This is a genomic window from Mucilaginibacter sp. (genome assembly GCF_028288225.1).
Taxonomy (GTDB): Bacteria; Bacteroidota; Bacteroidia; order Sphingobacteriales; family Sphingobacteriaceae; genus Mucilaginibacter.
In genome coordinates this window covers 1-57,671 of the sequence record NZ_JAQBOC010000058.1, presented here as the reverse complement: position 1 = coordinate 57,671, position 57,671 = coordinate 1, and the positions used below count along the sequence as shown (strand labels likewise).

Below are 57,671 nucleotides of genomic sequence, written 5' to 3'. Positions count from 1 at the left end.
GATATCGATTACCTGCTAACCTATTCGGCAAGCAATACGCTGCAGCAGCTTTTTCAGCAGCTGATAGCTAAAATGGGTATCCTTAAATACATTATGCAGCAGCCGGATAAAGGTTGGTATATGCAGGTGCTCACCAATTTCTTTGATTTTTTGAAGGATGAAAGCCGCAAAAACCCTGAAATAAAACTGGCCGACCTGGTAGCAATCATCAAGCTGATGAAAGAAAATAAGATCAGACTGGCGCTTAACCAGGTAATATTTTCAGAGAACGGAATTAATTTCCTTACCGCCCATGGCTCAAAAGGATTAGAATTTGAACACGTATTTTTAATTGGCTGCACCAAAAAGATCTGGGATGGCAAAGGCCGCAATTATGGCTTTAGTTATCCGGACACCTTAACACAGGCCACCGACGACGACATTGCTCAAAAAGAAGAATCGCGCAGGTTATTTTATGTGGCCATCACCCGCGCTAAACAACATTTGTTTATTTCATTTGCCAGCCAGGACAAAAACGGTAAAGACCAGGAAGCATCCCAATTTGTAGGAGAAATATTAGCAGATACCAATCTGCCGGTACATTATCCGCAAGTGAATGCCGACGATATGATTGCTTTTACCGCATTGCAATTCAGCGAGGCTGATAAGCCAAAAGTTGAATTGCTGGATAAAAACTATATCAACTTGCTATTGCAGGATTATACCCTTTCGGTAACGCATTTGAGCAACTACCTGGATTGTCCGCTGAAGTTTTATTTTCAGTGTTTAATAAGGGTCCCATCAGGTAAAAGTCCGTCGGCTACGTTTGGGCAGGCTGTGCATTGGGCGTTGAACAAAGTCTTTAGAAATCTGAAGGACGATGGCAATGAATTCCCGCTCACCGAAGATTTCATGAAAGAGTTTAGGTGGTACATGTACCGCAATCGCGATTCGTTTACCAAAGAAGATTTTAAACTGCGGCTCGATTACGGTGAAAAGATCTTGCCGGCCTATTATAACCAAAATATAACCGTGTGGAATAAAGTTGCTGTTACTGAACGCAGCATTAAAAACGTAGAAGTTGGGGGTGTACCCATAAAAGGGAACCTGGATAAGGTAGAATTTAACGGCAAACAGGCAACTGTTGTTGATTACAAAACCGGTAAGCTAAAATATTCCAAAGACAAATTTAACCGGCCAACAACCGAGGCGCCAAATGGCGGCGATTACTGGCGCCAGGCCGTTTTCTATAAAATTTTAATTGATAATGATTATTCAATTGATTGGGAAGTGATTAGCACCCTTTTTGAATTTGTTGAACCAATTAGCGAGGGCGAATATCATAAAGAAAAAGTTGTTATAACTCCTGAAGATACTGAAGAAGTAACTGAACAAATAAAAACAGTATATCAAAAAATAATGGCCCATGATTTTAACACCGGCTGCGGCAAAAAAGAATGCGACTGGTGCCATTTTGTAAAAAGCAATTTTAAGCAAGTTGGGGATATTATGCAGGAGGAAAGCGCGGATTAAAACATTAAAAACACAACGTATTACAGCAGAACATAATCATCATTTATGAAAAAACTATTACTAATCATCCCTGTACTTTTCATTTTACCCGCATCGGCACAAACAACCATTAAACAGGACGCAGCTATTAAACAAATGGTTGATGAAGTATCATCAAAAAACATTGAAGCCAATATCCGTAAACTGGTAAGTTTTAAGAGCCGTCATACACTGAGTGATACCACCAGTAAAACCGAAGGCAGTGGTGCTGCTCGTAATTGGATAAAGGCCGAAATGGAAAAGTACGCAGTCGAATCACAGGGAAGGATGACCGTTCAGTTTGATACGTTTACCCAACCCAAAGGCGAGCGGATTGATAAGCCTGTGCACCTTAAAAATGTATTGGCTACTTTAAAAGGGACCGATCCTAACGATACCAGGGTTTATATAGTATCCGGACATTATGATTCGCGGGTAAATGATGTGATGAACGCCAACTCGATTGAACCGGGCGCCAATGATGACGCTTCCGGATCGGCAGTATCATTGGAGCTGGCAAGGGTAATGGGCAAATGGTCGTTCCCATCAACCATTATATTCATGTGCGTTGTGGGCGAAGAACAGGGTTTATATGGTTCAACCAACGTTGCCAAACGCGCTAAAACCGAAAAATGGAACGTTGATGCCATGCTGAATAATGATATTGTTGGCAATAGCCACGGCATGGAAACTGATTTGAAAGATAACCGTAGTGTACGGGTGTTTAGTGAAGGTGTGCCTTCTACAGCCGCCGGCAATGAACGCGAGATAAAGAGTTTAATATCATTAGGGGGTGAGAATGACAGTCCATCGCGCGAGCTGGCCCGTTATGTTAAAGAAACAGCAGAACGTTACGTTGACCAGCTTGACGTAAAACTAATTTATCGGCGCGACCGTTACCTGCGTGGTGGCGACCATGTGCCTTTTTTACAACAAGGGTTTGCAGCAGTAAGGTTTACCGAAATGAATGAAGACTTTAACCGCCAGCACCAGGACATCCGTACTGAAAAGGGTGTTGAGTATGGCGATCTGCCCGATTTTGTAGATTTTAATTATGTACAAAAAGTGGCCAGAATGAATCTTTCAGTTCTTGCAAACTTGGCTTTTGCCTCCGCCGGGCCAGAAAATGTTGGTATAGTAACCAGTGGTTTAACTAATAAAACCACGTTAAAATGGGAAGCGCCAAAAGCAGGCAAAAAGCCAGCGGGTTATTATGTATTGATGCGCGAAAGCATCAGCCCCTACTGGGAAAAGAAATTTTATGTGGAAGGCACCGGCTTAACACTTAGCTACTCAAAAGATAATTATTTTTTTGCAGTGCAATCTGTTGATGAAAAAGGGCATGAGAGTTTGCCGGTGTATCCGAAGCCCATCAGATAGAGATTGTTGAAATGTTGTAAAGTTGAAAAAGAAAAAATAAAAGTTTGAAAGTTTAACAGGATCTAAACTTCGTGACTTTACTGACTTTTCCGACTTCGGGACTTTACTGACTTTACCGACTTTCGGACTTCTCACCCTATTTCACACTCTTTTTTAATACAATAAAATAACCGGCAATAAAAACCACTACTGCTATAATAAGGCTTACCCAGGTGTCTTTTGTAAACATGTCAATGGTAAGATGTAAGTTTATGGGCGAGGGATGATTGCCGCCCTTGGCCTGCCCCTGCGATAAAGCACGCATTGCCATCATGGGGTGCGAGTAGGGAAAAAGATAGGCATATTCCCAATTGTTTGTAGCTAAAATACTGCCTGTTATGGTACACACAAAGCCAATCCCCATGGGCTTTAAAAAATCACTAAATAAAAGGCTTAGTAAAAACTGGATGGAAAGAATACCCAATGAGGCCAGGAAAAACTTAAAATAAATTTTCGTTAAGATATCTGCAATGCTATACTCATTAAACTTTAACGATGGTTTAACTGTGCTCAATAAATTACCGAAACCCAATGTAAACAATACAAATAATGAGAGACAAAGAAACACGAGAAAAAACGCATAAAAATATTTGGCTGCATATACCGAAAGCTTCGATATGGGCAGGCTAAAAATAGTTTTCCAGGTGTCCGCCTTGTGCTCAACATTATTTACTGAGTAAGCAATAAAAATTATAAGCATTGGCAATAGCAGCAAGCCCATTATGCCTAAAATAGCACCGGCAAACTGGAACCAAATGACCATTGGAGGAGTATTGATCATGTGATCGCTTTTCACAAAAAAGCCGATGAAAAGCAACAAGCAAAGCAGTAATGGTAGTAAAACAGCGCTCCAAAAGCCCATGGTTTTACGCGTTTTATAAAATTCAGACCTGAACGATAGTATAAATCCTTGCATGGTTTAGGCGTTTTGGGTTATATCTAGAAATAATTTTTCCAGGTCTTTTTGCTGTTTATTAATGCTGTATATATTGTATCCGTTTTGATTTAGCGCCGCGTTTATCTCGCCCATATTTTCTTTTGATGCGTATGGAACATACAGGTGGTGATCGTTAACATCGGCAACAACAAAGTTATTTTTCTTTAAAAAGTTGGCGGCATCAACAGTGCGGTCGGTTTCAATTTGCACCAGCGGCTTGCTTAATGCTTCCAGATCATTGATACTGCCCTGGAACATCAGCTCGCCATGATTAATAATACCAACATGAGTGGCCATCCGCTCAATCTCAGAAAGTAAATGGCTCGATATAAAAACTGTTTTTTTACGCTCATTGGTGAGCTTCATCAACAACTCACGGATCTCTATAATACCGTTAGGATCAAGGCCGTTGGTTGGTTCATCGAGTATAAGTAATTTGGGGTCTGATAATAGCGCCAGTGCAATACCCAAACGCTGTTTCATGCCTAGTGAGTATTGACCTGCTTTTTTATGCGCCGCATCCTGCAAATGCACCAGGGTAAGCATTTCATCAACCCGTTTTTCTGGAATTTGTAATAATAGTGCTCTGTTAAGCAGGTTTTCTTTTCCGCTAAGATGAAGGTAAATTGCAGGCTGCTCAATCAGCGAGCCTATTTGTGAAAGAATTTTTATGCGGTTGCTTTGCAGCTCAAGATCAAAAATATGAATGCTGCCTTCCTGCGTTTTAAGCAGGTTAAGCAGCAATTTTATTGTAGTGGTTTTTCCAGCCCCGTTTGGGCCAAGGAATCCATATATGCTTCCTTCCGGAACTTGTAAGGATAATGATTTGACAACTGTTTGATTGCCAAAATTAAAGGTTAGGTTGCTGGTATTAATTACCATACTTTTTCTTTAGCTATAGCGCATACTGTTTTTACTAAGCTAACACTTTTATAAAAAAGTGAAGTGGCGTGAACTGAAGTACCAACAATAGTTTCCCTTTTCTGTTGAAACTGGTAACTTACACCCATTATAAGTGCAAAAAATACCGGAACCAGTAATAAGATAAAAGGATTTGAGTTTTTGATAAGCGTTTTCATCGTAATTGCTTTTGATGATACAAAGAAATATCAAAAAATTCACCTGCTAAAAACATTTAGACCAACACACAGGATTCATAGATGAACAACTGTATAAGCCAATTAATCTGTTCGTCGGGTAATTCAGCCTGTTTATCGACAAAACATTGTGCTATATATAATATAAATGCTTTAGCATTGTGTAAATATTAATTTAGGTGCGATGAAAAGCCGTTGGCAAATATTCTGGCATGTATTTTTTTGGGTTGTAATGATCTCACTTTTGATATTCGTTGCACAATTAGATGAAAAAATACCTGTCAACGAGATCCTGGTTCTATTCATTTTATATCCTTTTATTAATATCAGCCTGTTTTACATCAATTACCTGGTGTTGCTGCCTAAGTTTTTTCATAAAAAGCGATATGCTACTTACATATTTATCATTGTTTTAGTCATTGTACTGTTTGGCCTTGGCAAATATGGACTTGCGCTTATTTTTAAACAATACGTGCTTATCCACTCAAAAGGTCATATAACTGGTTTTGGCCAATTTTTTATAGGCACGGTATTTACCAACCTGTTCTTTTTATTTTTAAGCACAGCACTAAAGTTTGCTATTGATTGGTTTTTAAATGAACGCATCCAGCGCGACCTGGAAAACCAGCGTTTAAGCGCCGAGCTGGCATTCCTTAAATCGCAGATAAATCCTCATTTTTTATTCAATTCGTTAAACAGCATATATTCGCTGGCCTACCAACGATCCGCGACTACGCCCGAAGCAATATTAAAACTATCCGAAATTATGCGTTACATGCTTTATGAATGTAATGATAATAAGGTTGATCTGGCCAAAGAGCTGCAGTACCTTCAAAATTATATCGATCTGCAAAAAATAAGGTTTAGTGACAAAGCCTATATTGATTACAAGGTTGAGGGAAAAATACAAAACCAGCAGATAGTGCCGTTATTGCTTATTGCGTTTATTGAGAATGCATTTAAACATGGCGTAGCAAATGATCCGCTTACACCTATCCGTTTATTGATCGATGTTGACGAGGAACATTTACATTTTTACATACAAAATAAAAAACACACCAATAACCGGGATGCTTCTGGCGGAATTGGTTTGAATAATGTTAAACGCAGGCTAAATTTGCTGTATCCAAATAAATATAATTTGGATATAAATGATGAAACAGATACTTACACAGTTGAATTATCTTTAGTTTTATAAAATGATCAGATGTCTAATTGTTGATGACGAGCCTTTGGCATTGCATATACTGGAAGACTATCTTTCAAAGATCCCGTTTTTGCAATTGGTTAAGGCCACAACAAATCCTATTGAAGCACTCACATTGGTACAGGAAAAACTTGTCGACCTTGTTTTTTTGGATGTGCAAATGCCTGAGCTTACCGGGATCCAATTTTTACGGATAGCTAACGGCAAGGCGAAAGTTATTTTAACCACCGCTTATCCGCAATATGCTCTTGAAGGCTATGAGCTTGATGTAATTGATTACCTGCTTAAACCAATAGCGTTCGATCGTTTTTTCAAATCAGTTCAAAAGGCCCAGGCAGTTTTGCAACCGGCAGCCACACCTATCCAACCGGAGCCAGTACAACAACAAAAACAACAGGACCTTTTAAGCGATTTTATATTTGTTAAAACTGAGCATAAAATCCAGAAGGTTTACCTGAATGATATCCTTTTTATTGAAGGCCTGAAAGATTATATCTCCATATTCACTCCAGGCGAACGGATCATCACCCTTCAAAACATGAAGAAAATGGAAGATGCTTTGCCTGGGAAGCACTTTATACGGGTACACAAATCATACATCGTATCCATTAATAAGATAGACAGTATTGAACGCAGCCGTATTTTTATTGGCGATAAAATTATCCCGGTAGGTGATACTTACAGAGAAGAGTTTTTCAAGATAGTTGACGGGAAGAATATTTAAAAAAGTCCTAAGTCTGTAGTCGAAAGTCTTGAGTCTGTCGAATGTTTTTTTGACTTTAGACTAAAAAAGGCTCAAGACTTCAGACTTCATCCCTGTCCAAGCGCTTTCTTTACTCTGGTCTCAGCTTCCTTAACCAAATCTTCAGCCGGTCTACCATTTGGTTCAATGGGTTCAAGCACTTCCCAGGTTGCTTTTGTGAATGTATTGAGGGGATAAAATCCATATTGCGTTAATTTCCACGAGTTATTAATAGCGATGGGTACTAATAATGCTTCGGGACATTTTTTCAGGATGGTTGCAATTCCGCCAACCTGGAAGGGCTTTACCAATCCATTTTTAGAACGTGTACCTTCTGGAAAAATAACAGTCGACCACTTATTTTCTTTCATCCGGTTGGCCAGTTTAACAATTTCAGTGATAGATTGGCGCGAATCATTGCGATCGATATTGGCGCCTCCGCCATATTTTAAGTTGTATGATATAGATGGGATGCCTTTTGTAAGTTCAATTTTTGAGATAAATTTAGCGTGATATTTACGCAGGTAATAAATAAGCGGCGGAATATCAGCCAGGCTTTGGTGGTTTGCAATAAAAATGATAGGCCGGCCTATCGGCAGGTTTTGCTTATTGATAAAGATAACCCGGTTGCCTGTTAAATAAAAGGTGCTGAAGAGACATAAATTCAAAAGATCAACTACCTTTTTGTGTGCTGTATAACCAAAAAACTTATAAGCAATCCATTGCAATGGCTGAAAAATGACCAGCACCAGGCAAAACGCAACAATAGTAAGAGGTGACAAGATATATCCTAAAAGCTTTCTCATAAAAGCATCAAAGTTAATTATTTCAGTTGAATGGTTGATTAGGTTTAGAAAGTTGATTGGGTTAGATTAAGTTGAATGAGTTGCTCAAATTTTACACCATTTATAAACTTCCCTCCAATATTAATAGCTGAACTTTTAAAACTGCCGCCACTGTTACAGAGTCGGTTATGGTACCGTTGCAAACCATTTCGTAAACTTCTTTAAAAGGTAGTTTCTTAACTATCAGTTGCTCGGTGTCTTCGGGTTCGGCTTCAAATTGTTGTAAGTTGCGGGCAAGATAAAGGATGCTGAGTTCATCGCTTACCGAATTGGAGAGATGCAGGCGTTGGATCTCCATCCAGCTTTCGGCTTTGAGGCCGGTTTCTTCCAATAGCTCTCGTTTTGCAGATTCCAAAGGGTCAGTACCCACCGGGCCTCCCCCTTCGGGCATTTCCCAGCTGTATTGTCCTATTGCAAAACGGAATTGGCCTACCAGGTAAGTGTTCAGTTCATCATCCAAAGGCAAAACTCCTATCGCTGCATTTTTAAAATGCACCTTGCCATAAATGCCAGGATTACCGGATGGGTTAATAACCTGGTATTCGGTTACATTTATCCAGGGATTATCATAAACAGCCTTTTCAGAGGTTATTTGCCAGGGGTTTTCTTCAGGATGATGCATGGGGGTAAAAATGATGAAAATATGTGAAATAACATATTGATCATCACCTTCCAAACGCCCAAATCAAAAACTTAGGCATTGCTTTGCCCCAGGTTTCGGTATTATGGCTTCCGCCTACCATTTCAAGATATTGAACATCATTCGGACGGGTAAAACCTTTATTTTCCAGTTCCTTTATCAGGTCTACGGTATCATCTATTGAATCGATGATTCCGTTTTTGTTACGGTCGCTGGTTTCATCTTTGGTACCGGTTTGCAGCCAGATCTTTATATTAGGCTTCGCAGCCGTGTTCCTCACAATACTGTGCATAATCCGGTCGCCTTCAGTATAACCTTTCGCAAGGTCTTTACTCCGCCACCAGAAAGAGCCGGAGAATACACCTGCTTTATCAAACAGTTCCGGGTTATTCCAGGAAATATCCAGTGCAGATAACCCACCTAAAGAAAATCCTGCATAAGCAGTCGAGTTAAACTGTTCGATACCTGTCAATTTAGTAATTGCGGGCAATAGTTCCGATTTAATGAACGCAGTATATAAACCGGCTTTTATCCCCCGCTTTTTAAAATCGGGTTTTCCGGCTGTTCCGTATTCCAGCAATCGTTCATCACCAGCATGTATGGCAACAACCAATACCGGTTTTATCCTGTTATTGCTGGCTAAGTTCTGTAAAGTTTCTTTTAGCAGAAGGTTTTCAGCTTCCTGCCCGTCATTCAGTAATAATAAATTTAAGGGCTCTGACATTTCACCATCTTCCGGCATCAGCAGCGTGCATTCAACATCACGCTTAAGCACATCAGATTTTATTGTTATATTATTTTCAGTGATAGTTATCTCCATCTCCTGCCAGCTCGCGTACATCTCTATGTTCAATTAATTAAGGCTGCAAAAATACGGTTATCATTTTACAATCTGAAAATTTGGCGATTTGATGAGATTGATTTGATAATTCGGTCATTTGAAGATTTGAAAATGAGATCATTGGAATATACTACCGGGTTTTCATTTTCAAATTTTCTTATCTTCAAATCATCAAATCAAAATTAATTCTCTAACTTACAATCACAAAATAAACCCTAACACATTGACAGAAAAATATCACCGCTGGTATTCACAGAATCTTGGGCTTGATGTAGAAATGCTTGTTTTTGGCGACCGTGGCTATCCGGTTATACTTTTTCCTACTTCGCAGGGACGTTATTACCAGAATAAAGATGAAGGGCTTATTGAAAGCGTAAGATGGTTTGTTGATGAAGGTATTGTAAAAATTTATTGCCCTGATAGTTTTGATTGGTTAACCTGGTACAATAAAAGCGTTAACCCCGCAGAGCGGGCGCACCGCTATGCATGGTATGATAAAATGCTTACTGATGAACTGGCTCCCTGGGCTATGTACGAAACCGGCGTTGGCAAAGTAGCCACTGCCGGCTGCAGTTTTGGCGGCTACCATGCTGTAAACTTTGCGTTAAAGCACCCGGATAAAGTGGGCAACCTGTTTAGCATGAGTGGAGCCTTTGACGTGAAACAATTTACCGACGGTTTTTATAACGATGATGTGTTTTATAATAACCCGGTAGATTTTTTGCCGGGAAGCAACCTGCCTGCTCTGTGGCATATGAATATTATCCTTGGCACAGCAGAACATGACATTTGCCTGGAGGATAATAAACGCATGTCAAACATTATGAACCAAAAGCATATTAACCATTGGTTGGATGTGCGCCCGTTTGCAAGTCACGACTGGCCCGTGTGGAAGGAAATGTTTCCGCATTATTTATCAACGATAAGATAGGTGATGGAGATCAGAGGCTGGAGATTAGGCAGCGACAGTATAAGAAGAGGTTAGAATTAAGAACCAGATAAACACATAACTATCCATGAAAAAAATAGGAATCTTATTCGGGCAGGAAAAATCATTTCCGCAGGCATTTGTTGACCGCATTAATCAAAAAGCCGAAAAAAATATAAGTGCAGAGTTTGTACGTATTGATAAAGTGATGCAAGCCGAGCCATTGGATTATGCGGTTATAGTAGACCGGATTTCGCAGGACGTGCCTTTTTATAGGGCTGCGTTAAAAAATGCGGCCATTTGTGGCACAGCGGTAATTAACAACCCATTTTGGTGGAGTGCCGATGAAAAGTTTTTTAACAATGCGCTGGCGGTAAAAATTGGCGTGCCTGTGCCAAAAACAGTGATCCTGCCGTCAAAAGACCTGCCTGATGATACAACAGATCTATCATTCCGTAACTTGGCTTATCCTTTAGATTGGGAAGGAATCTTTAAATACGTGGGCTTCCCGGCTTATATGAAACCCTTTGACGGGGGCGGCTGGAAAGAGGTTTACCAGATAAATAACCTTGACGAGCTTTGGGATAAATACAACCAAACAAAACAATATGTAATGATGCTGCAGGAGGAAATTATTTTTGAAGATTATTTCCGCTGCTATTGCATTGGCGGCAAGCATGTTCGCATTATGCAGTACGAGCCACGTAATCCGCACCATTTAAGGTATGAGCATGGCAAGGCCCCGGCAGCTAAAAAATTGCTTGAAACTGTAAAAGACTATGTTATAAAGCTCAATAAATATTTGGGCTATGATTTTAACACAGTTGAGTTTGCCATTCGTGATGGTGTGCCTTATGCCATTGATTTTTGTAACCCGGCCCCCGATGCGGAGGTAACCAGTGTTGGCCAGGAAAACTTTGATTGGGTAGTTGAAACTGCTGCCGATTATGCTATTGAACGCGCTAAAAAGCAAAAGGACGATAGCGATAACCTTACCTGGGGTGAATATGTAAAAACAGGTGCAGCCGGCCATCATCTTTTATCATCAGAGAAGAAAATAGAGAAGAAAGCTGATAAAAAAGAAGTTAGCTCCGGAGTTATTGATCGTGATATTGCAGCGGATAAGAAAGCAGCAAAGCCTAAAAAAGCTGCAAAAAAATAAAAGATCCGTTTTTGTGTATACCAATTATAAAAGGCTAAAATAAAATGAACGAGTTTACCTTAGGTGTTGAAGAAGAATTCATGGTGGTTGACCCTGTGACCAGGGAACTAAAATCGCATGAGCAAAAAATTGTTGACAGCGCCCAAAAGATCCACGAGGACCAGGTGAAAGCCGAAATGCACCAGGCTGTGGTTGAGGTGGGCACACATATTTGCCACAACACGGAAGAGGCACGTAAAGAAGTAAGTAAGCTGCGCGGCACTGTTGCCCGGTTAGCCGGAGATATTGGCCTGCGCATAGGAGCAGCAGGTACACACCCATTTTCACACTGGCAGCATCAACTGATAACGGATCATCCGAGGTATTTTGAGATTGTAGACGAGCTGCAGGAAGCTGCGCGGTCAAACCTTATTTTTGGCCTGCATGTACATGTCGGCATCCAATCAAGGGATATGGCCATTCATATTGCCAACCAGGTGAGGTATTTTTTGCCGCACGTATATGCCTTATCAACCAATTCGCCATTTTGGGAAGGGCGAAATACCGGTTATAAATCATTCCGTACCAAAGTATTTGACAAATTCCCCCGCACAGGCATTCCTGATTATTTCAGCAGTATTGAAGAGTATGATAATTATATAAAGCTGTTGGTAAAAACCAATTGTATTGATAATGCCAAGAAGATCTGGTGGGATATCCGCGTTCACCCGTTTTTTGAAACCATCGAATTCCGTATTTGCGATTGCCCTATGCTGATTGATGAAACCATGACCTTTGTAGCATTGTTCCAGGCTTTATGTGCCAAATTGTATAAGCTGCGCCAGCAAAACATGTCGTTTATTAATTACAACCGCGCACTTATAAATGAAAATAAATGGCGTGCGGCCCGGTACGGCATTGACGGGAAAATGATAGATTTTGGCAAAGAGATGGAAGTAAATACCCGGTCGTTAATACTGGAATTATTGGACTTTATTGATGATGTTGTGGATGATCTTGGCTGCCGTGACGACCTGCAACATGTACACAAAATATTGGAACATGGCACCGGTGCCGACAGGCAGTTAGCAGTTTACGCGCAAAATAATAACTTTGCAGATGTGGTTGATTATATTACATCACAAACGTTAAAAGGAATTTAGTAAGAAATGATACAAACAGAAAAACCGGAAATTAAAGTTGCTATTATTGACCTGTATGATGGTATAGCCAATGAGGGGATGCGCGGGTTCCGTGAAATATTAGAAAGATATAAATTAAAAACCGGGCTTAATTTAAGTTACGAGGTATTTGATGTTCGAAAAAAAGTTGACGTACCCTCAACTGATTTTGATATTTATATTTCGAGCGGCGGTCCTGGCAGCCCAATAGACAGTGAAGGCACTGAATGGGAAAAGAAATATTTTCAGTTAATCGATAAGCTGGAAGATCATAATCTGTCTAACACATCACAAAAAAAATATGGCTTTTTTGTTTGTCACTCATTTCAACTGCTGTGCCGCAAGTACCAGCTGGGTGATATAAACATGAGAAAGTCAGCTTCTTTTGGGGTTTTACCTATCCATAAAACTCCATCAGCTATAAATGAGCCGGTATTTGATGGTTTGACTGATCCTTTTTACTCTGTTGATTCAAGGCTGTGGCAGGTGATAAACCCGGACGAGAAACGTTTTAGTGAACTTGGCATGCAGTTACAAGCTATTGAAAAGGAAAGACCGCACGTTGACCTGCCACGGGCTATGATGGCCATCCGCTTTAGCGATTACTTTTTTTCGACACAATTCCATCCCGAAGCGGATGCGAAAGGCGTAAAGTCGCTATTGGTGAAAGAAGAAAAAAAGAATGAAGTTGTAGCAGAGCATGGCCTTGATAAATACAATGAAATGCTCGACAGAATTGAAGATCAGGATAAAATAACTCATACCCAAAACACCATAATCCCTAACTTTTTAGACCAGGCAGTTTTAAGTTTACAGGAAGCCTGATACTGTTTGGGGCCCGGTTTTTGAATTTACTATATTATTTCCAATGAACCCATCCGCCAGAAAAACATTCAACGCCAATTTCACTGAAGAAAAGTATCAAAACTTTTTAAAGGATCTGAATGCGGGACTACACAATCCTATTGCCTTCCGGCTTGCTGAAACTCCAGTTTTTTTGACGGATGATTTTCGTAATAATCTGATCTCGGCCGGGGGTGATATTGTTGATACTATCCTGCAGCCTGATTTTAAAGAGTTGACCGAAAGGGCTATTCCCGAAAAATGGCGTGTAGCCAATGAGAATGATCATCCGCATTTTATCGCTCTTGATTTTGGGGTTTGTAAGGATGAGGCTGGCAACATCGTTCCAAAACTGATAGAACTACAAGGTTTTCCTTCACTATATGGTTTCCAGGTAACCCTCGCCGATACTTACAAGGATAATTTTGAGATCTCAAACGATCAAACAGTATATTTCAGCGGACTTGATAGAACATCATACATTGATCTGCTTAAAAAAACTATTGTTGGCGACTTTGAGCCCGGCGAGGTGGTATTGATGGATGTTAATGCACCCAGACAAAAAACGGTGGTCGATTTTTATTTAACTCAAAAATATATTGGTACGCCCGTTGTTTCATTAAGTGACCTTGAACAGGAAGGCGACCAGCTTTTTTACCGGGTAAATGGCGAAAAAAAACGCATCAGGCGGATTTATAACCGGCTGATATTTGATGAGATAGAAGGCGATCCAAAGATCTTTGAAAAGGCTGTGGATATCAGGCAGTCACTTGATGTGGAATGGATAACCCATCCAAACTGGTTTTATCGCGTAAGCAAATTTACCATGCCCTTTCTAAATGGTGATTATATACCCAAAACACAATTTTTACATCAGCTAAAAGAAATCCCCGCTGACCTCGAAAACTATGTGCTTAAACCGCTATTTTCCTTTGCCGGACAGGGTGTAATAATAGATATTGCAAAAGATGACATCCAAAGTATAAAAGATCCTGAAAACTGGATCCTGCAGCAAAAAGTAAATTACGAGCCAGTAGTACAAGCACCCGACGGTGGTGTAAAAGTTGAGATAAGGCTATTGTACTTATGGCCAAATGGCGATAAAAAACCTACTTTGGCTATCAATCTTGCCCGTTTAAGCCGTGGCAAAATGATTGGTGTACGCTATAACCACGATTTTGACTGGGTAGGAGGCACAATTGCTTTTATGTCGGGTGAACAGAGTCAGGAATCAAGATTTAAAAAATAAAATTTATTCCAATATCTTTCCTGACTACTGACATCTTGATTCTTGACTCTCTACAGATTAAACCAAATACTATTTCACTTGTCTCTTACGTATATATTATATAAAATGTAGTAAATTTGTGACGTGAATATCCAGGTAATTATAATAGCAATACTATTTGCAGCAGCAGTATTTTATGTTTGCAGGCTTGTTTATAAAAACTTGTTTACAAAAAAAAGCTGCGGAAGTAACTGTAAGTGCGGCGTTGATTTTTCAGCTATCGAAGCTGGCAAATCAAACAAATAAAATAAACCATTTATATACCCTAAAAGCAAAATAGTATTTTATTTAAAAAAATTTAATGTCCAATAAACAGGTTTTTCAAACTGATACCCCGAGTAGATGGATCCGTTTTAAGTGGCTTAGCCGCGCACTCATTATTGTGCTGGTTGCCAGTGTTGTGGCTGCTGCAATTACAGTTACTTCAAAACAATACCCCAGTTTACCAAACTTAAACCCGGCCCCCAAAAAACTTACCAAAGAAGAGCTTGATCAATTAAAAAAATCTAAAAAATTCAAGGATTTTAAAATTGATAAACGCGAAATACAAAAATTGTCTATCGCCCGTCACTTACATCAGCTAAAACGCCCCAATAACAAAGACCGGATAAATGCCGCCTTTTACAGGCCATGGGAAGCTCAGGCCTATAACTCACTTGCAGAACATATCGCCAAACTGGATATGGTTGTGAGCGAAGGTTTTTTTATAAAGCCCAAAACCGATACAATTGTTGCCAATGTTGATACAGGGCTTATAAATTTGAATAAAAAATATAAAAAGCCTGTGTTGATGACGTTATCAAACTACGTTAACGTTAATAATACTAAGGGCGGATATGACAGTAAAGATGTTGAGCGAATTATAAAAGATAAAAAGCTTAGGATCGGATTTATACAAAGCATTGTACGCCAGCTGCAAAAATTTAAATTTCAGGGCGTTAACCTTGATTTTGATGAAATAAAAAATCGCAACAGCAAAAACTATATTGCCTTTGAAAATGACCTGTATGCCATATTGCACCCTGCGGGCCTTTTGGTAACACAAAACGTAATTCCGGACGATGAACAGTTTAACCTGGAAAGATTGCAGCATGTAAACGATTTTTTGTTTGTAATGGCTATTGATCAGCACAACGAAAACAGTAATGCCGGCGATCTTTCAAACCAGCACTGGGTTGAAAAAATACTGGATGATGTTTGCACCCGGATTCCAAGCGAAAAAGTAATACTAACCGTTGCAGGTGGCGCATATGATTGGCCAGAAGGCAGTATAGGAAAAGCTATAGGCTATCCCCAGGCTATAAGTGTTGCGCAGGAAAATAAAAGTAAGATCGCCTTCGACTCTATGTCAGCAAATCTTCATTATACCTATTTTGATGATGACAGCTTAGAACATACCGTATATTTTACCGATGCTGCCACCAACTTTAACATCATCCGCCAGGCGGATGACTGGGCTACGGGAGGTGTTGCCTTGTGGCGCTTAGGATCAGAGGATCCCCGTTTATGGACATTTTTCCAAAAGAACCTGTCAACCGACTCGTTGAAAAAAACAGGGATAGATGTAAAACGGTTAACTACCGTAGGTTTAAATAATAAGATAAACTATGATGGTGACGGCGAGGTGCTGGACCTGATAACTACGCCAACTCCCGGACAAATTGATGTGCGGATGGATACAACGAACTTTGTTATAACCAATCAAAGCTACATTAAATTACCAACCAAATATGTAATAAAAAAATACGGTTATGCACCGGGCAAAATAGTTTTAACGTTTGATGATGGCCCCGACCCTGACTATACGCCACGTATATTAGATATTTTAAAACGCGAACATGTGCCTGCCGCATTTTTTGTGGTCGGCTCAATGGCTGAAAAAAATATTTCTATCCTTCGCAGAGAGTTTGAAGAGGGGTATGAAATTGGCAACCATACTTTCTTTCATCCGGATATCTCTACAGTTAGTATATCAAGAGTAAATCTTGAACTAAACGCAACCCGAAAGCTGATTGAATCGGTAACCGGCAGAAGTACCATATTGTTCCGCCCGCCGTTTAATGCTGATGCTGAACCACAAACACTGGCTGAGGTTATTCCAGTAGCCGAAAGCCGCAAGCAAAGCTATATTAATATTGGCGAATCAATTGACCCATGGGACTGGCAGCCAGGTGTAACTGCAGACAGTATTGTCGCCCGTACCATTCGGCAAAAAGACAATGGCTCTATGCTGTTACTGCATGATGCAGGCGGCGATACCCGTGAAGAAACTGTAAAAGCATTGCCTGAAATTATACATTTTTTCAAAAGTCATGGTTATAAATTTACTACCATAGCCGATGTCTTAGGTAAAACCAAAGACGACCTGATGCCGCCTATACAAGATGATGCCAATTCAGGCGTGTTAGGCTCTTTGTATAACCTGCTGATCCAGTTTTATTTTTATGGTAACTGGTTTTTACTTTACCTGTTCCTGTCGGCTATTTTTCTTGCCGTAGGCCGGGTGGTACTTATTGGAATACTTGCTGTAAGACAATATGCAGATGACAAAAAAACAAATCGTACAGTTGCTGATCTTTCCACGCTGCCACCGGTAAGTATAATTGTACCAGGTTATAATGAAGAAGTTACCGCTATTAAAACAATCCAAAGCTTACTTAAAACTGAGTATAATATATTTGAGATAATCTTTGTCGATGACGGGTCGAATGATAAAACCTATGAACTTGTTAATGATGCTTATGGAAAGCATCCTTTGGTAAAAGTGTTAACTAAACCCAATGGTGGCAAGGCATCGGCATTAAACTTTGGCATTAGCTATGCACAGTATGAATTTGTAGTTTGTATTGATGCGGATACACAGCTAAAAGACGATGCTGTATACCATTTGATGACCTATTTTTCTGATGATGAAATTGGTGCAGTTGCAGGTACCGTTAAAGTAGGTAATGAAAATAACCTGATCACCCGCTGGCAGTCTATCGAATATATTACATCTCAAAACATGGATCGCCGGGCCTTTGATCTGATCAACAGCATCACCGTTGTTCCGGGTGCTATTGGGGCATTCCGCAAGTCGGCTATTTACCAGGCGGGTGGATTTACTTATGATACCCTGGCAGAAGATTGCGACCTTACCATGCGTATATTAAAGCAAGGGTATATTGTAAAAAACTGTGCAGAAGCAGTTGCTTATACCGAAGCACCTGAAACGCTTGGCGGCTTGTTAAAGCAACGTTTCCGCTGGAGCTTTGGCGTAATACAAAGCTTCTGGAAAAACAAGGATGCGCTTTTCAATAAAAAATATAAGTTTTTTGGCATGGTGGGCATGCCAAACATCCTCATCTTCCAGATCGTGTTGCCGCTATTCTCCCCGCTTGCCGACCTGATAATGATATTTGGCTTATTTAGCGATAAGCCCGGCAAGATTCTTTTCTTTTATGCTGCGTTTGTAGTAATTGATTTTATAGTGGCCATTATTGCATTCTGGATGGAAAAGGAAGATTACAAAAAGCTGGTTTACATTATACCTCAGCGATTTATATGGCGCCAGTTGATGTACTATGTATTGTTCAAATCCATCCGTAAGGCCTTAAAAGGTGAGCTTAGCGGCTGGGGGGCATTAAAGCGTACCGGGAATGTGATTATTAAGAAGGATGTGCCTGTTGGTAGTGACTAGTGTGGTGACATATATGATTTGATATTTAGTCTTGAGTCGAAAGTCTTGAGTTCTAAGTCAGAAAAAGACAAATTTTGACTTAAGACTGCTAACTTAACCATAGAGATTAGTTGCGCTTAAACTGTTTCTGAAACATGGACAGGAACGATAAATCAGTTATTTATGGAAACACCGGTGCTTACGGTAATTGATATTAGCGGCAAAACAGCCGAAATCAGCGACATATATAAAAACATACCTCTTGCTTTTATTAACGACCACGTGATACGGGTTAGCGTTATGACTCAGCCATTTTACTGGCATTTACATCCAAATTCTGATGAAAGTTTTTTAGTTATTGAAGGTTCCCTATTTATTGACCTTGAAAATACCATGATAGAATTGTTACCGGGGCAATTATTTACTGTTCCCAAAAACACAAATCATCGTACAAGGCCTAACGGCAGCAAGTCTGTAAATCTCACATTTGAGCTTAGGGACATGGAAACTATAAAAACTGATAATTCGGAAGATATTCCCAAATCATAATCTGACGGACTGAGGGTTAAACCTTCTCTATCAAACAAACTGCGTAAGCAACAATGCCTTCTTCGCGGCCTATAAAGCCTAGTTTTTCATTTGTGGTGGCTTTTATGGAGATATCATCAGCGTCAATGCCGGCAGCTTCGGCAATGTTAGCCTGCATAGCAGGAATATGTGGATTTATTTTGGGTGCTTCAAGGCACACCATCCCATCTATATTGTTAATTTCCCAGCCTTTTTCCCGCAGCAGCACCATTACATGTTGCAACAGTACCAGGCTGCTGATGCCTTTCCAACGCACATCCGTATTTGAAAAATGGTGGCCAATATCCCGCAGGTTAGCTGCACCCAATAATGCATCGCAAATTGCGTGTAATAAAACATCAGCATCTGAATGGCCGAACGCGCCGGCATGGTGCTCTAAATTAACACCTCCTAAAATAAATGGGTGCTGTTCTTTTAACTGGTGTACATCAAACCCAAACCCTACCCTAATTTTCCCCATTATCTTTTATTCTTGTTTTTTTCGCCGCCAAAACTGGCTGATATGGTAAAACGCAAAGTATTGGCTAAAGGGCTATTTTGCTGGCTGGCAGCAAGGTATGAAAAATCAAAAGTATAGCTATCGTATTTTAATCCTATACCTGCAGTTAAATAATGTGCTCCTCCTTTATTGGCATTTTGATAAAAGTAGCCTGCTCTTATTGCAAACAGCTGGTTATACCAGTATTCAAAACCAGGTGAAATGGAAATTTCCTTCAGCTCTTCGCTAAAACCACCCGGTGCATCTGCAAATGAACCAAAAATACCTGCAGGAACTGAAATATTATCCTCCTTACCCTTTATAATATTTCCATCGGCATCGCGTATTGGCGGGGTTGGCACCAAAAGTTTATTAAAATCAACCGTAAGTGTTATTTGGTTATAATCATCAAGGTTGATAGTATTGGCGAAGCCTATTTTTAAATTGGCGGGCAAAAAGTATTTAGGACCGGCATCGCTATAACTGATCTTTGAACCGATATTTGAGATATTTGTACCAAAAGCGAAAATAGCATCATTCCCAAACTCCTGTAGTGGTTTGTTGTAATATAATGATACACCCGCAGATAAAGCGTTACCGGCTTTAGCCTGCTGTCCTGATCCGGTTGCAAAATAAGCATTTGACAGGTTGGAATGGATAAAACCAACGGTTAGCCCAAGCGAAAGACTTTCGCCAAACTTGCGGGCGAAAGATGTGTTTATTAAAAACTCATTAGGCGTATAAGTGCCCTGATTAATCTGATTGGGATCCGTAAGCTGGATACTGCCGTAATTAAAATAGCGTAATGATGCACCAATTGTATTACGGTCGTCCAGCTTATGTGCATAACTTAAAAATGATAAACTAATATCCGGAACCAGTTGCCGCAACCATGGGCTGTATGATAAAGCAACGTTATCATTGCTTTCAAGATAGGCTAGCTTGGCCGGGTTCCAGTAGTTAGCATTTACATCAGGCGTTAACGCAACACCGGCATCCCCCATTGCGCCAGAGCGCGAATCAGGAGTAATATTTAAGAAAGGTACAGCTGTGGGGATAGAAGTTGAGTAATTTGAGCCATTGGAGCTTGTTTGTGACATTGCCAATACTGGCAGTAAAACCGAGGCACTAATAATAATGGCTTTGCTGTATAAAAACTTCATTTGTGAAATTTACTCTTACTTTTAAAGTAATAAATATATGCTAATTGCTGTCTATTACGTACAAGTATCCAAATAAGTTTTCCACCAAAATATTTATGGAATATGTAACTCCCAGCGAAAGATTTACGTTTAAAAGGCGATAAAGTTTTAATTTCTTTTGAAGATTTGGGCTAAATAATTAGCATTTGAGGCAAAATGTTTTAAATTTACCCTTTAAATTAACTGTAAAAACATGAAAGTACTTTTTACTAAAACTGCAATGGTACTGTTGGGCGTAGGCGCGGTGTTGAGCAGCTGCAGTAAACATCAGCAGTCTGAAAAAACCGGGATGGCTTATAACGACAAAACAAATGGCGGTTATGAGCGGTTCAGGCAAACGCACCCATCACCCGGACCAGGACTTATCCCTATTGAGGGTGGTACTTTTGTGGTAGGTGGCAGTGCAGATCAGGATGTTACTTATGATTATAATAATGTACGACGCAGGGTAACAATACCTTCGTTTTATATGGATGAAACAGAAGTTGCCAACCAGGACTGGCTTGATTACCTGCACTGGATAAATATTACTTATCCGCAAGATCGCGAACTGTATTACAATGCACTACCCGATACGTTAGTATGGCGCAAGCCCCTATCATACAATGAGCCGTATGTTGATAACTATCTAAGGCACCCAGCCTTCCAGGATTATCCCGTTGTGGGTGTAACCTGGGATCAGGCACAAGATTATTGCCAGTGGAGAACCGACCGCACAAACGAAAACATTTTACGCGAACGCGGAAACCTGGTTGCATGGAAAGATGTAGCCGGTGGCGGTAAAGGTAAGGGTAAAAATGCTGCCCCAGCTCCTACAAATAAAGAACCTTTTAATACTGACATTTACCTTAACGGGCAAATAAGGGGTGCAGGGGTTGATGGTAAAAAAATGTTGCCGGATTTAAGCCCTAATGCAAAAGCTGCCGTTGGTGCAAATGGTAAAGGTGGAGGTAAAGCCGTAAGGCCGGTACGTTTGGAAGACGGGATTTTAAAACAAGGTTACCGTTTGCCATCAGAGGCCGAGTGGGAATATGCAGCCTTAGCATTAATAGGCAATACACAATTTGAAAACATTGATGATAATAAAGTTTACCCATGGAATGGCCTGGGTGTAAGGTCATCAAAAAAAGCTACCCGGGGTTTAATATTGGCCAACTTTAAACGTGGCCTTGGTGATAATGCAGGTGTTGGCGGATACCTGAATGATAAGGCAGATATTACTGCACCGGTAAGACAATATCCACCAAATGATTTTGGCTTATATAATATGGCCGGAAACGTAAATGAGTGGGTACAGGATACTTATCGCCAAACCTCATTTGAAGAGTTTGATGATTTTAACCCATTTCGTGGTAACGAGTTTACCAATAAACGCTTGTCTGATGCTACAAAAGGCCAATATGCAAAAGATAAATATGGACGCCCTATAAAGGATCCATCTAAATCAAACAAAAAAATGAAATACAGCGAGCTGGTTGCCTTGCAACAATCACAAGCTAATGGTACCGATCCAAATGCAGCACCTGGCACAGCGGCTGCTCCAGGCGCGACGGCCGCCGCTTCAGCTATACCGGGTCAGAAAAATGATTTAGCCGGTAAGCCTTATAATGCGGATTACAGGGGTTATAATGACACTGTTAGCTCAGCATTGTATGGAAAAACCACATTGGTAAATGACCATTCAAAAGTTTACAAAGGCGGATCATGGAACGATATGGCATTTTGGTTAAATCCTGCAACCCGCCGTTTTATGAACGAGGATGATGCAAGCGCCGAAGTTGGTTTCCGTTGCGCAATGACATTGGTTGGCGCGCCTGAAATTCATCCTGAAGGCAAACCACATTACGGTGTTAAAAAGGCTAAGCCTTATAAAGCAACAAGGTAATATTCAGAAAAAAGATAAACAAAAAATGCGCCTCATTTCGAAGCGCATTTTTTGTTTATAGCAATTTATACCAGGTTTTCAAAACATCATCAAAACCTGCCCTTTTTCTACCTTATCTCCGGGTTTTATTTTAACCGTTTTAACTATAACATCAGCGGGAGCTTTGATAATATTTTCCATTTTCATGGCTTCCAGTACAAACAGGTTATCCCCCTTTTTAACTTCCATACCTTCGGTAACAAAAACCTTAAGAACCATGCCCGGCATTGGCGCTTTTATCTCGCTAACCTTTGCCGTGTTTAAACTGCTTAAGCCTAATTTATCAAGCAAAATGTCAAACTGGTCTTCTGCAGTAACGGTATAGGTATTATTGTTCACTTTGATTTCAGCAGTTTTTTCTGAACCATTAAAGCTAACCACCTCAACATTGTATGATTGCAGGTCATTAATAACATGAAATGAAGAAGCATTTAACTGCTGAATATCGACAGTTATTTTTTCACTGTTTATAGATAGCTCATCGCCATCTTTAGCTATATCATAATTATACTTGTCATTAATTTTTAACTGGTACATATGTTTTTAGATTTGAGACGTTAGATATGAGATTTGAGATTAATCAGGGCAACTAATTTATTGTAAGCTATTGCGTTAATACATATTGCACCATGTTAGCGCCCATTTTAAGGGCCTTCACACGATTTTCCTGTGTATCGTTAGCATATGTACCATAGTCTTCCCACCCGTTGCCTAAATCGCACTCATAGGTGTAAAAGCATACTAGTCTGCCTTTATATATCAACCCAAAACCCTGGGCTCTTTTGCCATCGTGCTCATGAATTTTTGGCAGGCCGTTAGGAAAGGGAAACTTTTGATGGTATATGGGGTGATTCAGTGGCAGCTCAACAAAATCAAGTTCAGGAAAAACCTTTTTCATTTGCGGGCGAATAAACTGATCCAAGCCATAATTATCGTCAATATGCAAAAACCCGCCGCCGGTTAAATACTTCCTTAAATTGCGCACATCCTGATCAGAGAATATAACATTGCCATGCCCGGTCATAAAAATAAAAGGGTAATTAAAGATCTCAGCGCTCCCCGCCTCAACCACCTCGTCTTCCTGCTGGAAGTTAGTTTTTAAGTTGTCATTGCAAAATTTTATCAAGTTAGGCAGTGCTGTACGGTCGCCATACCAATCGCCGCCGCCGTTATATTTTAACTTGGCCATTTTGTAGGTGGGTGGCATATTGAAGCTACTGATTGTTATCAGCAATATAAATGACGCAATTATTTTAATGGCCTTTTCCATATTTTTTACTTACAAAGCTAATTGGCTTTTGTCATTCTTCGCTCGCGCTACCCATGACAAGTTATATTGAACATTCAGAGGGCTGTCACCCTGAGCTTGTCGAAGGGCGACGTGCTAAGCATAGTGCCGAAGCCTTTGCCCGCGTCGTGGTTCGACAAGCTCACCATGACATCCCACCCAGATCATTCCTCCTTTAGATTCCGCAGAAGTCTGTATATCTCAGAATGACAGGTATTTTTAATCAACCAACTCTATTCAAAAAATTCACCTCAAAACAAGCCTCTAAAGCGGCTGTTTCTGTTCTTAAACGACTTTCACCTAAAGTTATAGCTTTAAAATCATTATTTAAAGCATCATTAATTTCAGTGGGCGTAAAATCCCCCTCCGGGCCTATTAGTATTAAATAATTACCGTTTGTAATGAGCTCATTTTTCAAATTGGTTTTATCGCCTTTGTCGCAGTGTGCAATAAACTTTTGCCCGTTAAATGGCTTTGCCAATAGCTGGTTAAAACCCACCGGCTCGTTTAAAACAGGGTGGTACGCCTTTATCGATTGTTTTATTGCTGACGTTATAATTTTATTAAGCCGCTCAACTTTTGCTTCTTTACGTTCTGAACGCTGGCAGATGATCAGTGAAATTTCATCAATCCCTATCTCAGTAGCTTTTTCAAGAAACCACTCTGTACGTTCAATGTTTTTTGTAGGAGCAATTGCTATATGTAAATAATGGTTCCGCTTATTAAACGATGCGGTAACCGAATTTATTTGAAGGATGGTTCTTTTTGGGTGAGCGTCTAATATATTTGCGGCATAAAGGCCGCCTTTGCCATCTATTAGTTGCACCTCATCGCCTTTTTCAAGCCGCATTACCCTTATAGCATGCTTGCTCTCCTCTTCGTTAAGAAAATATTGCGGATGCGAAGGGTCAATATCTGGTGTATAAAAAAGTTGCATGGATGAAAGCTAAAAGTATAAAGATAAGTCAGCAGTCTTGAGTCTAAAGTCTTAAGTCAAATTTATATCTTTTTTGACTCAAGACTAAGGACTTAAAACTTAAGACTAAACCTCTAATGTAAATCTACAGCATCTTCTTCATTTATCAACAGCTCAAGCTTAACTGATTCAATGTTTTGGTCAGACTTTTTGAGCACAGTAATATTATATCCGTTTGATTCTTTTTGCTCGCCAACATCAGGGATCTTTCCAAAAATATCCCCCAGCCAGCCTGATACCGTATCAAAGTCGCCATCTTCGGGCAGGTCATGCGGTAAATGCTCATTAACATCATATATGGGTGCAAGGGCATTTACAATAAACTCGCGGTCGTTCACTTTTTCAACTATCGGCTTTTCTTCATCATACTCATCCTGAATCTCACCAACCAATTCTTCAACAATATCCTCAAGTGTAACCATACCTGCTGTTCCGCCAAACTCATCAGATACAATAGCTATCTGGATCCGTTTTTGCTGCAGCTCAGCCATCAGGTCATTGATCTTTTTAGTTTCCGGAACAAAATATGGCTTTCGGATAATATCTTTTAAAATAACCTCCTGGTTGCGGGCCAGTAATGGCAAAATATCCTTTGCGTGTACAATACCGATAATTTTATCAATAACATCATCATATACCGGCATGCGCGAGTAGCCTTCTGATATGATAATTTGAACCAACTCTTCATGCCCGGTATTAACGTCGACGCCCGAGATCTTGGTGCGGGGGACCATTATATTTTTCACCACACGCTCATTAAAATCAAAGACATTCTGGATCAACTCATGCTCATTTGAATCGAGCGCGCCAGTTTCCTTGCCCTGCTCCAGCAAATATTGCAGTTCTTCCGAACTGTGGCTCGCTTCACCTTGTACAGGGGTAATGCCAATAAGGTTTAATACCATGTTTGCAAAGCCATTTAGGATCCAAATTATGGGCTTAAAAACCGCAAAAAAGAATCGCAATGGTAAAGAAATAGCCATTACCGTACGAATCGATCTTTGTATAGCAATTGATTTAGGTGCAAGCTCGCCAAACACGATATGGAAAACCGTGATAAAAGCAAATGCTACAACATGGCTTATATCAATAATAACATTTGATGTAATATTTAAGCCAAAAGCCGAAAACATGCGAAGCATAAGGTTTGTAGCAACTTCCTGCCCAACCCAACCCAGGCCTAACGAAGCAATGGTAATGCCTAATTGTGTAGCAGCAAGGTAACCATCAAGGTTATGCATAATGCTGCGTGCAACTTTTGCTACCTGGCTGCCTGATTTTGCTTTAAGTTCAATTTGTGATCCGCGTACGCGTACCATAGCAAACTCCGCAGCCACAAAAAAGCCGTTGAGCAACACCAGGAAAAGGGTAAGGAAAAGGTATAAACCGCTTATTTCAGGAACAGGCCCCATATATTAATTATTGGTACACTGGAAAAGTAGACTTATACAATTCTAAACTCTCGTTTATTACTTTATGGGCATAACGTAAACCAAGCAAATGTTCTATAGTTACGTTTTTATCCTCCAGCTTTTTGTAATCCTTAAAAAAACGAACAATTTCCGTCATGGTATGCGGAGGCAATTCGGCAAGGTCATTGATATAATTTACCGACATATCATTTTTTGCTACCGCGATGATCTTATCATCCTGTTCGCCATTATCAACCATGTGCATAACACCCACTACCTTGGCCTCGATGATAGACATAGGAAAAACATCAATTGAACAAAGAACAAGGATATCAAGCGGATCCTGATCATCGCAATAGGTTTGGGGTATAAAACCATAATTTGCGGGATACATTACAGATGAAAATAAAACACGATCAAGTTTTAACAAACCCGACTCTTTATCAATTTCATATTTAGCTTTTGAACCTTTTGGTATTTCAATAATAGCATTAACAATTTCAGGAACATTATTACCAGGAGAAACCTGGTGCCATGGGTGTTGTGTACTCATTTAAATTTTTTATTTTAACTCTTTAACATCCCGCTTAGTTACAATTTGTTTTATAAAAGTTATAACCAGCGGAATTGTTGTGATTATTATCAATCCGATAATAATATACTCCATATAATCTTTTAACTGCGGATACCTTCTGCCCAGGAAATACCCGGTTAGGGTAAAGGTGTTTACCCAGGCAACACTACCGATAATGTTATACAGTGTAAATTTTCTCAGATCAACTTTAACAACACCTGCAAAGATAGGTGCAAAAGTTCTAATTATTGGGAAAAATCTACCTAAAACCAAGGCCATACCGCCATATTTGGTGTAAAAATCTTCAGCAGCCCTTACATAGCGTTGTTTAAAGAATATAGAATTGTTTTTCCTGAACAGCTTTGGTCCCGCCCGGTAACCGAACCAGTACCCCGTATAGTTACCCAAAAAACCCGCTGCTATAAGCGAAAGTACAAGGGTATAGATGGATACATTGAGCCCCCCGTTTGAGCATAAAAGGCCCGACATAAACAATAGATAGTCGCCCGGTAAAAAAAAACCGAAAAACAGGCCGGTTTCAGCAAATACAACAATAAGCAAAAAGTAAAACCCTAAGCTTATGATGGATTGAGCGTCCGTTAAATTTTGAAGATATTCCCAAAAGTTATCCATTCACTATATCTGTAAAGCTACAAATATTAAATGAATTTGTAATGCTTGTGTTACAGATTTAAAGATGAGACCGAAGTTTCTAATGATATGTTACAGATATAAAATATTTTGCAGTAAAAGTGTCAACAGTATTGACACTTTTTTATTGCTAATGCGGTTCTTTTATATCAACTGTGAAATAAACCCCGGATAAACTCCTATAAGAATAGTTACCAATGCAGAAAAACCAAGCACCAGCTTATAATATATAGGGATTGTAAGCTCGGTGCGGTCGGCATCGCGAAAGTACATAGCAACAATTACCCTGAAATAGTAGAAAATACTTATAATGGCATTCACAACCGCTAAAATAACCAACCAAACCTGGTATTGCTTTAAAGCAGATGAGAACATAAAGAATTTACCTATAAAACCCGCAGTTAAAGGGATGCCCGCTAATGAAAGCATAGCGATGGTTAATACCAGGGCAAGAAAAGGGTTCTTTTTTGAGAGGCCGTTAAAGCTTTCAAAGTTATCGCTGCCCGATTGCTGCTGGACTAATATCAATGCGCCAAACGCTATAATAGATGCAATAGAATAAGCAGTTGCATAAATTAAAACCGAGCTGCCTGAACTTGCACCTAGTGCCACTATAGCAAACAATAGGTAACCAGCATGCGAAATACTTGAAAATGCAAGCATCCGTTTAAAGCTTTGCTGGTAAAGGGCAGTTATATTTCCTATAAACAAAGTTAATATTGTAATTACCAAAACTACCGGAGCCCAAAATTCTGAAAGAGGGGCAAAACAGGAAGAGAACAAGCGTAAAAATGCTGCAAAGCCGGCTGTTTTTACTACTGTTGACATGAAGGCAGTGATAAGCGTTGGCGAACCTTCATATACATCGGGTGTCCAGAAATGGAAAGGGGCTGCACCAACTTTAAAACAAAGGCCCACAATAATCAGCAGGATACCGGTGTAAAACATTGGGGTTATCTCTTTGGCGTGCGGATGTTCTAAAACCCAGTCGCGGATTACTTCAAGACTAAACGAACCTGATGCGCCGTAAATAAGGGTTATGCCAAACAGTAAGATCCCTGTTGAAAATGCACCCATCAAAAAATATTTTAAAGCGGCCTCATTTGAAGCAAAATCGCTCTTTTTTATACCTGCAAGGATATATAAGCTTACCGACATGATCTCGATACCTATAAACAGCATGGTTAGGTTATAGAAAGAAACCATAACTATAATACCAGCCAGCGAAAAAAGGATAATGGCATAATATTCGGCAACGTGACTGCTTATCCGTTCAAAATATCCCCTTGATAAAAATATGATCAGGATAGTTGAGATGATGGTAACTCCGGAAAATGCAATTGAGAAATTATCAAACAACATCATGCCATGATAAATAGGCACGGCGCTGTCATTCCATTGTGAAACTGCAAAACCCAAAGCTGCCAGCAAACCAATAATAGTAACCGGTAACAAAGCTTTTTGAGCTTTGTATAAACCTAAATACAAAATCACTATAGGTAAAACGGATATGATAATTAACGTATTCATTATTTTAGTTGCGGAAATTTAGGATTCACTGTATTAAACAAGTGGTTAACTGCAGCTTCAGATATATGTAAAATTGGCTGCGGATAAATACCAATAATTATTATTAAGGCACAAATGATAGAAAGCGCCAGTGTTTCTGAACCGCTAATATCAACAAAAGTAATTGTAAGATCATTAGTTGGCCCGTGCATTACTTTTTTATACATGCGCAGCATATAAACAGCGCCGAATATCATAGTTAAGCCGGCGGCAGTAACCATCCATATGTTCCATTGAAAAACACTGCTTAAGAGCAAAAATTCACCCACAAAACCATTGGTTAAAGGTAAAGCTACTGTACCAAGTACTATAATTAAAAATGCTGTTGCAAATTTGGGTGCGTTTTTAGCTATACCACCCAAATCGCTTATTGCTCTTGTACCTAAACGCCTGCTGATGATATCCCAGATAAAGAACATTCCGATAACGTTAATACCGTGGCTCAGCATTTGGATCATTGCTCCTTGCAGACCCTCTATAGTCCATACAAAGATGCCGGCAGCTATTAAGCCAACGTGTGCTATTGATGAATAAGCAACAAGGCGCTTGCCATCGTTCTGTTTAAATGCAATGATGGATGCATAGCCAATTCCTATAACAGCAAGCATAATTGTCATGCTTTGCCATTCAAAAAATCCTAAAGGCGCATTTGGGATCATCCAGCGAATAACTCCATAGATTCCCATTTTTAGCATAATACCTGATAATAACATAGTACCTGCTGTTGGCGCTTCGGTATAGGTATCGGGTTGCCAGGTATGCAGCGGGAACAATGGCATTTTAATGGCGAAGGCTAAAAAGAACGCCCAAAAAACAAATACCTGGCTGTGCGCATCAAGCCCCAATCTATAAAACTCAAACAGATCGTAAGTCTTTGAAGGCGTTTGCAGGTACAGGTAAATTATACCCAACAACATAAACAATGAGCCCGAAAAGGTATAAATGAAAAACTTAAGCGTTACACGGATCCGGTTTTCGCCGCCCCACAATGAGCAGATAAAATAAATCGGGATCAGTGCTGCTTCCCATCCCACATAAAACAAAAACCCATCCAATGCGGTAAATACAACCAGCAAGCCAGCCTGCATAAACAATATCAGTGCATAAAAAGCGCTTGCATTTTTGTACTGATGTTTGTAGGTAGTTAAAATAATAAGCGGTACCAGCACAGTGGTTAGCAATACCATCATCATGCTTATGCCGTCAATACCCGCATTAAAATAAATGCCTAATTTGGGGATCCAGGGTACATCAACGGCAAATTGTATGGAAGCATCGGGCACAAAGCCTGATAATAAGAATAATGCTATTGCCAGTTCGGCAACAGAAAAAGTTAACGCTGCATGCTTAGCTGCACCGTTATTAAACAATAAAACAGCAAGGGCCGCAATTACCGGTAAAAAAATTAAAATACTAACCGTCATTTTATGTTGTAAACGCTAATCGTTTTTTATGCTTTAATTAAAATGTACATTAATATGGAGATGATACCTGCTACCATCATAAATATGTAAAACCCTACATTGCCCGTTTGCAGCAAACGCAAACCCTTGCTGGCCTCAATTGATCCCTTGCCAAGTCCATTCACAAATCCATCAATACCTAAGCGATCAACAACTTTATCGAAGAACACTGATAAAGCATCCAATGGCTTACGGATAATGGCATCATACAATTCATCTATATAAAACTTATGGTATGATATATCAACCAATGCCGGGCGCTCCTCTGTATCCCTAACCGGTACATGTGCATTCTTTATGTATTTAACATAAGCATACAATATTGCCAGCAACGCACCGCCAACTGATATGCACATTAAAGTAATTTCAGTACTTTTTGATAATTCGGGCACTACCAGCAGCGCGGTTGATTTTTCAAATACCGGCGCTAAAAAATGCTCCAGCCAGTGATGGCCGCCCAGTGCTTCGGGAACGCCTATAAAACCACCAACTATTGATAAACCGGCAAGTATAATAAGCGGGATAGTCATTGATGAAGGCGACTCATGCAAGTGACGTTCCTGCTCATGAGTACCGCGGAACTTACCGAAGAAAGTAAGGTACATCATTCGGAACATGTAGAACGCGGTAAACATTGCTGTAATTACACCTATAATGTACATAGGGGTGCTATGCATAAAAGTATGGGCCAGGATCTCATCCTTTGAAAAGAACCCTGCAAACGGCGGGATCCCCGAGATGGCCAGCGTACCAATAAACATGGTAATAAAAGTTATTTTCAGTTTGCCGCTTAAGCCGCCCATATTGCGCATATCCTGCTCGCCGCTTACGGCGTGAATTACAGAACCTGCACCAAGGAATAATAACGCTTTGAAAAATGCATGGGTTAAAAGATGGAAAAACGCACCGGTATAAGCGCCAACGCCTAAACCTAAAAACATATAACCAAGCTGCGATACCGTTGAGTATGCCAGCACCTTTTTAATATCCGTTTGTGTTAATGCTATTAACGCGGCTAAAACTGCAGTTGTTAACCCAACTACAGCTATAATATGCATAGTGGCAGGTGCGAGTGTAAACAATATGTTCGAGCGGGCTATCATATAAACACCAGCCGTTACCATTGTTGCTGCGTGGATCAATGCTGATACAGGCGTAGGGCCAGCCATTGCATCAGGCAACCAGGTAAATAATGGCAGCTGTGCCGATTTGCCAATTGCGCCAACAAATAGCAGGATGGTAATTATTGTATACGGAGCGGACGCAAAGCCTTTTGTTCCGGCAAGTTTAAAAATGTCAGCAAAATTGGCGCTACCAAATATTACCATAATAATGAATATGGCTATGATAAAACCCAAATCGCCGATGCGGTTCATGATGAATGCTTTTTTGGCGGCATCGGCATAATCCGGATTGGTATACCAGAAACCGATAAGCAGGTATGAACAAAGCCCTACTCCTTCCCAGCCAATGAACATAATAAGGTAGTTTGACCCCATTACCAGCAAAAGCATAAAGAAGATAAACAGGTTAAGATAGGCGAAGAACTTGCCAAAACCGGCATCATCCTTCATATATCCCACAGAATACAGGTGAATCAAAAAGCCCACTCCCGTTATGATCAGCAGCATTAATGCGCTAAGCTGATCGATCAGGAATGCAAACGAGATCTTTACAGAACCGGCAGTGAACCAATTAAAAAGATCAACATTGATTGCTTTATGGGTATCATTGATCTGTAAAAAGAGGCCCACGCTTATACCAAAAGAAATTAATACTAATGCGCTGCCGATAAAACCGATAACTGCTTTTGATAAGGTATTACGACCAATACCGTTAATAATAAAACCGGCTAACGGTAAAATAGGAATAAGCCAGATATATTTGTCCATATGCCCCTTAATCCCCTAAAGGGGAAATTTTAAGCCCCCTAACCCCCTAAAGGGGGAAACGGAGTGTTGTTAATTATTTGCCTCCTGGCCCCTAAAGGGAGTGGAGTGTTTGTTATTTGCCCCTAACCCCTAAAGGGGGAATGGAGTATTATTATTTTTTATTTTTACTTCTTCTAAATCGAAAATCTGACTTCCGAAATCCCTCCTTACTCCCCCTTCAGGGGGCCGGGGGGCTTACCACTTTAACCTGTTCAGCACATTGATATCTACCGAGTTTGTATTGCGATAGATCATTACAATGATGGCCAAACCAACTGCTACCTCTGCTGCTGCCAGCGCCATAACGAAGAACACGAAAACCTGGCCTGTTGCGTCTCCCCTGTAAACAGAAAAGGCTGTAAGCAGCAGGTTTACCGAATTAAGCATCAGTTCGACCGACATAAATATTACGATAGCATTGCGGCGAATTAGTACACCGATAACCCCTATCGCAAAAATGATAGCACATAATAATATGTAATGGTTAAGTGGTACGCCCTGTATAGTTTTTGTTAGTGTTTCCATCAGGCTGTTTTAGGGTCTTTAGTAGCCAGTAAAACAGCACCAACCATTGCAGATAACAGCAATATGGATGATATTTCAAATGGCAATAAATATTCGTTAAACAATATTTTTCCAAGGTTTTTGACTAAACCGAGGTTAGGGTCATTCAGTATTACCGGGTGCGATGTACCCCAGGCTTTTAAAGCAGCAACAATGGTTATTAAAAAACATGCGCCGCCTACAAAACCTGCAATTTTAACCAGGTTTGATTTGCGCGGTTCCGATTCTTTGTTCAGGTTGATGAGCATCAGCGTATATAAAAACAACACCAGGATTGCCCCCATGTACACTATGAAGTTAACGATGGCCAAAAACTGGGCATTCATTAAAATATAATGGATGGTAAAAGTAGAAAAGGTGAGTATAAGGTATAAAATACTGTGTACAGGATTTTTTGCAGTAATAACCAGTATTGAAAAAAATATTGACAGAAATGCGATGAAGTAAAATGTACTCATGGTTTATATTTCAAAATACCTTTACCCCTGTAAAAGAGCTGGGCAAAGGTATAAAACTTCTTTATTGATTTAAGGGAGCTTCTACTAATTTGTCTTTACCGTAAATAAAATCTTTCCTTAAATAGTCAGACGGTACATGCGGGCCATCCAAATAAATGGCTTCTTTAGGGCACGCTTCTTCACATAAGCCGCAAAAAATACAGCGCAGCATATTTATTTCATATACGGCAGCATATTTTTCCTCGCGATATAAATGCTCCTCGCCTTTCTGGCGCTCGGCTGCTATCATGGTAATAGCTTCGGCCGGGCATGACAGAGCGCAAAGGCCGCATGCGGTACAACGCTCCCGTCCTTCTTCATCGCGCTTAAGTGAGTGCATACCACGGAAATTTTCAGAATATTCGCGCTGCTGCTCAGGGTAGCTGATGGTTACGGGCTTTCTGAAAAAATGTTTCATGGTAATTGCCAATCCCTGCGCAATTGCCGGCAGGTATGCGCGCTCTAAAAAATTAAGCGGCTTTGATTCAATTACCTTACGTTTATTAGTTAACGATTCCATCTTTATCCCTTTATTTAATAAATGTAATCCAAACTCCTGTTACTATTATGTTGGCAATGGCCAATGGTATCAATATCTTCCAGCCCAAGTCCATTAACTGATCGTAACGGAAACGGGGGATCGTCCAGCGTACCCACATAAAAAAGAAAATAAAAAGAAATACCTTAGCAAACATTACCGCAGTGCCAATCAGCGGCCCAATAGTTGGGCCTGTATGTGCAAGTACCCAATCCATACCCGGATAGTTATAACCACCCCAATATAAGGTAGCCATTACTGCTGATGAGATAAACATATTGATATACTCAGCAAACAGGTAAAAGCCTAATTTCATTGATGAATATTCGGTATGATAACCACCAACCAGTTCGGTTTCGCACTCAGGCAGGTCAAAGGGGGTACGGTTTGTTTCGGCAAATGCACAGATGATGAACAATAAAAAGCCAACCGGCTGATAAAGCACATTCCAATGCCAGCCATGTTGCTGTTCGGCAATTTCTTTAAGGCTTAATGTTCCGGTTACCATCAGCAAAGCGATGATAGAAAGGCCCATTGAAATTTCGTAGCTGATATTTTGTGATGCCGCGCGGATTGCGCCTAATAAAGAGTATTTATTGTTTGAAGCCCAGCCACCTATCATCACACCATAAACGCCCAGGGAAACAACACCAAATATATACAGGATGCCCACATTAATATCAGTAACCTGCAGCGGAATAACATACTTGCCAATGATTATCTGCTGCCCCCAGGGAATAACAGCCGAACCTATACAGGCCGTAAGAATAGCCAGCGAAGGGCCTGCTATAAACAGGAATGGACTGGCATTGGTCGGGATGATCTCTTCTTTCAAAAACATTTTGCCACCGTCGGCCAATGGTTGTAAAATACCCCATGGACCGGCACGGTTAGGGCCTATTCTATCCTGAAAAAATGCTGCTATTTTACGTTCAGCATAGGTAGAATACATGGCAATAACCAGGCTGATAGCGAAAATGATCACTATCAATACAAATTTAATTACTATATCTGCTACTCCCATTATAAGCGTGTGTCTCGTTCAAATTGTTCTTTATTCGCTTCCATTAACACCGGGTTAGTTTTAACAACCGGCAATGGTTTAAAATCGTAATGATTAGAGCTGATAACCGATTTATTAGATACTTTGCGCGGTCCTTCAATTACCCAATCAGAAGTTTTCTTTTTATCAAAGCGGCAGGTGTTGCAAATAAATTCTTCAACCTCGCCATATTGATCTTTGCGTGCAGTTACACGTAATACTTCTTCACCTTTGTACCATAGCGTTACTTTACCATTACAACCCGGATGATCGCAATCGCGATGTGCATCAACAGGTTTGGTAAACCAAACGCGGTTTTTAAAGCGGAATGTCTTATCAGTAAGTGCTCCTACAGGGCAAACATCAATTACGTTTCCTGAAAAATCGTTATCAACTGCTGCTTTGATGTAGGTAGATATCTCTGAATGATCGCCCCTGTTTAAAATTCCATGGATGCGATGGTCTGTTATCTGGTCGGCCACAAAAACGCAGCGATAGCACAGGATACAACGTGTCATGTGTAGCTGGATCTTATCACCTATATCAATTTTCTCGAATGTACGGCGGTCAAACTCATAACGAGTTTTAGCAGCACCGTGTTCGTAGCTCAGGTTTTGCAGATCGCACTCGCCTGCCTGATCGCAAATCGGGCAATCAAGCGGGTGGTTCAGCAATAATATTTCAACTATGCCTTTCCGCGCCTCAATTACCTCGGGTGAAGTAATGTTTTGCACTTCCATGCCATCCATTACAGTGGTACGGCATGATGCTACCAGCTTTGGCATAGGGCGGGGATCTTTTTCTGACCCTTTGCTTACTTTAACCAAACAGGTACGGCATTTACCGCCGCTATCCTTTAGCTTGGAGTAATAGCACATAGCAGGCGGAACAATATCGCCCCCTATCTGCCTTGCGGCATTAAGGATGCTTGTTCCCGGTTCTACGTCAATGGCAATGCCATCTATGGTTACTTTAACTGACATTCTATATTAGTCAAAATTATCTTATTCTCTTTCCAATCGTTCTCTTGCAGATTTGCTCTGTACAGTTCGCGGTTGCTTCGTTCCTCGCAATGACATAGCTTTTAGCTATGCTACCGTTTCTTCCTTCTTCGTTAACGGGTCGGCGTAATGTGCTAAACCAAAATTTCTTGTTACCGCTTCGGCGCCGTTGGTTGCATGCCACTCAAACTCATCCCTGAAATGGCGGATAGCACTGGCTACCGGCCACGCAGCTGCGTCACCCAGCGGACAAATAGTATTCCCTTCAATTTTTTTAGACACATCAACCAGCAGGTCCATGTCGCTCATTTTGCCATGGCCATACTCCAAACGGTGCAATACCTTTTCCATCCAGCCTGTACCCTCACGGCAAGGCGAACATTGCCCGCAGCTTTCGTGGTGATAAAAACGGGTAAAGTTCCAGGTATTACGCACAATGCATTGGTCTTCATCATAGGCTATGAACCCACCTGAACCCAACATCGTACCGCTAACAAAACCGCCATCGGCTAATGATTCATAGCTCATCAGGCGGGGCTCGTTATTGATAGTTTTAAGAAACAGGTTCGCCGGAAGGATCGGCACTGATGAACCGCCTGCAACAACTGCTTTTAAACGTTTGCCATTAGCAATCCCCCCGCAATATTCGTCAGAATATAAAAACTCTTCAGCTGATAAGCCCAGATCAATTTCATATACACCGGGTTTCTTTACGTTACCTCCTGCCGAAATTAATTTTGTACCTGTACTGCGGCCAATCCCTATTTTAGCATATTCTTCACCACCTTCATTGATGATTGGCACTACAGCAGCTATTGATTCAACGTTGTTTACTACTGTTGGGCAGCCATATAAACCTGCAATAGCAGGGAATGGCGGTTTAATGCGCGGGTTACCGCGTTTGCCTTCCAATGACTCAAGCAAAGCGGTTTCTTCACCGCAGATATAAGCACCACCACCGGGCTGTACATATAGCTCCAGGTCATACCCTGTGCCTAATATATTCTTACCTAAAAAACCTGCATTTTTTGCTTCCGCAATAGCTTTTTCAAGGACCCTGATCTGCGGCATCATTTCACCGCGAACGTAGATATATGATGTTTTAGCGCCTAAAGCAAAGCTTGCTACTATCATCCCTTCAATTAATAAGTGAGGGATATAAGTCATTAAGTAACGGTCTTTAAAAGTGCCGGGTTCAGATTCATCGGCATTGCAAACCAGGTAACGGGCAACGCCTTCCGGTTTAGCCAAAAAGCTCCACTTCATCCCCGTAGGGAAACCTGCGCCGCCACGGCCGCGTAAGCCTGATTTTTTTACTTCTTCAACTATCTCGTCGGGCGACATTGTTTTCAAAGCCTTTTCAACAGAAGCATAGCCACCTTTTGATCGGTAAACATCCAAAGTATTGATGCCCGGTACATTTATATGTTCTAAAAGTAATTTACGTGCCATTGCTGCTTAATATATCTTTTTGGTCAGCTTGTAATAGTTAATATGTTTTATAATGCAGCTTGCAAAAGCTACAACAACCAGTAAGTTTAAAAATAACGGATTTTTATCAAAGCCGCCGTTGCCATAAGCAATCATTATTACGGTTGCAGCGAACAATGCATCTGTTATAATTAAAGTTGATCTGTTCATTTAATTATTGCCTTTTACCTTTAAATCTGCGATCAGTTTATCAACCGAATCGTTAGTTAAATTTTCGTAAAAAGTATATTCAGGACCAATCTGTAACACCGGGCCATAGCCACAGGCTGCAAGGCATTCAACACCGCGCCAGCTAAACAGGCCATCGGCAGTAACTTCGCCTTCCTTAACACCAAGCTTTTGCTCAATATGATCCATTATTTTTTCGGCGCCAACAATGCCGCATGGGCCCGTACGGCAAACCTCTAATACGTATTTGCCTTGCGGGCGCATAAAGTACATGCTGTAAAATGTAGCTACCTCATATACTTCAATATGCTGGATTTTTAGGTATTCGGCTACCTTATCCATTGCATTTGAACTCAGCCAACCATGCTCGGCCTGCACCAAATGCAAAATAGGCAGCAAAGCTGATTTTTGTTTCCCTGCGGGATAACGGCTCACTATATCATCAAAACTTTTGATCAGCTCCGGTGAAAATTCAACCGGCAGCTGTTGTTCTTCAACTCTAAGCATCTAACTCTCCGGCTATAACGTTTAAACTACTCATGTTAATAATCGCATCAGATAATAACATTCCACGGCTCATTGGCGCGTACATCTGGTAATTGATAAAGCTTGGCCTGCGGAAATGCAGGCGGTACGGCGAGCGGCCGCCATCATTTACCAGGTAAAAACCCAGTTCGCCATTTGCACCCTCAACCGAATGATAGACCTCGGTAGTTGGGGTTGGCACCTCGCCCATCACAATTTTAAAGTGATAGATCAAAGCTTCCATGTTATTATAAACTTCCTCTTTTGGAGGCAGGTAAAAATCAGGTACATCAGCATGGAAAATATCAGTTGGTTCTTTTTCCAGCTTAACCAGGGCTTGCTCAATTATCCGCAAGCTCTGCCACATTTCTTCGTTACGAACCAGGAAACGGTTATAAACATCGCCATTGCTGCCAACAGGTACTTCAAACTCAAAGTCTTCGTATGATGAGTACGGGTTCATCGCCCTAACATCATAATCAACGCCGGCAGCACGCAGTAAAGGGCCGCTCCAGCTATAATTCAATGCGTCTTCGGCAGTAACCGCAGCTACATCCTTAGTACGATCAACAAAAATCCTGTTTCTATTAAACAATGATTCAAATTCCCTTAATGTAACAGGGAAATCCTTTAAAAACTTACGCAGTTTGCTAAAAGCAATAGCGTTAAAATTGCGCTCAAAACCGCCAATACGTCCAATATTTGTTGTTAAACGTGAACCACAAACTTCTTCGTAAATCTCATAAATGAACTCACGGTGTTCCATCATGTAAAGGAAACCTGTAAAAGCGCCGGTATCAACACCCAATACACCGTTGCAGATGATGTGGTCGCTTATCCGTGCCAGTTCCATTACTATTACACGCAGGTAATCAACACGCTTAGGCGTTTCAATACCTAAAAGTTTTTCAACCGTCATGTGCCAGCCCATGTTATTAATGGGTGACGAGCAATAGTTTAACCTGTCGGTAAGCGGGGTAATCTGGTAAAACGGCCTGTGTTCGGCAATTTTTTCAAAGGCACGGTGTATGTAGCCTATTGTTGATATGCCGCTTACAATTCTTTCGCCATCAAGCTGAAGCACATTCTGGAACACACCGTGTGTTGCAGGATGTGTAGGGCCCAAATTCAGGGTCGAGAGTTCGCTTTGCGGATCGTTATCTGTATATACCGGGTGATTCTGCATTTGTTATCTTCCAAAAAAGTAATCTTTCTTATCAACGCGGTTAGGATCTTCCAGTGGAAATTCCCTTCGCATCGGGAAAGCGGTCATATCGTCAACATTTAATATTCTGCGTAAATCGGGATGTCCGTCAAATATCACTCCGAAAAAATCGTAAGTTTCGCGTTCCATCCAGTTGGCGCCGTTCCATAAATTTGTGGCAGTCGGGATATGCACATCACCATCAACCAAAAACACCTTAAGGCGGATACGCACATTATTAACCAAGCTGTGCAAATGATATATAACCCCAATTTGTTTCTCCAGTTCAGGATAGTGGACAGCGGTTATATCTGTTAAAAATATAAATTGAAGAGTTGGGTCGCTTTTTAAAAAAGTTAAAACATCAATTATCTGCTCGCGGCTTGTTTCGAGTGTTAACAGGCCAAAAGGCTCACCAACTACGGTAAGCTGATGAGGAAATTGAGCGGTGATCTTATTTAAAAGCTCTTCGTTTGAAATTTTGCCCATTATTGTATTCCGTATGAAGCTAAGAGTTTTTGATACTGCGGCTCATTTCTGCGGCGCAATGTTTCAGTTTGTACCAGTTTTTGAATTTGTATAAAGCCATCAATAATAGCTTCAGGGCGCGGCGGACAACCAGGCACATACACGTCAACCGGGATCACCTCATCAATTCCCTGCAAAACGGAATAGGTATCAAAAATACCTCCGCTTGATGCACAGGCGCCCACAGCCATTACCCAGCGTGGCTCAGCCATTTGCAGGTAAACCTGCCTTAAAACCGGCCCCATTTTTTTTGAGATAGTGCCCATAACCATCAACAGGTCGGCCTGGCGGGGCGAAAAGCTTAAACGCTCGGCCCCAAATCTAGAAAGATCGTAATGCGAGGCCATTGTTGCCATAAATTCTATACCGCAGCACGATGTTGCAAATGGCAGCGGCCATAATGAATTTGCACGTGCTAAACCTATTACTTTATCAAGCGAGGTAGCAAAAAATCCTGCTCCTTCTACGCCAGCGGGGGCATCAACTAATTGAATATCACTCATGATCTATTTGATACAAAAACCCATCCTTATTGAGTCGAAAGTCTTTAGCAGATAGTCAGTAGTTTCAATTTATCGCTGAAACTTTAAAATTTGACTTAAGAATTAAAGACATTTACAGTTAAACTATAAACATTGCAAATTTACAAATAATTTATAATGTAAGAGATACACTATGCAATAAGGTGAATATATTTAGAATCGTTCTAAACAGCTATTAATCATTGGTCATTACGTCATTGGTCATTATTGCTTTGGTAAACAATGCTGTTGCACTTTTCTGAATTGCCGACCTTTTTACCAACTCAAATACCAGAGATCTTCCGGACTTTACTGACTTTCCGGACTTAAATTAATCCCAGTCTAACGCGCCTTTTTTAATAACATAGAAAAAGCCCAGTAAAAGTGTACCCATAAAGATGAACATCTCTATCATACCGCTTTGGCCCAGTTCTCTGAAATTAACCGCCCAAGGATACATAAAAATAACTTCCACATCAAACAGCACAAAAAGAATGGCCACCAAAAAATACTTAATGGAAATTGGGGTCCGGGCATTACCTATAACTTCAATACCCGATTCAAAAGGAGTAAGCTTATCTTTGGTAACCCGCTTTGGGCCAATTTTATGGGTTACAAACATGGTGGTAACCACAAATCCTAAAGCTACCAGCATTTGGAAAATGATGGGCAAATAACTAACGGGCAAATTTTGTACTTCCATGGTGCAAATATACAAATGGGATTATAATAAAAAAGCCTCCTGATAAATCGGGAGGCTTTCTTTTTTAATATTTTAAGCTTATTTACTTGCTTTTGCCACTACTTTTTTTTTGGAAGAAATATTTTACCTGGGCATTTTCAGGGTCCATCTGTTGCGCCTTCGTGTATAAATCCAAAGCCTTTGCAGAATCCTTTTCTTTATTTTCGGCATAGTTGCCTAAATAGGCATAAGCAACTGCCATGTATCCCTTTGTATTTTGATCAGGTGTACCACCTTTTGCTGTAACCAATTGTACGTATTGCTCAAAAAGCGGCTTGGCTAAACCTTTTATATTATTTCTGTCAACATCTTCAAAATCCTTAACGTTAGCATGGAAATATACAATTTGTGCGTTGGGGGTTGGTAATTTCCGTTCAACATAGGTGAATGCTGAATCGGCTTTGGTAAGCAATGTAGAATCAACTTTTATAGCTTTATTAGTTTGTTGTTTTATAAGCTGATCTTTGTATGCCTGGTAGTAACTAAAGCCTTCAAAAAAATGGTCATTCAATGTAGCTTTACGTGATTTTTCACCATATGTTCTATAAGCTTCAGCAGCCTCAATATACTTTTGTGATTTATATAGCGACTTGGCAATTTCACCATAAATATCAACCTGTGAAGTATCAAGTGTTAAAGCTTTGCGTAAATTTTGGATACCTAATGAATCTTTTTTCTCTTCTAACTGCGTTTTTCCTAAATATAAATAATCATTGGGAATAACACGTTTAGGTCCAGCCTCATTTACCCATTTGGTGAATGCACTTTCAGCAGCAGGGTAATCCTTATTTTCAAAAGCTGCATAGCCCAAATACCGGTAAGCCCTTAAATTACTTTTAGCTGATGCCGAAAGATCATTTGCTATCTTTTGCAAAGTTGTATAATCCTTTGCTCTAAAAACAAAATCTGCGTAACGCATTTGGGACTCTACTGAATAATCAGTAAGGCTAATATATTTTTTATAGCTATCGGCCGCCTGTTTAACTTTTGCATCATATTGAGTTGGATCTTTTGGAGCCCAACGCAGGTATAATTCAGCCAGTTCACGGTAAGCAGGCCCATAGTTTGGGTCAATTGCCAAAGCCGCCTGGAACTGTTTTTCAGAATCCTCAAAGTTTTCTGCATATTTCCATAAAACACCTTCGGCAACGTTTGCAGCAGGTGATTTTGGATCAATTGCCAATGCCGCATTATAATTGTTATAAGCATCGGTGCTCTTTATCTGCGAACGATAAGCATCACCCATGGCAATTAATATTTCAGCATCTTTAGGGTTAACAGCTTTACCTTTATTTAAAACCGCAATAGCTGCATCAGCGTCAGCCGGTGCAATTTTTGACCCATTGGGGCCAATGCTGCTGCCGCTAACTGGTAGTAAATAACTAAGGCCTATGTATAAATAAGGCTTTCCATTTTTGCCAGCCAACGCTATGGCCTGGTTAAAATTTGAGGTTGCAGTAGCATTATCCTTTTCAACATGGGCCACTGCGCCCAAGCCCACCAGGTTTAATGGCGATTTGGCATTTACCGAAAGACCCTTACTAAATATAGCCTTTGCCGAATCGGCATAATCTTGTTTCAAATATACCCAACCCAGGTAAAAATAGTTTTCATCTTTGTCTGCCTGTGTAGTTGTAAGGTTTTTAAGCATCGACTTAGCTTTCTGATACTGTTCTGCATCAATAGCCTTTTTTGCATCGGCTAAACTTTGTGCAAAAACCGACGATCCTAAAAACATCAAACCCAGCCCTGCGCCGGCTATTTTACTGATCATTTTCATTTTGAGTAAATTTTTTTTTAAAGACAATGAAGTTTAAAAAGAACCTGTTATTTTTTTTTAAATAAGGCTCAATAAAATACCCCACCGGATTAATAATTTATTTTAGTTATTTATGCTCTACGTACAATAAAGCACTTTATTAGTTTGTTACAATAAAACAGTTATACAATAATATAATTTTTTGACTAAAAATACATGTACAAGTTTAAACAACTTAGTACACAATTTTATTTCGCAATTTTTGATACTATATTGATTTCCCTGCCGGGGATCGCATCCGGCAATAACCCCGATTTTAAAATTATTCTTTGGCCCCTGTCGCCGGCAATAAATGCAGCAAATTCCATACCTAAACCCATTTTGCCGGTAAAATTTAAAATATATAAATTCCTTGTAAGCGGATATTGCTTTAGCGCTATGGTTTGCTGGGACGGCGAAAAATATTGTCCGGTTGTAACTTTACTAATATCATCCTTTACCGATACTATTTTTACTTTATTAACCGCATCCGCATAATCTCTCTCAGGATCATTTAGCCAGCTAAACCCGGTTATGCCTATTGCATTGGGGTGCTCGCTAACATATTTTATAACTTCCTTATTTGATTTCAGCGAATAAATATTTTTCTGGTTGAAATCCTTATTCCCCGAAAGTTCTTTTAAATACCTTACCAAACCAGAGTTTGGGTTATCAAAAACGATATCCTTATCAGTTTTAGTATTACCGTTAAGCATTTTTTTTATTTCGCTAATGGTAATTGTAGTATCGTTTGAAGCCTGGTTTACAATTAAAGTAACAGCATCAATAGCAAAACGGTTAACTATAGGCTTTAGATTTTTGCTTGCCAGCACTTTATTTTCTTCCGCATTCATCTCGCGTGCAATAATCAGCACACGTGCACTGTCAGAAAACAAAAGATTTACGGCTGTATTTTCAGGAGCGCATATCACTTTAGGATGACCATCTTTATACAACGCCCCAAAAACATAGAGTTCCTGATCAACAATTGGCTTAAATGATTCATCAACGATAAAAATTTTTGAACGGTCAACACCTCCTACCGTCTTTACCTTTTGTTTACAGCTTCCAAAAAGTGTAAGCAAAACCGCACTGATAGCTATTAGATTTAAACTATATTTCATCAGGTTTCTTTTTTAATAAGCGCGAAAACCGTAAAATGCCATAAGCTATTAAAATCAGTCCGAAAACTAACCGCTGGTTTTTGGAGATATTTGGCAACATTTGGTCCCAAAAAATCACCATCAGACCCAATGCTGTTACACACACAAAACCTGCAACTCCTAAAATGAGCAAAAACCGCCTTGCGGGCGATTTTTGCTTGTTGTTATTAAATAACATTGAATCCGTTTATTCTGAAAGTGCGAAAGAGATAGGAACACTGTATGCAACACGAACCGGACGTCCGTTTTGAATACCTGGCGACCATTTTGGTGAAGCTTTAATTACACGTACAGCTTCCTCATCGCAACCATCACCAATACCACGCGTTACGTGAATATCAGTTAATGAACCATCGCGCTCGCAAACAAAGCTAACTATAACTTTACCTTGTGTACCATTTTCCCTGGCAACTGCCGGATAGTGGATATTTTTACCAAGGTATCTTATAAAGGCGTCCATACCACCAGGAAACACCGGAACCTGTTCAACTGAAGAGAATATCTTATTAGGATCTTCTTCAGTAACCTTCTGGTCAGAAGTACCTACCGGCTCATCAATAACCACATCGGCGTTTTTGTCGCCTTTAAGGTTTTTTTGTCCCGGATCGGCAACTTTCAATTCCTCAATAGTTGGTGGTTTCTCTTTCACCTCAATATCCGGCTTCACAATTGGAGGCGGGAATTTAACCTGGTCAACCTTTGGTTTAGGCGGCTCAGGCGGAGGTGGCGGAGGTGGTTTCTTTAAATCGGGTGGCGGTGGTGAAAGCACCACATTGGTGATTTTTATTTTTTCTTTCCCCTTAGGTATAAACCCGGAGATCATGTCGATGATCGTATTTGCAGATATAGCCACAACAAATATTATGATGCCTATAATAAGGGCTTTGCTGGTATTACGCCCATTATCCTTCCTTAGTTCATAGGCCCCATATGCTTTGTTACGATCTGTAAAAACGACATCGATCCATTTTTGATCTAATATGTCTAATTTTGATCCAAACATCTTTTTGGCTTTAATATAAATTAACGTTTAAGTAACTAAAATATTACTGCAATAAACCTTGTGCTTTTAATGCTTCAAGCTCCAGCGGCATAATTTTCACAATAGCGTATGACTTAACATTGGTTATGCTCATTTCATCAAGCACATTAACCAGGTTTTCATAACTTGATTTATCGCTTGGCTTTATCAAAACTATCATAAAATTGTCGGGTGCGGCATGTGAAGCAGCTACACTGTTACCATTTTCAATCAAAGTTTTGCGTAACTGGGTAGGGCCATAGCCCTCAAGCGTCGGAGCTGATTTCCCAGCCTCGCCCATATACCACATTAATTTATTGTGACCGCCTAATAAAATAGTCATTGTGCGCGATGCTGCAACAGGTAACTGGTTTTTTATTTCCGAGTTATCCGGCATAGCCAAATTCATAGCTTTGGGTTTATTTAGCGTGGTGGTGAACATAAAGAAAGTGATCAGCAAGAAAGCCAGATCCACCATCGCGGTCAGATCGACACGCGTAGAGGACTTTTTGCTCCTTACCTTCCCGCCTTTATGCTTACCCCCGCCGGAGGTATCTAATTCTGCCATTTTTTTATTTTTTAGGTGCCGCTCTTAGCGACGTAATTAAATCAAACTTAAAAAGTTTCTGATGTCCCAGTATACTGATAACCGTATTAATGGCCGGGTACTGCTCTTTCCTGTCACCTTTTATCGCAATGTGATAGTCCTTGCTATGCAAAGCTCTATCAGCCTTTCGTGCAGTGATGATCCAGTCAGACAACTCATTAGTAATAGTTGTATCTGCAGGGATCCCCCTTTGTTCGAAGCTTTTCAATTGCGCGCTTGGCGTGCTCAAAAACTGTTTTAACTGGCTCATCGGAACGCCAAATACTTCTGTATTTGAAAATCTATTTAATTCTGCAGGTGTAAAATCAACTTTGTATTTCTCGCCCATTGTTTTTAAAGTCTCAGTACGGACATCGTCGCCGCTGAAAGAAAGGAAGATCTTATTTTGCTGACCAATTGATATCGTCATTACGTTATCATCCGGTATAGTTACTTCTTTTGATGAAGCAGGCACTTCGGCCTTTGAAGGGTCTTCAACCTTTGGTTTTGCCGTTAATATGAAAAAGGTAAGCAACAGGAAGGCCACATCACACATGGCCGTCATATCTATTGCTGTGCTTTTCCTGGCAACTTTTACTCTTGGCATAATTTTTTGTTTTTAATGTAAAGTGTATAAATTGATTATACTATCCCCGGTCAATCTCTCCGACCGGGGCAAAAACTAAGCAACAGCGTGTTGGTTATTTATTTTTGTGTGATGCTGCAAACGTTTGTACAATACTGAAACCAGTTTCGTCAATCGCGTAAGTAAGATTATCAATTTTTGAAGTAAATACGTTATACATTATAATTGAAATTGCTGACGTACTGATACCTAATGCAGTGTTAACCAATGCTTCAGAAATTGATGCAGAAAGCGCTGTTTGGTTAGTTGCACCAGCAGCAGCTAACTCACCGAAGGCCTTGATCATACCAAATACGGTACCTAACAGACCTGATAATGTACCGATAGATACCAGGGTAGCAATAATGGTTAAATTTTGCTCCAACATAGGCATTTCCAAAGCGGTTGCTTCTTCAATGTCTTTTTGGATAGCCAATGTTTTTTGATCAACAGTTAAATTATCATCAACTTCCATTTCGCGGTATTTTTTCAAACCGGATCTAATTACGTTTGCAACAGAACCTTTTTGTTTGTCGCACTCGGCTTCTGCAGCAGTAATATTACCTGCATTAAGGGCGCTTTGTACTTTGTGTACAAATGCATCCACATTGCCGGTACCTGATGCTTTACCAATAACAACAAAACGCTCTATAGAGAAAACGATCACCATTAACAGGTATGACATAATTACCGGTACTAAGTTACCCCCTCTGTAAATACGGCCAAAAAAGTCGACCGGTGTACCTACTGCTACATCGCCGTCAGCAAAGTGGCTTGGTTGGCCCAGTATAAAAATGAAGATTAGAATTGCAACTACGATACAGATCGGGATAGTTAAAGTTGCAAACATGCCTGATGAGCTTGAGCTTTCTTTTTTTACAGGACTAGTTGGTTTTGTTGGTGCGTTTGCCATTACTTTTTAGTTTTTAGTTTTAGTTTTTAGTTTATGAATATAAGTTTGTTAAATGCAATATATAAAGTGAATAACAAAAATAGAATTTAAATGAAATAAAAAAATATTTTATGGTATTCTTTACAAAATTTTAATCTACCCATTATCTATTATACACAATTGGTGCTATACATAACGGTGAAAATTAAAAATTGTGTTTTGTACAAATAATATTTTGCAATAAAACCCATTTTTTTTAATAATAGCAAACAATAATTTATAAAATTTATGTTACTAAGGCCGATATGGTGACATTTGGGGCCGCATTAATAATTTCGTGTTTGCAAAATGGCGCATATTGCTCAAAGTTTTTAATGAACGCTGCCGCAAGGTCATTCGCCCTTTCATCATAGGCGTCGGCATTGGCCCAAGTGTTTCTCGGATCAAGCAAATTATCCGGCACATTGGGGCAGGTTTGCGGCATTTGCAGGTTAAATATAGGTTGCCTGGTATATTTTACATTATCAAGATCGCCGTTTAATGCAGCCGAGATCATGGCCCGGGTGTATTTAAGTCTCATTCGTTTCCCGGTTCCATAAGGCCCGCCTGTCCAGCCTGTGTTTATCAACCACACTTTAACGTTGTGCTTTTTTATTTTATTGCCCAGCAATTCAGCATAAGCTACCGGGTTTAGCGGCAAAAATGCCTCACCAAAGCATGCTGAAAAAGTGGCATTCGGCTCTGTTATGCCTGCTTCGGTGCCTGCAACCTTAGCCGTATAGCCCGAAATAAAATGGTACATTGCCTGTTCAGCGCTTAGTTTTGATACCGGCGGTAATATGCCAAAGGCATCTGCTGTTAAAAAGAATATATTTTTAGGCGAATCTCCTATTGATGGGATCACTGCATTATTAATATTATATAAAGGATATGCAACCCGGGTATTTTCTGTTTTATCAATGTTTGAAAAATTAACCGTGCGGGTGCCTTTTATAAAATTAATATTTTCAAGCAGCGCGCCAAACTTAATGGCATTAAAGATCTGGGGCTCCTTTTCGGCGGTAAGATCAATGCACTTGGCATAGCAGCCGCCTTCAAAGTTAAATATGGTATAATCGCTCCACCCATGCTCATCATCACCTATAAGACTGCGTTCAGGGTCGGCAGAAAGGGTGGTTTTACCCGTACCCGATAAACCGAAGAAAATTGCTGTATCGCCTTTTACCCCCGTATTAGCCGCGCAATGCATAGAAAGTACCTTTTTTTCATGTGGAAGTATAAAATTTAAAACCGAAAAGATCCCTTTCTTGATCTCGCCGGTATACCCCGTACCGCCTACAAGTATAATTTTTTTTGTAAAGTTGATAATAGAAAAATTATGCTGCCGGGTTCCGTCAACTTCCGGATCAGCCTTAAAACCGGGCGCCGCTATTATTGTCCATTCCGGTATTAAACTTCCGTCAATAACCTCCGGGCGCAGAAATAAATGGTGAACAAATAGGTTTTGATAAGCGGTTTCGGTAATAACGCGGATATCAATATGGTACTTTTCGTTGGCACATGCGCTGCTGTCGCGTACAAATATGTCACGCCCGGCCAGGTAGTCAGTAACTTTTTCAAACAAGGCATCAAATTTACCGGCATCAAATTTAATGTTCACCTTACCCCACCAAACGCTATCGCGGGTTATGTCATCCTCCACAATAAAACGGTCTTTAGGCGACCGGCCCGTAAACTCACCGGTATCAATTGCCAATGCGCCTGTATCGGCCAAAACGCCCTCATCTCTCTTTAAAGCTGCATCAACAAGTTCGGCAGCATTTAATTGGTAAAAAACAGTCCTCGCCCGATCAAGCTGCAAATAGCTCAGATCAGGTACAGTAGTAGTACTCCTTCTCATTAAATAGTTATAATTGGTTGCTGCAAAATTAGTGGTTTTCCTACCTAAGAAACAAGAGAATTATCTTATTTTTTTACATAATGTAAACTTTACACACTATGTAAACAACTTATTTACAACTATTTAATATATCTTTACATTTATTTTAAATACACTAAGTACATCAAGAATCAGAGGTAAGAAACTCGATATTTTGAGGTTTAAATGAAGAGTGAAGATGAAATATTATAAATAAGGGGGATTACACAGGACGTCCCCGCTATAGCCGGGCCAGGCTATGCGCGCTAAATAGCCGTTGCTTGCTACAACTCTTTAAACAGCAGCTACAACTGCAAACTGCCTGCTCAACATTGCCAACAGCACCTATCCGCCTGCCTTTTTAACTTTATAGCCATCAGCAACTAATATGGTTAATACCTTATCCCTAAAATCGCCCTGTATTAATATTTCGCCATCCTTTACCGAGCCGCCAACACCGCATTTTGATTTTAGCTTTTTACCTATAATTTCAAGGTCGGCACCGGGGCCTACATATCCATTAATACGGGTAACCAATTTGCTGCCACCTTTACGGTCCAGATAAATTTTAATATTTTGCTGTTGTGGTGGCAGCGCCTGGGTGGCAGCGCTCCCGCTTTGCTGGTATTGAAAATCAGGGTCGGTAGAGTATACTACACCTGTAAAGTTCTTTTTAGCCATGTTATTAAGTCTTGAGTCTGTAGTTTTAAGTCCTGAGTCAGGCTCTGCAAATTTATAATTTTCCAAATAATGCCTTAAGACTAATGGCTCAAGACTTAAGACTTCATAAATGTGCTTCCCACAATAACCTTTAATGAATGCGGCACCAGCACAATTTCGGCTTCGGTGCCGGCAATTTGTGGTTCGCCATCAAGATGTAAAGGCCCGGGATTGGCCCGTTTAACAAATATATGCTTTCCCCTTATTATTTCAACGTATTTTGTTTGATCAGCTGTTTTGGCCATCATGCGGATCCCCAGCTCAAAAAATCGCCATAAAGGGAATTTTTTTATCACACAAACATCCAGCAAACCATCCTGTACCGAGGCATGGGGAGAGATATGTGCATTGTTACCATACTGTGAGGAGTTGGCAAAGCTCAGCATAAAAGCTTCGCGGTCATAAATCTTGCCGTCAATCTCCAGGTGATACATTTGCGGCTTATAATTTATAACTTCTTTAATAGATGATTTAATATAAGTAATAAACCCCCGCTTTTGTGTGTGCGAAAATACTTCGCTTATATGGGCATCAAAGCCCATCCCGGCCATATTGAAAAACGGCTGTCCATTTAACCTTGCCGAATCGATAGTTATAGTACTGCCTGTACCAAGCGTCTCAATGGCTTTTTGAGCATCCATGGGGATATTAAGGAACCGCGACAAGCCATTACCCGATCCGAAAGGAACTATCCCTAAGGTGGTGTTGCTCCCCACAATTGCCGATGCCACTTCATTTACCGTTCCATCACCGCCAACTGCCACAATAAGGTCAAATTTGCCCACCGCTTCTTTAGCAATCTGCCTGGCGTGCGATACACCATCACTAAAAACAATTACCGGTTTAAATAAATTAGTATCCAGGTGTTTCTCGATGAGTTCCGGAACGCCATCCTTTTGCTTCCCGCCAGATATTGGGTTTATAATAAATAACGCTTTCCTTTCCAACTAAATATGATTTCTGCGGGCAAAAGTAAATCTATTTTCGGCTTTGTAAAAATTGTTTTAATTTAGCAACCTGAAAGTGGACTGATTTAATTGCCCCATCCCGAATAGAATCGGGACGCAACGGATTGCAACCACGTAAAAAAGTGCTAAAACCATGCTTCTTTACTCAATCCTTTAAATCTTTATTGGCTTTTAAGAACAAAAATATCGCAGAAACGCTAACATTGTGAATCTGCAAGGAGAAATTTTAATTATCATATAAAAATTTATGTCGTATTTATTCACATCAGAATCCGTATCAGAAGGACATCCGGATAAAGTTGCCGACCAGATCTCGGATGCTTTGATAGATCATTTTTTAGCTTTCGACCCTGACTCAAAAGTTGCCTGCGAAACACTGGTAACAACAGGCCAGGTTTTTTTAGCCGGCGAAGTAAAGTCAAAAGCATACCTTGATGTTCAGAAAATAGCCCGCGAGGTAATTAACAAAATTGGTTATACCAAAGTCGAATATATGTTTGATGGCAGCTCGTGCAGTGTACTTTCGGCCATTCATGAACAATCACCCGATATTAACCAGGGTGTTGACCGTACCGCGAAAGAAGAGCAAGGTGCAGGCGACCAGGGGATGATGTTTGGTTATGCAACTATCGAAACTGATAATTATATGCCGCTGGCCCTTGATATTGCACATGCCTTATTAATAGAGCTGGCAGCTATCCGCCGCGAGAATTCTGATATAAAATATTTACGTCCTGATGCGAAATCGCAGGTAACGCTGGAGTATGATGACAACAACCAGCCGGTACGCATTGATGCCATTGTAATTTCAACCCAGCATGATGATTTTGACGAAGAAAAAATCATGCTGACAAAAATCAGCAGCGATATCATCAGCATCCTAATTCCAAGGGTAAAAGCAAAATACCCTAAATATGCTCACTTTTTTGGTGATGGCATTAAATACCACATTAACCCTACAGGCAAATTTGTTATCGGTGGCCCGCATGGTGATACCGGTTTAACCGGACGTAAAATTATTGTTGATACTTACGGTGGTAAAGGTGCACACGGTGGCGGCGCATTTTCAGGCAAAGATCCTTCAAAGGTTGACCGTTCTGCTGCTTATGCTACCCGCCACATTGCTAAAAACCTTGTTGCCGCCGGCGTTGCCGATGAGGTTTTAGTACAAGTATCATATGCTATAGGCGTTGCCCAGCCAATGGGAATCTACATAAATACTTATGGAACAGGCAAAGTTGGCCTGCACGACGGCGAAATTGCTAAAAAAGTGGAAGCCATATTTAACATGACCCCATACGCTATTGAAACTCGCTTTAAACTGCGTAACCCAATATACAGCGAAACTGCTGCTTACGGCCACTTTGGCCGCCCTAATGAAGTGATAACCAAATCATTCATTGGTCATGATGGCAAAGAGATAAAACGCGAAGTTGAACTGTTTACCTGGGAAAAGCTGGATTATGTTGATAAGGTGAAACAAACATTTGGCTTGTAATAAATTTGAAAAGTGCCGGTTTGAAGATTTGAAAATTTCATCTTCAAACCGGCACTTTTTATTTTGATAAAGCGCCAATTCAAAAATCACAAATTAATCATCAAATTAGTATTTAAGGATGATAAAGCCTGTTTTATATTTGCTTTGCCCTTCAATTCGCACTAGTTTACCTACTCACTCCAGCCTGATCAACCACCCGGCTCTTCAATTCATAATACTTCTTTTATCGAATGGCATTGCCGCGTACCTAAGGATTACATCAGCGCCTGTTTTTGTTTTTAGTTGTATCAAAACGGCAGCAAGTTTAGCAGCATCCGTTGAAATAAGTTGTAGGAATTAAAGACGGTAAAAAAAAGCTTTGGCAATGCCCAAATTCCTTTTACAACGCTATACAATTACAACTCTTACAACCATTATAACGTTTGCAACCTTTTACAACCTAATCACAACAAAAAGTCCTATTTTCAGTTTTTGAAACTGTAAACACATCAAATGACTAATCCAATAAAAAGGTTTCGCTATAACCCACGCAGGAGATCCGGATATGTAGGCGAGCAGCCGGGTGCAATAAATATACCCGAAGATGCTGTAAAACCTTTGATCAACATTTATTCCTACAACGCAAAAGAGCTGGTGAGCGATCAAGGGAAAAGTATCAAAGTTGTGCTTGATCAATTCAAAAAATGCCAGGATCATACGCATTGGATCCAGGTTAGGGGGCTTGGAGATGCGGTATTGATTGAAGAAATAGGATCAATCTTAACTATCAATCCCCTGGTGCTTGAAGACATTACCAATATTCACCAGCGGCCTAAGTTTGATGAGTATGACGACTATGTATTTGCAGTAAGCCGCATGATTACTTTCAGCAAAGATTATGAGCTTAATAACCACCAGTTTTCGGCCCTGGTAAAGGATAACATCATCATAACTTTTGAAGAAACACACGAAGAAAATTTCGAAGGCGTAAAAAACCGCCTGAAAGTAGGAAAGGGTGCCATACGTACTGCGGGACCGGGCTACATGTGCTATGCGCTTACTGACACCATACTTGATTGTTACTTCTCCCTGCTGGCACAGCTTGGCGATCAGTTAGATACTGTTGAAGACCGTTTATATGGCAACGCTGATAAAACCATTATGTATGAAACCCAGCAACTTAAAAGAACCTTGATTGTTTTGCGGCGTTCCTGCTGGCCCGAGCGCGACAAGATAAATGATATGCTGCGTACCGAAAGCCCCCTGATAAACAAGGAAGTAAAGCTATTTTTAAAGGATGCCTATGACCATTGCATCCAGATAATGGACCTGATTGAGAGCTACAAAGAAATAACCTCCAGTATAATGGATATTTATTTATCAATGGTTAGCAACAGGATGAACGAGATTATGAAGGTGTTAACCATTATATCTGTTATTTTTATTCCTTTAACATTTGTTGCAGGTGTTTACGGCATGAACTTCGCAAGGGTTGATCCGGTAACCAATAAAATGCTGCCTGATAATATGCCCGAGCTTTATACTCCGCATGGCTATGTATATGCGCTTGGTGGCATGATCCTCATAGGCATTATCCAGGTGATCATTTTCTGGAAAAAGGGCTGGTTTAGTAAGTTGTAATCGATTTGAAGATGTGCTGATTTGAAAATTTGAAAATTAAAACAACACATCTTCAAATCAACACATCTTCAAATTATCAAATCAACTCTTCTTCTGCCCCAACGAAAACCAATTCCCCGAATCATCTTTAAACAGCGCTTCAAAGCCATAAAACTCCTGTGTTGGTTTTTTGGTAAATTCAATACCTTTTGCTTTCAGTTCTTCGTAGGTTACCAATAGGTTATCACACTCAAACACACCAAAGCCAAAGGTTCCCCTGGTCACCAGGCTGCGCATTTGCTGTGCCGTTTCTTTGGTGAACATCATCCCCTCATCAATAGACATTAAGGAGATCTCCAGGTCAGGCTGCTGTGGCGGACAAACAGTCAGCCACCTCATTCCCGGCCCCATAGGTGCATCTGTATGTACATTAAAACCTAGTTTATTAACATAGAAATCAAAAGCGCTGTCCTGGTTCAGAACAAATACGCTAACGTGGTTCATTTTTGTGATCATTTTAAAGCTTGTTTTCTTACCTCAAAAATGAGCACTTATTTATCCCCTCACTTCTCCAAAATTGCGATTGTGTGGCGACGGCAGAAACAAGAGGTCGGTTTTAATGCCTAATCTCTGATTAACTAATCTCTAATTAACTGCAACCCACCCTTTCTTTTCTGCAAAACAGTTTGGAATAAACTTTAAAGGGTCTTTGGCCACTTCGGCCAGTCTTCGATGCTGCAGCAGCTGGTAAGCGGCAGGCGTTTGCCCAACTACCCGCTTAAACAGCCCCGTAAATGAGCTTACACTTTCAAAGCCAACGGCATAGCAGACATTGGCTGCGCTCATATCAGTAGCTAAAAGCTGCTTTGCCTTTTCAATCCGCACAAATGACAAATACTGATACGGTGTTTTACTATAAATAGAATGGAAAAGCCGGATAAAATGAAATTTGGAAAAGAAAGCCTCATCCGCAATGTTATCAAGGTCTATCTTATCGGCAAAATTATTGTCGATGAATAGCTTGGCGTAAACTATGCGGCGATAGAGGTATACTTTGGGGTAGAGGAGGCTTGTCACAATTAAATCTAAGTTTTTATATTTCCTTTAGTTTTTGCTTTAATATATTTAAATTATTGCTATAATCTATCATTTTAGGTGATGCTTCTATCAATTGCTCATATAAATATAGCGACTGAAAATAATGTTTTTTGGCTATCGTTAATTTATTCTTTTTTATATAAATATCTCCCAATTTCTTATTAGAAATTGCGAAACCATACTTGAAATCAATATTGCTTGAATACGTATCATAAAGTTCTTTTGTTAATTTATTAAATTTTATAAAAAACTTCAAAGCCTTGTCGGCGTCATTTAATGTTATGTGTACCTCACCTAAAAATTGATAGGAGATTGCCAGCCCTTTTATGAAACTTATATTTTCGGGATCTTCTTTATAAAGTTGTTTTTTTATCTCAATATATTTTTTATAAAAAAGAAATGCTTTTTCAAGATTGCCTAAGGAAACATGTATGTTTCCTAAAAATTGATAGGAAATCGATAAATTATCTTTAAAACGTGAATCAAGAGGATATTGACCAGAAAGTTGTTTTTCAATTTTGTTATATTCCTGGTAAGAGTTCAATGCCTTTTCTAAATCGCCTAAATCATTATACGCTTTACCTAAATTTTGATAAGAAAGTGCAAGACCATCTTTAAAACCTGCATTTTCAGGATAGTTCTCGTAAAGTTGTTTTGATAATTCGAAATCATTTTTACAAAAATCCAATGCTTTTTCGAAAAGCCCCAGTTGAGAATAGACTTTACCTAATCCTGAATAAGGATCTGCTAAATCATCCTTACCCTTTAAAACTTCGCTTGTTATCATATGGTGTTCATCTTCACGGCATATAAAATTTCCAGGCGCGCTGTTACCGTCTGTATAAAGATATTCAGTTATTTCATTATTTGGATAATTGTTCCCAAACTTTAAATATTCATCGTCAAATAATAAACTAAGGTTTTTTTTAAATTCCTTTGTTAACTTGTGATGATCATCGTACAGATTTATAAAATGCCTTGTGTCATTTAATTTTTTCTGAAATGCTTTAAAGCTGTTTTTGTCTTTATTACTGACGGGTTTTAGTGGCGCGGCAGTTTTTTCAAATACAAATATCCTGGGGTGCTTTCCGGTATATCTAAATTGAGCCCAGGCCATATCAAACCCAATATTGGTACATGTCCCTACTTTGGTCCAGTACATCACAACAAAAATATCACAGGTTTTTAGCTCTTTATTATAATCATCCTGCTTTTGGGTTAATGAAACAGTATCACCGGATTCCTCCCGGATAACGAGATCTAAAAAAATATTCTTCTTATTAAGAAGCTTATTTTGCCGGTTTACAAACAGTTCAAATTCCTTCCTGTCCTCTGCCAGTTCAGAAGATGATGCCAAAAATATGCTGTAGATTTTTTTGTGCATGGTTCAGTCATTGCAATTTACAAATAATACACAAACAATTTATTAAAACCATTCAAAACCTAAATCGCATCAAAAAATCAATCCTCAAATCAAGCTATCATGGTTCAAACAAAATAATCATCCAATTTCTCAATCCGCACGTCTGCATATTTGCAAATCCGCACATTAAAACATCCCCCAATGTTAACCCCAAATCATTATTTCATCCAATTACTTGCATGTGTTTTAAAAATTCATTAAATAACCGTACCTTTGCGCAAAATTTAGAGGCGCATTTCAATGCAAAAAATAAGAAATATAGCGATCATCGCTCACGTTGACCACGGCAAGACTACCCTGGTGGATAAAATATTACATGCTTGTTCTATCTTCCGGGACAACGAATCAACCGGTGAACTGATACTGGATAACAATGACCTGGAGCGCGAACGCGGCATCACCATCGTTTCAAAAAACGTTTCGGTAATGTATAAAGATGTTAAGATCAACATTATTGATACCCCTGGTCACGCCGACTTTGGCGGCGAGGTTGAGCGCGTATTAAAAATGGCCGATGGCGTTTTATTACTTTGCGATGATTTTGAAGGCGCTATGCCTCAAACCCGCTTTGTAACGCAATAGGCTTTGGCCCTGGGCCTAAAACCTATTGTTGTTGTAAACAAGGTTGATAAAGAAAATTGCCGCCCTGAAGAAGTTTACGAACAAATTTTTGAATTGTTCTTCAACCTTGAGGCTACCGAAGATCAGCTGGATTTCCCGGTTATCTATGGTTCATCAAAACAAGGCTGGATGAGCACCGATTGGAAACAACCTACTGATAATATTTTCCCGTTGATGGATGCTATTTTGGCAAACATCCCTCCTGCCCCAATTGCCGAAGGTACTTTACAAATGCAGATCACCTCATTGGATTATTCTTCATTTGTGGGCCGTATCGCTATCGGCCGTGTGGCACGCGGTACTATTAAAGAAAACATGCCGGTATCATTGGTAAAACGTGATGGTACTATCCAAAAATCAAGAATAAAAGAATTATACACGTTTGAAGGCCTTGGTAAAGTAAAAACTACCCAGGTAAGCTCGGGTGATATTTGTGCCGTTGTTGGTATTGAAGGCTTTGACATTGGCGATACTATTGCCGATTTTGAAAAACCGGAACAACTGGAGGTTATCCATATTGATGAGCCTACCATGAACATGCTGTTCACCATTAACACTTCACCGTTT

General features: G+C 40.1%; 56 protein-coding genes and 1 pseudogene (1 of these 57 running past the window's edge). 15 read left to right on the top strand and 42 right to left on the bottom strand.

Going from position 1 to position 57,671, the window contains the following annotated elements; all coding sequences use genetic code 11:
- Both JWQ54_RS18020 and JWQ54_RS18015 read left to right on the top strand, forming a co-directional pair.
- Positions 1-1,512: the final stretch of an ATP-dependent DNA helicase gene (locus JWQ54_RS18020; RefSeq protein WP_299587576.1), read on the top strand. It extends 1,653 nt beyond the left edge of the window; 1,512 of the gene's 3,165 nt are visible here — the last part of the coding sequence; its start codon lies off the left edge, out of view; the stop codon is at positions 1,510-1,512.
- A gap of 45 nt (positions 1,513-1,557) precedes the next feature.
- Positions 1,558-2,910: a M28 family peptidase gene (locus JWQ54_RS18015; RefSeq protein WP_299587573.1), complete on the top strand. Its 1,353-nt coding sequence runs from the start codon at positions 1,558-1,560 to the stop codon at positions 2,908-2,910.
- Positions 2,911-3,046: 136 nt separating this feature from the next.
- Here JWQ54_RS18015 and JWQ54_RS18010 read toward each other — a convergent pair whose 3' ends face one another.
- From JWQ54_RS18010 to JWQ54_RS18000, 3 genes are read right to left on the bottom strand one after another with little or no spacing between them, the layout of a single operon-like run.
- Positions 3,047-3,865 (bottom strand): ABC transporter permease, encoded by an 819-nt coding sequence (locus JWQ54_RS18010; protein ID WP_299587570.1) that lies wholly within the window; start codon positions 3,863-3,865, stop codon positions 3,047-3,049.
- Positions 3,866-3,868: 3 nt separating this feature from the next.
- Positions 3,869-4,768: an ABC transporter ATP-binding protein gene (locus tag JWQ54_RS18005; protein WP_299587567.1), complete on the bottom strand. Its 900-nt coding sequence runs from the start codon at positions 4,766-4,768 to the stop codon at positions 3,869-3,871.
- Positions 4,762-4,965, bottom strand: coding sequence for a hypothetical protein (locus JWQ54_RS18000; protein ID WP_299587564.1), 204 nt, complete (start codon positions 4,963-4,965; stop codon positions 4,762-4,764). Before JWQ54_RS18000 ends, JWQ54_RS18005 begins: the two co-directional genes overlap by 7 nt.
- Positions 4,966-5,167: 202 nt before the next feature.
- Here JWQ54_RS18000 and JWQ54_RS17995 point away from each other — a divergent pair, with 202 nt between their 5' ends.
- Together JWQ54_RS17995 and JWQ54_RS17990 are read left to right on the top strand one after the other, a co-directional pair.
- Positions 5,168-6,181 (top strand): sensor histidine kinase, encoded by a 1,014-nt coding sequence (locus JWQ54_RS17995; RefSeq protein WP_299587561.1) that lies wholly within the window; start codon positions 5,168-5,170, stop codon positions 6,179-6,181.
- 1 nt (position 6,182) lies between these two features.
- Positions 6,183-6,914, top strand: a complete 732-nt coding sequence (locus JWQ54_RS17990) for a LytTR family DNA-binding domain-containing protein (RefSeq protein WP_299587559.1) — start codon at positions 6,183-6,185, stop codon at positions 6,912-6,914.
- Between the two features lie 86 nt (positions 6,915-7,000).
- On the opposite strand, the gene JWQ54_RS17985 is transcribed toward JWQ54_RS17990, so the two are convergent.
- From JWQ54_RS17985 to JWQ54_RS17975, 3 genes are all read right to left on the bottom strand, one after another.
- Positions 7,001-7,738 (bottom strand): 1-acyl-sn-glycerol-3-phosphate acyltransferase, encoded by a 738-nt coding sequence (locus tag JWQ54_RS17985; RefSeq protein WP_299587556.1) that lies wholly within the window; start codon positions 7,736-7,738, stop codon positions 7,001-7,003.
- A gap of 100 nt (positions 7,739-7,838) precedes the next feature.
- Positions 7,839-8,399, bottom strand: a complete 561-nt coding sequence (locus JWQ54_RS17980; RefSeq protein ID WP_299587553.1) for an NUDIX hydrolase — start codon at positions 8,397-8,399, stop codon at positions 7,839-7,841.
- Positions 8,400-8,442: 43 nt separating this feature from the next.
- Complete coding sequence (locus JWQ54_RS17975; RefSeq protein WP_299587550.1) at positions 8,443-9,270, bottom strand: alpha/beta hydrolase-fold protein; 828 nt, start codon at positions 9,268-9,270, stop codon at positions 8,443-8,445.
- A gap of 211 nt (positions 9,271-9,481) precedes the next feature.
- Here JWQ54_RS17975 and JWQ54_RS17970 point away from each other — a divergent pair, with 211 nt between their 5' ends.
- The 7 genes from JWQ54_RS17970 to JWQ54_RS17935 all read left to right on the top strand — a co-directional run bounded on the left by JWQ54_RS17970 (position 9,482) and on the right by JWQ54_RS17935 (position 18,846).
- Positions 9,482-10,189, top strand: coding sequence for an alpha/beta fold hydrolase (locus tag JWQ54_RS17970; protein ID WP_299587548.1), 708 nt, complete (start codon positions 9,482-9,484; stop codon positions 10,187-10,189).
- Positions 10,190-10,274: 85 nt separating this feature from the next.
- Positions 10,275-11,348 (top strand): hypothetical protein, encoded by a 1,074-nt coding sequence (locus tag JWQ54_RS17965; RefSeq protein ID WP_299587545.1) that lies wholly within the window; start codon positions 10,275-10,277, stop codon positions 11,346-11,348.
- Positions 11,349-11,392: 44 nt separating this feature from the next.
- Positions 11,393-12,490: a carboxylate-amine ligase gene (locus tag JWQ54_RS17960; protein ID WP_299587543.1), complete on the top strand. Its 1,098-nt coding sequence runs from the start codon at positions 11,393-11,395 to the stop codon at positions 12,488-12,490.
- A 6-nt stretch (positions 12,491-12,496) separates the two neighbouring features.
- Positions 12,497-13,333, top strand: coding sequence for a GMP synthase (locus tag JWQ54_RS17955; RefSeq protein WP_299587540.1), 837 nt, complete (start codon positions 12,497-12,499; stop codon positions 13,331-13,333).
- 43 nt (positions 13,334-13,376) lie between these two features.
- Positions 13,377-14,600, top strand: a complete 1,224-nt coding sequence (locus tag JWQ54_RS17950; RefSeq protein ID WP_299587537.1) for a hypothetical protein — start codon at positions 13,377-13,379, stop codon at positions 14,598-14,600.
- Positions 14,601-14,940: 340 nt separating this feature from the next.
- Positions 14,941-18,318, top strand: a complete 3,378-nt coding sequence (locus JWQ54_RS17940; protein ID WP_299587532.1) for a glycosyltransferase — start codon at positions 14,941-14,943, stop codon at positions 18,316-18,318.
- Between the two features lie 162 nt (positions 18,319-18,480).
- Positions 18,481-18,846: a cupin domain-containing protein gene (locus JWQ54_RS17935; RefSeq protein ID WP_299587529.1), complete on the top strand. Its 366-nt coding sequence runs from the start codon at positions 18,481-18,483 to the stop codon at positions 18,844-18,846.
- Between the two features lie 16 nt (positions 18,847-18,862).
- On the opposite strand, the gene ispF is transcribed toward JWQ54_RS17935, so the two are convergent.
- Positions 18,863-19,345 carry a 2-C-methyl-D-erythritol 2,4-cyclodiphosphate synthase gene (gene ispF / locus JWQ54_RS17930; RefSeq protein WP_299587526.1) on the bottom strand — a complete coding sequence of 161 codons (483 nt, stop codon included), beginning with the start codon at positions 19,343-19,345 and terminating at the stop codon, positions 18,863-18,865.
- Complete coding sequence (gene porV, locus JWQ54_RS17925; RefSeq protein ID WP_299587523.1) at positions 19,345-20,526, bottom strand: type IX secretion system outer membrane channel protein PorV; 1,182 nt, start codon at positions 20,524-20,526, stop codon at positions 19,345-19,347. Before porV ends, ispF begins: the two co-directional genes overlap by 1 nt.
- Before the next feature lie 232 nt (positions 20,527-20,758).
- On the opposite strand from porV, the gene JWQ54_RS17920 reads away from it, so the two are divergent.
- Entirely contained in the window at positions 20,759-22,450 is a 1,692-nt protein-coding gene (locus tag JWQ54_RS17920; RefSeq protein ID WP_299587521.1) for an SUMF1/EgtB/PvdO family nonheme iron enzyme, read from the top strand.
- 78 nt (positions 22,451-22,528) lie between these two features.
- On the opposite strand, the gene JWQ54_RS17915 is transcribed toward JWQ54_RS17920, so the two are convergent.
- The 31 genes from JWQ54_RS17915 to JWQ54_RS17765 form a co-directional block, all read right to left on the bottom strand.
- Positions 22,529-23,026, bottom strand: coding sequence for an acetyl-CoA carboxylase biotin carboxyl carrier protein subunit (locus JWQ54_RS17915; RefSeq protein WP_299587518.1), 498 nt, complete (start codon positions 23,024-23,026; stop codon positions 22,529-22,531).
- Between the two features lie 67 nt (positions 23,027-23,093).
- Positions 23,094-23,759, bottom strand: a complete 666-nt coding sequence (locus tag JWQ54_RS17910) for a DUF4159 domain-containing protein (protein WP_299587515.1) — start codon at positions 23,757-23,759, stop codon at positions 23,094-23,096.
- Positions 23,760-24,000: 241 nt separating this feature from the next.
- On the bottom strand, positions 24,001-24,714 hold the full coding sequence (locus JWQ54_RS17905) for a 16S rRNA (uracil(1498)-N(3))-methyltransferase (protein WP_299587513.1): 714 nt from the start codon (positions 24,712-24,714) through the stop codon (positions 24,001-24,003).
- 113 nt (positions 24,715-24,827) lie between these two features.
- A complete protein-coding gene (locus JWQ54_RS17900; RefSeq protein WP_299587510.1) occupies positions 24,828-26,165 on the bottom strand; it encodes a hemolysin family protein in 1,338 nt (445 codons plus the stop codon).
- A 7-nt stretch (positions 26,166-26,172) separates the two neighbouring features.
- Positions 26,173-26,718, bottom strand: a complete 546-nt coding sequence (locus JWQ54_RS17895; RefSeq protein WP_299587509.1) for an inorganic diphosphatase — start codon at positions 26,716-26,718, stop codon at positions 26,173-26,175.
- A gap of 9 nt (positions 26,719-26,727) precedes the next feature.
- Positions 26,728-27,372, bottom strand: a complete 645-nt coding sequence (locus tag JWQ54_RS17890) for a VTT domain-containing protein (protein ID WP_299587506.1) — start codon at positions 27,370-27,372, stop codon at positions 26,728-26,730.
- Positions 27,373-27,534: 162 nt separating this feature from the next.
- Positions 27,535-28,920, bottom strand: a complete 1,386-nt coding sequence (locus JWQ54_RS17885) for an NADH-quinone oxidoreductase subunit N (RefSeq protein ID WP_299587503.1) — start codon at positions 28,918-28,920, stop codon at positions 27,535-27,537.
- Entirely contained in the window at positions 28,920-30,383 is a 1,464-nt protein-coding gene (locus JWQ54_RS17880) for a NuoM family protein (RefSeq protein ID WP_299587500.1), read from the bottom strand. Before JWQ54_RS17880 ends, JWQ54_RS17885 begins: the two co-directional genes overlap by 1 nt.
- Positions 30,384-30,409: 26 nt before the next feature.
- Positions 30,410-32,314, bottom strand: a complete 1,905-nt coding sequence (gene nuoL, locus JWQ54_RS17875) for an NADH-quinone oxidoreductase subunit L (RefSeq protein ID WP_299587497.1) — start codon at positions 32,312-32,314, stop codon at positions 30,410-30,412.
- A gap of 234 nt (positions 32,315-32,548) precedes the next feature.
- A complete protein-coding gene (gene nuoK, locus JWQ54_RS17870; protein WP_299587494.1) occupies positions 32,549-32,878 on the bottom strand; it encodes an NADH-quinone oxidoreductase subunit NuoK in 330 nt (109 codons plus the stop codon).
- Complete coding sequence (locus tag JWQ54_RS17865; RefSeq protein ID WP_299587492.1) at positions 32,878-33,375, bottom strand: NADH-quinone oxidoreductase subunit J; 498 nt, start codon at positions 33,373-33,375, stop codon at positions 32,878-32,880. The genes nuoK and JWQ54_RS17865 overlap by 1 nt, the downstream gene beginning before the upstream one ends.
- Before the next feature lie 61 nt (positions 33,376-33,436).
- Entirely contained in the window at positions 33,437-33,934 is a 498-nt protein-coding gene (locus JWQ54_RS17860) for an NADH-quinone oxidoreductase subunit I (RefSeq protein ID WP_299587490.1), read from the bottom strand.
- Positions 33,935-33,944: 10 nt separating this feature from the next.
- Positions 33,945-34,976 carry an NADH-quinone oxidoreductase subunit NuoH gene (nuoH, locus tag JWQ54_RS17855; protein ID WP_299587489.1) on the bottom strand — a complete coding sequence of 344 codons (1,032 nt, stop codon included), beginning with the start codon at positions 34,974-34,976 and terminating at the stop codon, positions 33,945-33,947.
- Positions 34,976-35,977: a 2Fe-2S iron-sulfur cluster-binding protein gene (locus tag JWQ54_RS17850; protein WP_299587487.1), complete on the bottom strand. Its 1,002-nt coding sequence runs from the start codon at positions 35,975-35,977 to the stop codon at positions 34,976-34,978. The genes nuoH and JWQ54_RS17850 overlap by 1 nt, the downstream gene beginning before the upstream one ends.
- Positions 35,978-36,082: 105 nt before the next feature.
- Positions 36,083-37,447, bottom strand: a complete 1,365-nt coding sequence (nuoF, locus tag JWQ54_RS17845; protein ID WP_299587484.1) for an NADH-quinone oxidoreductase subunit NuoF — start codon at positions 37,445-37,447, stop codon at positions 36,083-36,085.
- Between the two features lie 6 nt (positions 37,448-37,453).
- On the bottom strand, positions 37,454-37,636 hold the full coding sequence (locus JWQ54_RS17840; protein ID WP_299587482.1) for a hypothetical protein: 183 nt from the start codon (positions 37,634-37,636) through the stop codon (positions 37,454-37,456).
- On the bottom strand, positions 37,637-38,161 hold the full coding sequence (nuoE, locus tag JWQ54_RS17835) for an NAD(P)H-dependent oxidoreductase subunit E (protein ID WP_299587479.1): 525 nt from the start codon (positions 38,159-38,161) through the stop codon (positions 37,637-37,639).
- A complete protein-coding gene (locus JWQ54_RS17830; RefSeq protein ID WP_299587477.1) occupies positions 38,154-39,365 on the bottom strand; it encodes an NADH-quinone oxidoreductase subunit D in 1,212 nt (403 codons plus the stop codon). The genes nuoE and JWQ54_RS17830 overlap by 8 nt, the downstream gene beginning before the upstream one ends.
- A 3-nt stretch (positions 39,366-39,368) precedes the next feature.
- A complete protein-coding gene (locus JWQ54_RS17825; RefSeq protein ID WP_299587474.1) occupies positions 39,369-39,872 on the bottom strand; it encodes an NADH-quinone oxidoreductase subunit C in 504 nt (167 codons plus the stop codon).
- Positions 39,872-40,414, bottom strand: coding sequence for an NADH-quinone oxidoreductase subunit B (locus JWQ54_RS17820; protein ID WP_299587472.1), 543 nt, complete (start codon positions 40,412-40,414; stop codon positions 39,872-39,874). The genes JWQ54_RS17825 and JWQ54_RS17820 overlap by 1 nt, the downstream gene beginning before the upstream one ends.
- A gap of 349 nt (positions 40,415-40,763) precedes the next feature.
- A complete protein-coding gene (locus JWQ54_RS17815; RefSeq protein WP_299587470.1) occupies positions 40,764-41,135 on the bottom strand; it encodes an NADH-quinone oxidoreductase subunit A in 372 nt (123 codons plus the stop codon).
- Between the two features lie 82 nt (positions 41,136-41,217).
- Complete coding sequence (locus JWQ54_RS17810; protein WP_299587467.1) at positions 41,218-42,948, bottom strand: tetratricopeptide repeat protein; 1,731 nt, start codon at positions 42,946-42,948, stop codon at positions 41,218-41,220.
- Positions 42,949-43,181: 233 nt separating this feature from the next.
- Positions 43,182-44,096, bottom strand: a complete 915-nt coding sequence (locus tag JWQ54_RS17805) for a PstS family phosphate ABC transporter substrate-binding protein (RefSeq protein WP_299587464.1) — start codon at positions 44,094-44,096, stop codon at positions 43,182-43,184.
- Entirely contained in the window at positions 44,086-44,313 is a 228-nt protein-coding gene (locus JWQ54_RS17800) for a hypothetical protein (protein ID WP_299587461.1), read from the bottom strand. The genes JWQ54_RS17805 and JWQ54_RS17800 overlap by 11 nt, the downstream gene beginning before the upstream one ends.
- 9 nt (positions 44,314-44,322) lie before the next feature.
- On the bottom strand, positions 44,323-45,138 hold the full coding sequence (locus tag JWQ54_RS17795) for an energy transducer TonB (RefSeq protein ID WP_299587459.1): 816 nt from the start codon (positions 45,136-45,138) through the stop codon (positions 44,323-44,325).
- A 43-nt stretch (positions 45,139-45,181) separates the two neighbouring features.
- Positions 45,182-45,724: a biopolymer transporter ExbD gene (locus JWQ54_RS17790; protein WP_299587456.1), complete on the bottom strand. Its 543-nt coding sequence runs from the start codon at positions 45,722-45,724 to the stop codon at positions 45,182-45,184.
- Between the two features lie 4 nt (positions 45,725-45,728).
- Positions 45,729-46,349: a biopolymer transporter ExbD gene (locus JWQ54_RS17785; protein ID WP_299587453.1), complete on the bottom strand. Its 621-nt coding sequence runs from the start codon at positions 46,347-46,349 to the stop codon at positions 45,729-45,731.
- 94 nt (positions 46,350-46,443) lie between these two features.
- Positions 46,444-47,280 (bottom strand): MotA/TolQ/ExbB proton channel family protein, encoded by an 837-nt coding sequence (locus JWQ54_RS17780; RefSeq protein ID WP_299587451.1) that lies wholly within the window; start codon positions 47,278-47,280, stop codon positions 46,444-46,446.
- Between the two features lie 265 nt (positions 47,281-47,545).
- On the bottom strand, positions 47,546-49,159 hold the full coding sequence (pckA, locus tag JWQ54_RS17775) for a phosphoenolpyruvate carboxykinase (ATP) (protein WP_299587449.1): 1,614 nt from the start codon (positions 49,157-49,159) through the stop codon (positions 47,546-47,548).
- Positions 49,160-49,522: 363 nt separating this feature from the next.
- Entirely contained in the window at positions 49,523-49,858 is a 336-nt protein-coding gene (locus tag JWQ54_RS17770) for a translation initiation factor (RefSeq protein WP_299587446.1), read from the bottom strand.
- Positions 49,859-49,953: 95 nt separating this feature from the next.
- Entirely contained in the window at positions 49,954-50,844 is an 891-nt protein-coding gene (locus JWQ54_RS17765; protein ID WP_299587442.1) for a diacylglycerol kinase family protein, read from the bottom strand.
- A 268-nt stretch (positions 50,845-51,112) separates the two neighbouring features.
- Between JWQ54_RS17765 and metK the strand changes: the two genes are divergently transcribed.
- Positions 51,113-52,363, top strand: a complete 1,251-nt coding sequence (gene metK / locus JWQ54_RS17760) for a methionine adenosyltransferase (protein ID WP_299587440.1) — start codon at positions 51,113-51,115, stop codon at positions 52,361-52,363.
- Between the two features lie 492 nt (positions 52,364-52,855).
- A complete protein-coding gene (gene corA / locus JWQ54_RS17755; protein ID WP_299587439.1) occupies positions 52,856-53,983 on the top strand; it encodes a magnesium/cobalt transporter CorA in 1,128 nt (375 codons plus the stop codon).
- Positions 53,984-54,064: 81 nt separating this feature from the next.
- Here the strand turns inward: corA and JWQ54_RS17750 are convergent, their stop codons facing one another.
- The 3 genes from JWQ54_RS17750 to JWQ54_RS17740 form a co-directional block, all read right to left on the bottom strand.
- On the bottom strand, positions 54,065-54,478 hold the full coding sequence (locus JWQ54_RS17750) for a VOC family protein (protein WP_299587436.1): 414 nt from the start codon (positions 54,476-54,478) through the stop codon (positions 54,065-54,067).
- 129 nt (positions 54,479-54,607) lie between these two features.
- Positions 54,608-55,039 carry an AraC family transcriptional regulator gene (locus JWQ54_RS17745; RefSeq protein WP_299587433.1) on the bottom strand — a complete coding sequence of 144 codons (432 nt, stop codon included), beginning with the start codon at positions 55,037-55,039 and terminating at the stop codon, positions 54,608-54,610.
- 16 nt (positions 55,040-55,055) lie between these two features.
- Positions 55,056-56,177, bottom strand: a complete 1,122-nt coding sequence (locus tag JWQ54_RS17740; RefSeq protein ID WP_299587431.1) for a tetratricopeptide repeat protein — start codon at positions 56,175-56,177, stop codon at positions 55,056-55,058.
- Between the two features lie 546 nt (positions 56,178-56,723).
- Between JWQ54_RS17740 and JWQ54_RS17735 the strand changes: the two are divergent.
- Positions 56,724-57,671 (top strand): annotated as a pseudogene (locus JWQ54_RS17735) (GTP-binding protein); the annotation flags it as partial.

What these genes read in the sequence shown, in the direction of transcription:
- JWQ54_RS18015 (WP_299587573.1), top strand. Translation starts at nt 1,558, where the DNA reads ATGAAAAAACTATTACTAATCATCCCTGTACTTTTCATTTTACCCGCA.
- JWQ54_RS18010 (WP_299587570.1), bottom strand. Translation starts at nt 3,865, where the DNA reads ATGCAAGGATTTATACTATCGTTCAGGTCTGAATTTTATAAAACGCGT.
- JWQ54_RS18005 (WP_299587567.1), bottom strand. Translation starts at nt 4,768, where the DNA reads ATGGTAATTAATACCAGCAACCTAACCTTTAATTTTGGCAATCAAACA.
- JWQ54_RS18000 (WP_299587564.1), bottom strand. Translation starts at nt 4,965, where the DNA reads ATGAAAACGCTTATCAAAAACTCAAATCCTTTTATCTTATTACTGGTT.
- JWQ54_RS17995 (WP_299587561.1), top strand. Translation starts at nt 5,168, where the DNA reads ATGAAAAGCCGTTGGCAAATATTCTGGCATGTATTTTTTTGGGTTGTA.
- JWQ54_RS17990 (WP_299587559.1), top strand. Translation starts at nt 6,183, where the DNA reads ATGATCAGATGTCTAATTGTTGATGACGAGCCTTTGGCATTGCATATA.
- JWQ54_RS17985 (WP_299587556.1), bottom strand. Translation starts at nt 7,738, where the DNA reads ATGAGAAAGCTTTTAGGATATATCTTGTCACCTCTTACTATTGTTGCG.
- JWQ54_RS17980 (WP_299587553.1), bottom strand. Translation starts at nt 8,399, where the DNA reads ATGCATCATCCTGAAGAAAACCCCTGGCAAATAACCTCTGAAAAGGCT.
- JWQ54_RS17965 (WP_299587545.1), top strand. Translation starts at nt 10,275, where the DNA reads ATGAAAAAAATAGGAATCTTATTCGGGCAGGAAAAATCATTTCCGCAG.
- JWQ54_RS17960 (WP_299587543.1), top strand. Translation starts at nt 11,393, where the DNA reads ATGAACGAGTTTACCTTAGGTGTTGAAGAAGAATTCATGGTGGTTGAC.
- JWQ54_RS17955 (WP_299587540.1), top strand. Translation starts at nt 12,497, where the DNA reads ATGATACAAACAGAAAAACCGGAAATTAAAGTTGCTATTATTGACCTG.
- JWQ54_RS17950 (WP_299587537.1), top strand. Translation starts at nt 13,377, where the DNA reads ATGAACCCATCCGCCAGAAAAACATTCAACGCCAATTTCACTGAAGAA.
- JWQ54_RS17940 (WP_299587532.1), top strand. Translation starts at nt 14,941, where the DNA reads ATGTCCAATAAACAGGTTTTTCAAACTGATACCCCGAGTAGATGGATC.
- JWQ54_RS17935 (WP_299587529.1), top strand. Translation starts at nt 18,481, where the DNA reads ATGGAAACACCGGTGCTTACGGTAATTGATATTAGCGGCAAAACAGCC.
- ispF (WP_299587526.1), bottom strand. Translation starts at nt 19,345, where the DNA reads ATGGGGAAAATTAGGGTAGGGTTTGGGTTTGATGTACACCAGTTAAAA.
- porV (WP_299587523.1), bottom strand. Translation starts at nt 20,526, where the DNA reads ATGAAGTTTTTATACAGCAAAGCCATTATTATTAGTGCCTCGGTTTTA.
- JWQ54_RS17920 (WP_299587521.1), top strand. Translation starts at nt 20,759, where the DNA reads ATGAAAGTACTTTTTACTAAAACTGCAATGGTACTGTTGGGCGTAGGC.
- JWQ54_RS17915 (WP_299587518.1), bottom strand. Translation starts at nt 23,026, where the DNA reads ATGTACCAGTTAAAAATTAATGACAAGTATAATTATGATATAGCTAAA.
- JWQ54_RS17910 (WP_299587515.1), bottom strand. Translation starts at nt 23,759, where the DNA reads ATGGAAAAGGCCATTAAAATAATTGCGTCATTTATATTGCTGATAACA.
- JWQ54_RS17905 (WP_299587513.1), bottom strand. Translation starts at nt 24,714, where the DNA reads ATGCAACTTTTTTATACACCAGATATTGACCCTTCGCATCCGCAATAT.
- JWQ54_RS17900 (WP_299587510.1), bottom strand. Translation starts at nt 26,165, where the DNA reads ATGGGGCCTGTTCCTGAAATAAGCGGTTTATACCTTTTCCTTACCCTT.
- JWQ54_RS17895 (WP_299587509.1), bottom strand. Translation starts at nt 26,718, where the DNA reads ATGAGTACACAACACCCATGGCACCAGGTTTCTCCTGGTAATAATGTT.
- JWQ54_RS17890 (WP_299587506.1), bottom strand. Translation starts at nt 27,372, where the DNA reads ATGGATAACTTTTGGGAATATCTTCAAAATTTAACGGACGCTCAATCC.
- JWQ54_RS17885 (WP_299587503.1), bottom strand. Translation starts at nt 28,920, where the DNA reads ATGAATACGTTAATTATCATATCCGTTTTACCTATAGTGATTTTGTAT.
- JWQ54_RS17880 (WP_299587500.1), bottom strand. Translation starts at nt 30,383, where the DNA reads ATGACGGTTAGTATTTTAATTTTTTTACCGGTAATTGCGGCCCTTGCT.
- nuoL (WP_299587497.1), bottom strand. Translation starts at nt 32,314, where the DNA reads ATGGACAAATATATCTGGCTTATTCCTATTTTACCGTTAGCCGGTTTT.
- nuoK (WP_299587494.1), bottom strand. Translation starts at nt 32,878, where the DNA reads ATGGAAACACTAACAAAAACTATACAGGGCGTACCACTTAACCATTAC.
- JWQ54_RS17865 (WP_299587492.1), bottom strand. Translation starts at nt 33,375, where the DNA reads ATGAGTACATTTTACTTCATCGCATTTCTGTCAATATTTTTTTCAATA.
- JWQ54_RS17860 (WP_299587490.1), bottom strand. Translation starts at nt 33,934, where the DNA reads ATGGAATCGTTAACTAATAAACGTAAGGTAATTGAATCAAAGCCGCTT.
- nuoH (WP_299587489.1), bottom strand. Translation starts at nt 34,976, where the DNA reads ATGGGAGTAGCAGATATAGTAATTAAATTTGTATTGATAGTGATCATT.
- JWQ54_RS17850 (WP_299587487.1), bottom strand. Translation starts at nt 35,977, where the DNA reads ATGTCAGTTAAAGTAACCATAGATGGCATTGCCATTGACGTAGAACCG.
- nuoF (WP_299587484.1), bottom strand. Translation starts at nt 37,447, where the DNA reads ATGGCACGTAAATTACTTTTAGAACATATAAATGTACCGGGCATCAAT.
- JWQ54_RS17840 (WP_299587482.1), bottom strand. Translation starts at nt 37,636, where the DNA reads ATGAACAGATCAACTTTAATTATAACAGATGCATTGTTCGCTGCAACC.
- nuoE (WP_299587479.1), bottom strand. Translation starts at nt 38,161, where the DNA reads ATGCTTAGAGTTGAAGAACAACAGCTGCCGGTTGAATTTTCACCGGAG.
- JWQ54_RS17830 (WP_299587477.1), bottom strand. Translation starts at nt 39,365, where the DNA reads ATGCAGAATCACCCGGTATATACAGATAACGATCCGCAAAGCGAACTC.
- JWQ54_RS17825 (WP_299587474.1), bottom strand. Translation starts at nt 39,872, where the DNA reads ATGGGCAAAATTTCAAACGAAGAGCTTTTAAATAAGATCACCGCTCAA.
- JWQ54_RS17820 (WP_299587472.1), bottom strand. Translation starts at nt 40,414, where the DNA reads ATGAGTGATATTCAATTAGTTGATGCCCCCGCTGGCGTAGAAGGAGCA.
- JWQ54_RS17815 (WP_299587470.1), bottom strand. Translation starts at nt 41,135, where the DNA reads ATGGAAGTACAAAATTTGCCCGTTAGTTATTTGCCCATCATTTTCCAA.
- JWQ54_RS17810 (WP_299587467.1), bottom strand. Translation starts at nt 42,948, where the DNA reads ATGATCAGTAAAATAGCCGGCGCAGGGCTGGGTTTGATGTTTTTAGGA.
- JWQ54_RS17805 (WP_299587464.1), bottom strand. Translation starts at nt 44,096, where the DNA reads ATGAAATATAGTTTAAATCTAATAGCTATCAGTGCGGTTTTGCTTACA.
- JWQ54_RS17800 (WP_299587461.1), bottom strand. Translation starts at nt 44,313, where the DNA reads ATGTTATTTAATAACAACAAGCAAAAATCGCCCGCAAGGCGGTTTTTG.
- JWQ54_RS17795 (WP_299587459.1), bottom strand. Translation starts at nt 45,138, where the DNA reads ATGTTTGGATCAAAATTAGACATATTAGATCAAAAATGGATCGATGTC.
- JWQ54_RS17790 (WP_299587456.1), bottom strand. Translation starts at nt 45,724, where the DNA reads ATGGCAGAATTAGATACCTCCGGCGGGGGTAAGCATAAAGGCGGGAAG.
- JWQ54_RS17785 (WP_299587453.1), bottom strand. Translation starts at nt 46,349, where the DNA reads ATGCCAAGAGTAAAAGTTGCCAGGAAAAGCACAGCAATAGATATGACG.
- JWQ54_RS17780 (WP_299587451.1), bottom strand. Translation starts at nt 47,280, where the DNA reads ATGGCAAACGCACCAACAAAACCAACTAGTCCTGTAAAAAAAGAAAGC.
- pckA (WP_299587449.1), bottom strand. Translation starts at nt 49,159, where the DNA reads ATGAGAAGGAGTACTACTACTGTACCTGATCTGAGCTATTTGCAGCTT.
- JWQ54_RS17770 (WP_299587446.1), bottom strand. Translation starts at nt 49,858, where the DNA reads ATGGCTAAAAAGAACTTTACAGGTGTAGTATACTCTACCGACCCTGAT.
- metK (WP_299587440.1), top strand. Translation starts at nt 51,113, where the DNA reads ATGTCGTATTTATTCACATCAGAATCCGTATCAGAAGGACATCCGGAT.
- corA (WP_299587439.1), top strand. Translation starts at nt 52,856, where the DNA reads ATGACTAATCCAATAAAAAGGTTTCGCTATAACCCACGCAGGAGATCC.
- JWQ54_RS17750 (WP_299587436.1), bottom strand. Translation starts at nt 54,478, where the DNA reads ATGATCACAAAAATGAACCACGTTAGCGTATTTGTTCTGAACCAGGAC.
- JWQ54_RS17740 (WP_299587431.1), bottom strand. Translation starts at nt 56,177, where the DNA reads ATGGCCTGGGCTCAATTTAGATATACCGGAAAGCACCCCAGGATATTT.